This is a genomic window from Phaeodactylibacter sp. (assembly GCF_022763345.1).
GTDB lineage: Bacteria > Bacteroidota > Bacteroidia > Chitinophagales > Saprospiraceae > Phaeodactylibacter.
In genome coordinates this window covers 1-57671 of the sequence record NZ_JALEGS010000037.1, presented here as the reverse complement: position 1 = coordinate 57671, position 57671 = coordinate 1, and the positions used below count along the sequence as shown (strand labels likewise).

43 protein-coding genes (1 of these 43 running past the window's edge) are annotated in these 57671 nt (G+C 51.1%); 21 read left to right on the top strand and 22 right to left on the bottom strand.

What is annotated here, in order from left to right:
* From MRY86_RS10130 to MRY86_RS10105, 6 genes are all read right to left on the bottom strand, one after another.
* On the bottom strand, positions 1–60 hold the 5' end (the start) of the coding sequence (locus MRY86_RS10130; protein ID WP_293566519.1) for a type II toxin-antitoxin system prevent-host-death family antitoxin. It extends 198 nt beyond the left edge of the window; only the first 60 of its 258 coding nucleotides appear in the window; its start codon is at positions 58–60; its stop codon lies beyond the left edge, outside the window.
* A gap of 115 nt (positions 61–175) precedes the next feature.
* On the bottom strand, positions 176–655 hold the full coding sequence (locus tag MRY86_RS10125) for a DUF4112 domain-containing protein (RefSeq protein WP_293566520.1): 480 nt from the start codon (positions 653–655) through the stop codon (positions 176–178).
* Entirely contained in the window at positions 655–858 is a 204-nt protein-coding gene (locus MRY86_RS10120) for a DUF4177 domain-containing protein (protein ID WP_293566521.1), read from the bottom strand. The genes MRY86_RS10125 and MRY86_RS10120 overlap by 1 nt, the downstream gene beginning before the upstream one ends.
* A gap of 48 nt (positions 859–906) precedes the next feature.
* A complete protein-coding gene (locus MRY86_RS10115; RefSeq protein ID WP_293566522.1) occupies positions 907–1635 on the bottom strand; it encodes a metallophosphoesterase in 729 nt (242 codons plus the stop codon).
* A gap of 80 nt (positions 1636–1715) precedes the next feature.
* Positions 1716–2243: a GNAT family N-acetyltransferase gene (locus tag MRY86_RS10110; protein WP_293566523.1), complete on the bottom strand. Its 528-nt coding sequence runs from the start codon at positions 2241–2243 to the stop codon at positions 1716–1718.
* Positions 2243–3139, bottom strand: a complete 897-nt coding sequence (locus tag MRY86_RS10105; protein ID WP_293566524.1) for a hypothetical protein — start codon at positions 3137–3139, stop codon at positions 2243–2245. Before MRY86_RS10105 ends, MRY86_RS10110 begins: the two co-directional genes overlap by 1 nt.
* Positions 3140–3435: 296 nt before the next feature.
* Between MRY86_RS10105 and MRY86_RS10100 the strand changes: the two genes are divergently transcribed.
* Positions 3436–5565, top strand: coding sequence for an elongation factor G (locus MRY86_RS10100; protein ID WP_293566525.1), 2130 nt, complete (start codon positions 3436–3438; stop codon positions 5563–5565).
* Positions 5566–5655: 90 nt separating this feature from the next.
* On the opposite strand, the gene MRY86_RS10095 is transcribed toward MRY86_RS10100, so the two are convergent.
* A complete protein-coding gene (locus tag MRY86_RS10095; protein WP_293571407.1) occupies positions 5656–9108 on the bottom strand; it encodes a pyruvate carboxylase in 3453 nt (1150 codons plus the stop codon).
* Between the two features lie 171 nt (positions 9109–9279).
* Here MRY86_RS10095 and MRY86_RS10090 point away from each other — a divergent pair, with 171 nt between their 5' ends.
* From MRY86_RS10090 to rplI, 5 genes are all read left to right on the top strand, one after another.
* A complete protein-coding gene (locus MRY86_RS10090) occupies positions 9280–10860 on the top strand; it encodes an SUMF1/EgtB/PvdO family nonheme iron enzyme (RefSeq protein ID WP_293566527.1) in 1581 nt (526 codons plus the stop codon).
* Positions 10861–10870: 10 nt separating this feature from the next.
* The gene (locus MRY86_RS10085) at positions 10871–13471 is read left to right on the top strand and encodes a YCF48-related protein (protein WP_293566528.1); all 2601 of its coding nucleotides are present in this window, start codon (positions 10871–10873) and stop codon (positions 13469–13471) included.
* A gap of 167 nt (positions 13472–13638) precedes the next feature.
* On the top strand, positions 13639–14103 hold the full coding sequence (gene rpsF, locus MRY86_RS10080) for a 30S ribosomal protein S6 (protein ID WP_293566529.1): 465 nt from the start codon (positions 13639–13641) through the stop codon (positions 14101–14103).
* Positions 14104–14139: 36 nt separating this feature from the next.
* The gene (gene rpsR, locus MRY86_RS10075) at positions 14140–14409 is read left to right on the top strand and encodes a 30S ribosomal protein S18 (RefSeq protein WP_173426327.1); all 270 of its coding nucleotides are present in this window, start codon (positions 14140–14142) and stop codon (positions 14407–14409) included.
* 27 nt (positions 14410–14436) lie between these two features.
* A complete protein-coding gene (gene rplI, locus MRY86_RS10070; protein WP_293566530.1) occupies positions 14437–14886 on the top strand; it encodes a 50S ribosomal protein L9 in 450 nt (149 codons plus the stop codon).
* 121 nt (positions 14887–15007) lie between these two features.
* On the opposite strand, the gene MRY86_RS10065 is transcribed toward rplI, so the two are convergent.
* The gene (locus MRY86_RS10065; protein WP_293566531.1) at positions 15008–15769 is read right to left on the bottom strand and encodes a M48 family metallopeptidase; all 762 of its coding nucleotides are present in this window, start codon (positions 15767–15769) and stop codon (positions 15008–15010) included.
* Positions 15770–16702: 933 nt separating this feature from the next.
* Between MRY86_RS10065 and MRY86_RS10060 the strand changes: the two genes are divergently transcribed.
* A complete protein-coding gene (locus MRY86_RS10060) occupies positions 16703–17386 on the top strand; it encodes a hypothetical protein (protein WP_293566532.1) in 684 nt (227 codons plus the stop codon).
* A gap of 390 nt (positions 17387–17776) precedes the next feature.
* Here MRY86_RS10060 and MRY86_RS10055 read toward each other — a convergent pair whose 3' ends face one another.
* Complete coding sequence (locus tag MRY86_RS10055) at positions 17777–18577, bottom strand: TlpA disulfide reductase family protein (protein ID WP_293566533.1); 801 nt, start codon at positions 18575–18577, stop codon at positions 17777–17779.
* A 105-nt stretch (positions 18578–18682) separates the two neighbouring features.
* On the opposite strand from MRY86_RS10055, the gene MRY86_RS10050 reads away from it, so the two are divergent.
* A complete protein-coding gene (locus tag MRY86_RS10050) occupies positions 18683–19099 on the top strand; it encodes a hypothetical protein (protein ID WP_293566534.1) in 417 nt (138 codons plus the stop codon).
* Positions 19100–19163: 64 nt separating this feature from the next.
* Here the strand turns inward: MRY86_RS10050 and serC are convergent, their stop codons facing one another.
* On the bottom strand, positions 19164–20243 hold the full coding sequence (serC, locus tag MRY86_RS10045) for a 3-phosphoserine/phosphohydroxythreonine transaminase (protein ID WP_293566535.1): 1080 nt from the start codon (positions 20241–20243) through the stop codon (positions 19164–19166).
* Between the two features lie 265 nt (positions 20244–20508).
* On the opposite strand from serC, the gene MRY86_RS10040 reads away from it, so the two are divergent.
* From MRY86_RS10040 to MRY86_RS10030, 3 genes are all read left to right on the top strand, one after another.
* Positions 20509–21153, top strand: coding sequence for a head GIN domain-containing protein (locus MRY86_RS10040; RefSeq protein WP_293566536.1), 645 nt, complete (start codon positions 20509–20511; stop codon positions 21151–21153).
* A 174-nt stretch (positions 21154–21327) separates the two neighbouring features.
* Complete coding sequence (locus MRY86_RS10035; protein WP_293566537.1) at positions 21328–23529, top strand: peptidase domain-containing ABC transporter; 2202 nt, start codon at positions 21328–21330, stop codon at positions 23527–23529.
* Positions 23529–24821, top strand: coding sequence for an HlyD family efflux transporter periplasmic adaptor subunit (locus MRY86_RS10030; RefSeq protein ID WP_293566538.1), 1293 nt, complete (start codon positions 23529–23531; stop codon positions 24819–24821). Before MRY86_RS10035 ends, MRY86_RS10030 begins: the two co-directional genes overlap by 1 nt.
* Here the strand turns inward: MRY86_RS10030 and recG are convergent, their stop codons facing one another.
* The gene (gene recG / locus MRY86_RS10025; protein WP_293566539.1) at positions 24822–26936 is read right to left on the bottom strand and encodes an ATP-dependent DNA helicase RecG; all 2115 of its coding nucleotides are present in this window, start codon (positions 26934–26936) and stop codon (positions 24822–24824) included.
* Between the two features lie 133 nt (positions 26937–27069).
* Here recG and rbfA point away from each other — a divergent pair, with 133 nt between their 5' ends.
* Complete coding sequence (rbfA, locus tag MRY86_RS10020) at positions 27070–27537, top strand: 30S ribosome-binding factor RbfA (RefSeq protein ID WP_293571405.1); 468 nt, start codon at positions 27070–27072, stop codon at positions 27535–27537.
* Positions 27538–27548: 11 nt separating this feature from the next.
* Here the strand turns inward: rbfA and MRY86_RS10015 are convergent, their stop codons facing one another.
* From MRY86_RS10015 to MRY86_RS09990, 6 genes are all read right to left on the bottom strand, one after another.
* Positions 27549–28049 carry a transcriptional regulator gene (locus MRY86_RS10015; RefSeq protein ID WP_293566540.1) on the bottom strand — a complete coding sequence of 167 codons (501 nt, stop codon included), beginning with the start codon at positions 28047–28049 and terminating at the stop codon, positions 27549–27551.
* Positions 28050–28164: 115 nt separating this feature from the next.
* Positions 28165–29286, bottom strand: coding sequence for a glycine cleavage system aminomethyltransferase GcvT (gene gcvT, locus MRY86_RS10010; protein WP_293566541.1), 1122 nt, complete (start codon positions 29284–29286; stop codon positions 28165–28167).
* Positions 29287–29288: 2 nt separating this feature from the next.
* A complete protein-coding gene (locus tag MRY86_RS10005) occupies positions 29289–31298 on the bottom strand; it encodes a peptidylprolyl isomerase (protein WP_293571403.1) in 2010 nt (669 codons plus the stop codon).
* Positions 31299–31357: 59 nt separating this feature from the next.
* Positions 31358–33925 (bottom strand): transglycosylase domain-containing protein, encoded by a 2568-nt coding sequence (locus tag MRY86_RS10000; protein ID WP_293568645.1) that lies wholly within the window; start codon positions 33923–33925, stop codon positions 31358–31360.
* A 155-nt stretch (positions 33926–34080) separates the two neighbouring features.
* A complete protein-coding gene (gene aroB / locus MRY86_RS09995) occupies positions 34081–35139 on the bottom strand; it encodes a 3-dehydroquinate synthase (RefSeq protein ID WP_293568643.1) in 1059 nt (352 codons plus the stop codon).
* Between the two features lie 48 nt (positions 35140–35187).
* Positions 35188–36576 carry a hypothetical protein gene (locus MRY86_RS09990; RefSeq protein WP_293568641.1) on the bottom strand — a complete coding sequence of 463 codons (1389 nt, stop codon included), beginning with the start codon at positions 36574–36576 and terminating at the stop codon, positions 35188–35190.
* 378 nt (positions 36577–36954) lie between these two features.
* Here MRY86_RS09990 and MRY86_RS09985 point away from each other — a divergent pair, with 378 nt between their 5' ends.
* Positions 36955–39909, top strand: coding sequence for a T9SS type A sorting domain-containing protein (locus tag MRY86_RS09985; protein ID WP_293568639.1), 2955 nt, complete (start codon positions 36955–36957; stop codon positions 39907–39909).
* A 144-nt stretch (positions 39910–40053) separates the two neighbouring features.
* Here the strand turns inward: MRY86_RS09985 and MRY86_RS09980 are convergent, their stop codons facing one another.
* Both MRY86_RS09980 and MRY86_RS09975 read right to left on the bottom strand, forming a co-directional pair.
* On the bottom strand, positions 40054–40677 hold the full coding sequence (locus tag MRY86_RS09980; RefSeq protein ID WP_293568637.1) for a hypothetical protein: 624 nt from the start codon (positions 40675–40677) through the stop codon (positions 40054–40056).
* A gap of 1265 nt (positions 40678–41942) precedes the next feature.
* Entirely contained in the window at positions 41943–43343 is a 1401-nt protein-coding gene (locus tag MRY86_RS09975) for a hypothetical protein (protein ID WP_293568635.1), read from the bottom strand.
* Between the two features lie 164 nt (positions 43344–43507).
* Between MRY86_RS09975 and MRY86_RS09970 the strand changes: the two genes are divergently transcribed.
* The 6 genes from MRY86_RS09970 (at position 43508) to MRY86_RS09945 (ending at position 53360) form a co-directional block, all read left to right on the top strand.
* Positions 43508–46723, top strand: coding sequence for a T9SS type A sorting domain-containing protein (locus tag MRY86_RS09970; RefSeq protein WP_293568633.1), 3216 nt, complete (start codon positions 43508–43510; stop codon positions 46721–46723).
* 320 nt (positions 46724–47043) lie between these two features.
* On the top strand, positions 47044–48336 hold the full coding sequence (locus MRY86_RS09965) for a T9SS type A sorting domain-containing protein (protein ID WP_293568631.1): 1293 nt from the start codon (positions 47044–47046) through the stop codon (positions 48334–48336).
* A 514-nt stretch (positions 48337–48850) separates the two neighbouring features.
* Positions 48851–49675: a hypothetical protein gene (locus MRY86_RS09960; protein ID WP_293568629.1), complete on the top strand. Its 825-nt coding sequence runs from the start codon at positions 48851–48853 to the stop codon at positions 49673–49675.
* A 96-nt stretch (positions 49676–49771) separates the two neighbouring features.
* Entirely contained in the window at positions 49772–50659 is an 888-nt protein-coding gene (locus tag MRY86_RS09955) for a hypothetical protein (protein WP_293568627.1), read from the top strand.
* Positions 50656–51915 carry a hypothetical protein gene (locus MRY86_RS09950; RefSeq protein WP_293568625.1) on the top strand — a complete coding sequence of 420 codons (1260 nt, stop codon included), beginning with the start codon at positions 50656–50658 and terminating at the stop codon, positions 51913–51915. Before MRY86_RS09955 ends, MRY86_RS09950 begins: the two co-directional genes overlap by 4 nt.
* Before the next feature lie 104 nt (positions 51916–52019).
* The gene (locus MRY86_RS09945) at positions 52020–53360 is read left to right on the top strand and encodes a hypothetical protein (protein ID WP_293568623.1); all 1341 of its coding nucleotides are present in this window, start codon (positions 52020–52022) and stop codon (positions 53358–53360) included.
* 50 nt (positions 53361–53410) lie between these two features.
* Here MRY86_RS09945 and MRY86_RS09940 read toward each other — a convergent pair whose 3' ends face one another.
* Positions 53411–54091: a hypothetical protein gene (locus MRY86_RS09940; RefSeq protein WP_293568621.1), complete on the bottom strand. Its 681-nt coding sequence runs from the start codon at positions 54089–54091 to the stop codon at positions 53411–53413.
* 66 nt (positions 54092–54157) lie between these two features.
* Here MRY86_RS09940 and MRY86_RS09935 point away from each other — a divergent pair, with 66 nt between their 5' ends.
* Positions 54158–54928 carry an SGNH/GDSL hydrolase family protein gene (locus MRY86_RS09935; RefSeq protein ID WP_293571401.1) on the top strand — a complete coding sequence of 257 codons (771 nt, stop codon included), beginning with the start codon at positions 54158–54160 and terminating at the stop codon, positions 54926–54928.
* A gap of 33 nt (positions 54929–54961) precedes the next feature.
* Here MRY86_RS09935 and MRY86_RS09930 read toward each other — a convergent pair whose 3' ends face one another.
* Positions 54962–56035 (bottom strand): Rpn family recombination-promoting nuclease/putative transposase, encoded by a 1074-nt coding sequence (locus tag MRY86_RS09930; protein ID WP_293568617.1) that lies wholly within the window; start codon positions 56033–56035, stop codon positions 54962–54964.
* Between the two features lie 83 nt (positions 56036–56118).
* Positions 56119–57219 (bottom strand): Gfo/Idh/MocA family oxidoreductase, encoded by a 1101-nt coding sequence (locus tag MRY86_RS09925; RefSeq protein WP_293568615.1) that lies wholly within the window; start codon positions 57217–57219, stop codon positions 56119–56121.
* A gap of 108 nt (positions 57220–57327) precedes the next feature.
* Between MRY86_RS09925 and MRY86_RS09920 the strand changes: the two genes are divergently transcribed.
* Positions 57328–57537, top strand: a complete 210-nt coding sequence (locus tag MRY86_RS09920; RefSeq protein WP_293568613.1) for a hypothetical protein — start codon at positions 57328–57330, stop codon at positions 57535–57537.
* Positions 57538–57671 lie beyond the last annotated feature (134 nt).

The window sequence follows — 57671 nt, the reverse complement described above, 5'->3', positions numbered from 1 at the left end:
TACTGAATCAAAATAAGCTTTCATTTTAGCTCTTAATGACGAAATGGATACTGCTTTCATTGCTTCAATATTTGTACATTAATTTGTACAAAATTAAGTACAAATTTGTTGAAAGTCAATCGTTGTCAAATTTCATTGGTCTCCTCTCCTTATAAAATATACCGTGGCTATAGGTTTAAAAAAGGAGTTGGATCAGTTCGCTGAGGATACGCCAAATGACAAAAATGGTGAGTACGAACAGGCCAAGTAATACCAGGGCGACCAAAATCACCGGCCCCCAGGCGCTGCCCTGATGCCTGCCCTCTTTGTAGTGCTCTTCCATGAGGTGTAGGTTGCGGCGGTTGGCTTTGTACCCGAGGTCGAATAGGTCGCCGAGGATGGGGATGGCGCCGACGATCACGTCCAGCACAATATTGCCAATCATCTTAAAGAGGACCATACCGCTCGCGCCCTTGCGTGCCATCACCAGTACCAGCAACCCGGAAATACCAAAGGTGAGGGCATCCCCTGCACCGGGAATGAGGCCCAGCAGGAAGTCTGCTCCAAACCGGATATTCGTACCGGGGATACGGTAGCGGGTATCGAGCAGGTCCGAAACGGTATCCAGCCATTTCAGGTCTTCGTAGGGCGTGGGAGAAGGGGATTGGTGAGCCATTAGCGTTTGTCGCGTTCGAAGTAAAGGTAAAAATACATGCCGGAGCCGAAGTCTTCGATATCTGTGGAGATCAGCCGCCAGCCATCTGCCGCGTACTCGTCCAGCTTTTGTTGAATGTCTTTGGTGGAATCTTTGAGGATATGTGCCCGGTCCAGGGTGAGTTTGCTGTAGTAGATCAGGGATTCTACATGGTATTCTTTCATAGTGGTTATATGAATGGTTGGACCACAAATTAACGAATCCGCGCAGTTTTACAAATAGTGGACGGCATTCATCATCATTCCGTTGCTCCAGTCTATAGTCCGGAGGGCGACGCGGTAGTGGTCTACCTCAAAATCTTCGGATCGCTGTCCGATTTGAAAAAAGCAGGAAGGGGTAATGTGTACGGTGAGGTTGCGTTTGGCCACTATTTTTTCAACGTGATAGTGCCCGGTAAAGACTTGTACGGGATGAGGATGTTCGAAAAAAACGGCCTGTACGGCTTCCATATTGCGCAGGCTGTGCTTGCTGTCCATAAAGGGGACGCCGCCGGGCAGGGGCGGGTGGTGCATAAAGACGAGTGCCGGCCCTTCTATGGCTTTCAGGGCTTCGGAGAGCCATTCCAGTTGCTTTGCCGGCATTTCATAAGTGGTGGTATCCAGAAAAAGTACCGTGCGGTCAGCGTACTCCCGGCTGAAGTACAGTTCTTTGCCTTTGAGCAAGCCCTCCCGTCCGAATGCCCTGGCAAGCAGTACCGGGTCATCGTGGTTGCCTGACATGACTTCATAGGGCAGGCCGGACTGATCGAGATGGCCCTTAATCCATTCATAAATGCGCGCATCCCCGTCACGGTAGCAAAGGTCGCCGGAGATAACCAGGAGGTCTGGGCGTTGAGCTTTAGCTTTGTCGAGGATTTGGAGGAAATTATGCCGGACGTCCACGCCATAGGTATCTTCGTTTTCCAAGCCTATGTGCAGATCTGTCAGTTGTACAATTCTCATAGTAAGGGGCCGTCGTTGATTGCTTGTTGCTAACGTTGGGAGTTGTTCCTAAATTTTACGAAGCGGTAGTTATTTGGGGATTAAGGGTTGTTGGGCCTAAGTTTTAGGTAGAGCAGGGGCTCAGGGTCATCGGGCAGGTGGACGATACGCTCGAATTGGAATCCCAGCCGCTCCAGCAGTTTCCGGGAGGAGGTATTGGCTTCAACGGTGATGGCGGTGAGTTCTGGCAGGTCAATTTCGTTGAAGGCGGCCTCAATGAGCCGTTGGGCGGCTTCCCGGGCGTAGCCCTGACCTTCGTAAGCGGGGAGCAATCCAAATCCTAAGTCCACGCCCTCAAGCCCCACCCGGTCGTATAAGCCGCAGCAGCCCATTTTTGCGCCATCGCTTTTGCGGACGAGCGTGTAATTGGCATAACCCATCCGTTCATACTGCGGGCGGATACGTTCCAGGATGTAGTTTTCTGCATCCGCCATACTGTATACCTTTCGGTCACCGATGAACTCCAGCCACTTGGGCGTATTGAGGAGCTCAAGGATGAGACCGGCATCCGGGGTATCGGTCACCTTTAGCCAGAGGCGTTCCGTCTCAAATTCAGGAAAAAGGGGCATTATTCAGGTTTGTTTCCGGAGCTGCGAATATTGACCAGCTTGCGCAAAAGATCGAACCAGAAGGGCGCACCCAGGGACACCGCCAGGGCAGTAACTGTCCAGCCCAGGAGCTTCAGGACCACATCGTACCAGGTCACTTCCGACCAGTCTACGTTTTTCCATCCCAGGCCCAGTGGCGACTTGACAGACTCAATCTGATCGTTGATCATAAACTCCAGCTTACGGAGAGAAGCATCGAATTCGGGCGACATTTGAGGCGGGGCAATTTCCAGCCCGTCTTTTCCATTGACGTAGTCTTCAGCAAGGGTCAGCACCTGTTGCAGGGTTTCCGGGTCGGACTCCAGGCGCTCGTAAATGGCCAGGGTGTCGGCATTGAAAACCACTGCTATGAAGAACCCCATGCCCACCAGAATCTTTTGGGTATAGCGCTTATACCAGCCTGAGGCGCGGTCCATCACATCGTTATACCAGGTGCGGACTTTGCCTTTGAAGGCTTCCACATCGTGCTCGGATTCCCGAAGGAATTGCTTAAGGACGTTTTTCAGGTCGGCATCCGGTAAGGTATCCAGCCTTTCCTCTATGCGGTCAAAGCCCTCCCCGTTCAGGATGGTCTCCATGAGGATTGACTGAAAGGAGCGGTCGCTGAGGTAAGAAGGGGAGTAGCGCTTTTTGCCGTATTTGTAGGAGAGCTGTTTGTACAGGGCGTTGTCTTTGAAAGCCGCTACCAGTTGGTCGTCTACCTCAGTAGAAGCGAGCATATTGCGCAGGGCTTTTTCCAGGTTGCGCCCACGCAGGGAAAAGGCCGATGCGACGAGCTCCATCATCGTGGTGGCCAGCAGGCTGAGCAGGAGCAGTACGAAAATCAGGCCAATGACGACCTGTAGCATTCCAATCATAGTGTCGAGGTCTTAGTTTGGGGTTGAATTTAAGCATTCTCAGGCATATCAATGCTTCACGGAGCCTGCATTTCCGACTAATTTTAAAAGATGTGCTTTATGGTTGTGGATTTAGTTTTGAAAAACAATTTAAAATCGTAATTTAATTCCGGATTGAGTCGCAACAGCGGAATTATAAAACAAGCCATGTGCAGGTCCCCAATGTGTGGGGAAATGTCACTGCCGTAGTATGCGCCTCGTCATATTGTAAGCCCTTAAGACCATAGATCTTACAGCAAATATAAAACCAATTACATATGAGCTACGACACCAAAAATCTCCGCAATGTCGCCTTACTTGGCCACCCGGGGAGTGGCAAAACATCCTTCACAGAATGTATGCTCTTTGAAGCAGGCGATATCCAACGAATCGGCTCGGTAGAAGAAAAAAACACGCAATCCGATTACACCAACATCGAAAAAGAACGGGGCAACTCCATCTTCGCCTCACTGACGCACGCCGAGTGGAAAGATTCTAAAATTAATATTCTGGATACACCTGGTTTTGACGACTTCATTGGAGAGGTGGTTTCCGCCCTTAAGGTGGCCGATACCGGACTAATGGTACTCAACGCTCAGAACGGCGTGGAAGTAGGCACGGAACTGATTTGGGATTATGTGGAGCGCTTCGAAACGCCCTGCCTTTTTGTGATTAATCAGCTGGATACGGAAAAAGCAGATTACGATGCGACCCTGCAGCAGGCGCAGGACCGCTTTGGCGAAAAGGTGATCCCGGTACAATACCCGTTGGAGACTGGTGTAGGCTTTAATAAAATCATCGATGCCCTGCGCATGGTGATGTACGTCTTCCCCGATGGCGGGGGCAAGCCGGAGAAGCAGGATATCCCTGAATCTGAAATGCACCGCGCCCAGGAAATGCATAATGCACTGGTGGAAGCCGCAGCCGAGAATGACGAAGGGCTTATGGAGCGCTTCTTCGATGAAGGCACCCTTACCGAAGAAGAGTTGACGGAAGGTCTCCGGATTGCCATCGCGCATCAGGATATTTTCCCGGTTTTCATCAGCTCTGCGATCCGCAATATGGGCAGTGGCCGCATTATGGGCTTTATCAATGATGTCTGCCCTTCCCCGGCTGACCGCCCGGCAGCAAGGCTCGTTGGTACGGATGAGAAACTGGCTTGCGACAGCAATGCCGAAACTACCGTGTTTGTCTATAAAACCATGACGGAGCCTCAGGTAGGGCTGGTGTCTTACTTTAAGGTGTATGCCGGTACGCTGAAAACTGGTGATGAACTGGTGAATCAGAAAAACCAGACTACAGAGCGATTTGGGCAAATCTTCATCGCGGAGGGCAAAAACCGGGAACCGGTTACGGAGCTTAAAGCCGGTGATATTGGCGTCACGGTTAAGCTCAAAAATACGCACACCAATAATACACTCGACGAAAAGGGTACGGATATCCAAATTGATCCGATCCACTTCCCGGAGCCACGTATCCGCGAGGCCGTTCAGCCGATGAGCGCCAACGATATGGAGAAGCTCTACAAAGCCCTGCATCAGATCGAAGAGGAAGACCCTACACTTATTGTTGAGCAAAATGCTACGCTAAAGCAGACCATTCTGCACGGGCAGGGGCAGTTGCACCTTGATCTGATCAAGTACCGGATTGAGAAAGTGCATAATGTTACGATGGAGTTCACCAAGCCACGTATTTCTTACCGGGAAACGATTACCAGGAGTGCCGACAGCATGTACCGCCACAAAAAGCAAACGGGCGGTGCCGGTCAATTTGCTGAGGTACACCTCAGGGTAGAGCCTTATACAGATGGCATGCCTGACCCGGATGGGCTGAGTGTACGTAAAAAAGAAGTGGAAGAACTGCCCTGGGGCGGTAAGTTAGCCTTCTACTGGTGTATCGTCGGTGGTTCTATTGATGCCAAATACTCCAATGCAATTAAAAAAGGGTTGCTGCAGCGTATGGAAGAAGGGCCGCTGACCGGCTCTCACTGCCAGGATATCCGCGTAAGTATTTACGATGGTAAAATGCACAGTGTGGATTCGAACGATATGGCTTTCATGCTGGCCTCCAAACACGCCTTCCGCACAGCATTCAAAGAAGCGGCACCTCAACTGCTGGAACCTATTTACAAATTGGAAATCCTCTGTTCAGATGATTCCATGGGGGATATCATGGGCGATCTGCAGACCCGCCGTGCCATCATTATGGGCATGGACAGCGACGGGCATTATCAGAAAATTACTGCACACGTGCCACTTGCGGAGCTTTATGAATACTCCAACCGCTTGCGTTCCCTGTCTCAGGGGCGTGCCAAATTCCATCAGGAATTCCTGGAGTTCCAATCCGTACCTCATGACCTGCAGGCAGAACTCATGAAGGCGCATGAGGAAGAGCTTTCTGAAGCTTAGCCCTTCTCACTTTTAAACTAATGGTGTATGAAAAACCGGGAGCCGGCAAAATTGCTGCGCTCCCGGCTTTTTTATTATCTGACCTGAAAATCAGGAAAGCTCAATCACCAAGTCATCCTGTTCTACCAGCGTTTTCTCGGTCAGGTAAATCTTTTTGACTGTACCCGCTATTGGAGAAGTGACCGTAGATTCCATCTTCATGGCTTCAATGGTGAAGAGTGGGCTGTTGGCGTTCACTTCCTGTCCTTCCTCTACCAGTATTTTCGAAAGATTGCCCTGTAGCGGGGCGCCCACCTGCTTGTCGTTTTCCACTTTGCGGTGCACCACCACTTCTGACTTCACCTTTCGATCGCGTACCGGTACAGAGCGGGTCTGCCCATTCAGTTGGAAAAACACCAGGCGTACGCCTTGTGCGTCCGGTTCAGACATATTGATGTACTTGATCAGGAGGCTTTTGCCTGCATCAAGGGTGACAATGATTTCCTCATTGGGTTTAAGGCCGAAGAAGAAGGCCGGCGTGGGCAGGGCTCTGACCAGTGCGTAATTGTCGTAATGCGTGCGGTATTCCTCGTACACCTTGGGGTAAAGCTTATAGGATAAGAAGTTGCGCATATCCAGGTGCTCACCAAAGCGGGATTTAAATTCAGCATATTCGGTGTCAAAGTCAACCGGATCCAGGTGGGCGTTGGGGCGCTCAGTGTAGGGCTGCTCATCTTTGAGGACGATTTTTTGGATATTCTCCGGAAAACCACCCGGCGTTTGGCCCAGGTCGCCCCGCATGAGCGCTTTGACGCTGTCGGGGAAGGAAAGCGTATGCCCCTTTTGGAGAATGTCCTCACGGCTAAGGTTATTGGAGGTCATGAACATCGCCATGTCCCCTACGACTTTTGAGGAGGGCGTAACTTTAACGATATCACCGAAAAGCTCATTCGCTACGCGGTAGTTCTTTTTGATGGTCTCAAATTTTTCCTCCAGCCCCAGTGCCCGCGCCTGTGGCCGCAGGTTGGAATATTGCCCGCCGGGGATTTCATGCTCGTACACCTCGGCAGTACCGGAGCGCAGTTCGGTCTCAAACGGATAGTAGTAGCGGCGCACGGCTTCCCAGTAAGTGGAGAATTCGTTCAAAGAATGCAGGTTGATTGGGTGTTCCCGCTCATGCCCCTTCATAGCTGCAGCTACGGCATTGAAGTTGGGCTGTGAAGTCAGGCCGGACATTGAGCTGATGGCTACATCTATCACGTCTACGCCAGCCTCTACCGCAGTCATGTAGGTACTTGCCTGAATGGAGGCGGTGTCGTGCGTATGAAGGTGGATAGGGGTGTGGACGGTGTCCTTTAGCGCACCGATCAGTTCTTCAGCAGCCAGTGGCTTCAGCAAGCCTGCCATATCCTTAATGGCGATAATGTGAGCGCCCTGATCCTCTAGCTGTTTAGCCAGGTCGAGATAATACTGTAAGGTGTACTTGGTCCGGGTGGGGTCAGTGATATCGCCGGTGTAGCATAGGCAGGCCTCCGCGACGCTGTCGGTGCGCTCCCGTACGGTTTTGATACTGACCTTCATTGCTTCCACCCAGTTGAGGGAGTCGAAGATGCGGAAAATGTCGATGCCTGCCTCAGCGGCTTCCTCTATGAACTTGATGATGAGGTTGTCCGGGTAGGCGGTATAACCCACCGCGTTCGAGCCCCGGAGCAGCATTTGGAAGCAGATATTTGGAATCGCTTCCCGCAGGAATTGAAGGCGCTTCCAGGGACATTCCTTGAGAAATCGCATGGAAACATCGAAAGTAGCCCCGCCCCAGACTTCCATAGAAAAGACATCGTCGCTGTGGCGCAGGGCGAAGCTCCGGGCCACCTTTTCCATGTCGTAAGTACGCATGCGGGTAGCCAGCAGAGATTGGTGAGCATCCCGGAATGTAGTGTCCGTATACTGAACGGCTTTTTGTTCCTTAAGCCACTTTGCGAAGCCTTCCGCGCCCAGCTGTTGCAGTTTCTGCCGGGTGCCATCGGGTACCGGGGCTTTAGGGTCATAAGCAGGCACGACCGGGTCGATGAAAATTTTGCTTTCGTCTTTGTATTTCACATCCGGATTGTCATTGACGATGACTTCCGCCAGGTAGCGGAGGAGCTTGGTGCCGCGGTCCCGCCAGTTGGGCATCGCCATGAGCTCGGGGTGGTCTTGTATGAAGTTGACGGTGGCATGCCCCTGCTGAAAGGTTTGGTCCCGAAGGAGGTTGAGCAGGAAGCCGATATTCGTGCTCACGCCCCGTACCCGGAACTCCCGCAGCGCCCGGTGCAATCGCTGAGAAGCGCCCTTCATTGTCCGGCCCCATGCCGTAACCTTCACCAGCATAGAGTCAAAGTAAGGCGAAATTTTTGCGCCGGGGAAAGCAGAGCCGGCATCCAGGCGTATGCCCATGCCAGACGCGGAGCGGTAAGCAATCAGGGTACCGTAATCGGGCTTGAAGTTGTTGGCCGGGTCTTCGGTCGTCACCCGGCACTGAATAGCGTAACCACTACACTCCACATCCTCTTGATTACGAATGTAGATAGACCGGTGGCTCAACTCGTAGCCTGCTGCAATGAGGATTTGTGAACGCACAATATCCACGCCGGTCACCTCCTCTGTAATGGTATGCTCTACCTGAATACGGGGATTGACCTCGATAAAGTATACGTTTTCGTCCTTATCGACCAGGAATTCCACCGTGCCGGCGTTACTGTAGTTGACCGCTTTGCCCAGCCGGATGGCGTAGTCGTATAATTTTTGCTTAGTGACTTCATTGATGGAAGGGCAGGGCGCGACCTCCACGACCTTCTGGAAACGGCGCTGCACGGAGCAGTCTCTTTCAAATAAGTGGACCAGATTGCCGTGTTTGTCACCCAGCAGCTGTACTTCGATGTGCTTAGGCTGATCAATGAACTTTTCTATGAATACCGTATCATCGCCAAAGGCATTGCCTGCTTCGCGCCGGGCCTCCTGAAAGGCATTGGCGAGGTCTTCTTCCTTGCGTACCACGCGCATGCCCCGGCCACCGCCCCCGGATGCTGCTTTGAGCATCACCGGGAAGCCGATTCTTTTGGCTTCTTTTAATGCGATTTCGGCGCTGGTCAGCGGCTCCCGACTGTCTTCAATAAGGGGGACATCCTGCTGCCGGGCCAGCTTTTTGGCCGCGACTTTGTCGCCCAGCTGTTCCATGCTTTCCGGAGAGGGGCCTACAAATTCGATGCCCTCTTCGCGGCAGCGCCGGGCGAAGGTGACATTCTCAGAAAGAAAACCATAGCCTGGGTGGATGGCATCAACTTCGTTCAGCTTAGCTACCCGGATTATTTCTTCAATATTCAGATAAGGTTTGAGCGGATCATTATCTTCGCCCACCTGATAAGCCTCATCTGCCTTGTATCTGTGCAACGAATATCGGTCTTCGTACGTATAAATGGCAACGGTCCGTAAATTGAGCTCGGATGCGGCGCGCAAGACGCGGATAGCAATCTCTCCGCGGTTGGCTACCATGAGCTTTTTAAATCGCTTGCGTTCTGGAATCATCTTTTTTCTATTGAGTGATAGTGAGGGTAGGGCAGCCCGGAAGATAGTAATTGCCGGTAGGACGGCAAAATTTTGTTTTCAGATTACGGAGCGGAATTCCAATGTCTATCAGCGTTTAGGATAAAAAGCCAACTCGTATTTTTGTGGAATAATCCGTCAAACGAAACAAATATGAACTACAAACTCAGCTTCGTCCTGCTTCTATGCTTCTCCTTTACAGTAGCCTGGTCACAAAACCTTTCTGTTACACTCATCGACAGCGGCATTTACCAACGTGGTTGTACGAGCGGGCAGCAGCCCTGTACCTCAGCAGATCTACCTGCTCATTCGGTGACTTTAGGCGCATTCGCTATAGGTACGCATGAGGTGACGCAGGCAGAATACCTGGCGGTTATTGGCAATAATCCTTCTTTGAATATTAGCTGCAGCGATTGCCCGGTAGAGCGGGTGAGCTGGTATGCTGCCATCGTGTTTTGCAATACCCTAAGCCAACAGCAGGGGCTGCCACCGGTCTACTACAGCGATCCGGAGCTGTCAGAGCCTTTTTTCAGTACAGCAGGTACCGTATACTGGGATACAGAGTCAGATGGCTATCGCCTGCCTACCGAAGCCGAGTGGGAGTACGCCGCCCGGGGCGGGAGCATGGATAGTGATTTCCGTTATGCCGGAAGTGATACCTGGACGGAGGTTGCGGTGGCAGGGGCTGCCACACAGCCATCCGCTACCAAAGCACCAAATGGACTTGGTTTGTACGATATGAGTGGGAATGTGGCTGAATGGGTCTGGGACGTATATGGCGATTATCCCAACTTCCCGCTTTGCGACCCCCGCGGAGTAGCAGCCGGTACGGGCCGGATTGTCCGGGGAGGGCATTTTCAGCAATCTGCCGGTGTATCCCTGAGCAGCCGGGCATTGGCAGAACCCGGCGATCAAAGCAGCACCATTGGGTTTAGGGTGGCCCGCACGACTGGCCGGATGGTTACGGTGCCCGGTGGGACCTTTACCATGGGCTGTACTGACGAACAGGAACCGGACTGCCAAAACGATGAATATCCGCCCCACACGGTTAGCGTAGATGACTTCTTGCTCTCCCGCTATGAGGTCACGCAGTCTGAATGGGCTGCACTGATACCGGAGTACACGCCTTTGTACAACAGAGGGGCAGGCCCGGACTATCCTACCTATCGGGTAAGCTGGTATGATGCAGCCACTTTTTGCAACCGGTTGAGCCTTTCGGAAGGGCGGACACCGGCCTATTACTTTGATGCGGCATTCACAGAAGTGTTTGATTCTCTGGTAGGGGATCAGCTGGCCTATGTGGACATTTACTGGGATACGGAGGCTGATGGTTACCGCTTCCCCACCGAAGCAGAGTGGGAATATGCCGCCAGGGGGGGAGCAGCGGGGCAGATCACGGTTTATGCCGGCAGCAATGACCTTGATGCCGTGGCCTGGCACAGCGGCAATAGTAATGTTAACAGCCAACCCGTTGGCAACCTTGCACCTAATGAGCTGGGGTTGTATGATATGACAGGAAATATTTATGAATGGTGCTGGGACTGGTATGATTCTGATTACTATGAGGTAAGCCCGGTTGATAATCCGCTGGGGCCAGCCGATCTGACATTGCGTACCATACGGGGTGGGTCCTGGAATACGACTGCCGATGGCTCCCGTGTAGCCAACCGTTTGAATTTTCTCCCTGGTGCACGCCGGACGACTTTTGCGTTTCGTGTAGCGCGTTCAAAATAACCAACTTCCTATGAAAACGATCTATGCACTTCTTTTTAGTTTATTTTTTACAGCTACGATTCAGGCCCAATGCCTGGAGCAGCTCACCACACCGGTCACGGCAGATTGGGCAGCGGCTCATTTTCTGTCTGCTGATCAGGGTTGGCTGATTGGCGAGTCGGGGCAGGTACTCCAAACCACGAACGGCGGTCAATCTTGGGCCCTGGCTGATTCCCGTACGAATGCGAACCTCCGCGGGCTCACCTTTCTGGGACAAGCTATGGGCTGGATTGTAGGCGAAGGTGGTGTTATCCGAAGAACTACAGATGGCGGGCTGTCCTGGCAGCAGCAGTTCAGCCCTATTGGTGCAGACCTGAACAGCGTCGATTTTGCCTTCAGTAACTTAGGGCTTGTGGCAGGAGACTGCGGCACACTGCTTCGCACTATAAATGGCGGTACAGCCTGGACCTGGGTAGAGGCCGGCACGCCTAACAACCTGAACGTTGTTCAATGGGTAGATACGCAGACCGTTCTGGCTGCAGGTGAGGGAGGCGCGTTGCTTCGAAGCACTAATGGCGGGCAAACCTGGAACAGCTTAGGCGGCACAGGCACCGGAGACCACTACGCCCTGGAAGTTCAGGGCAATGAAGTGTGGCTCTCGGGAGAGGGCGGTACCTACCACTCAGATAATGCCGGCCTTAGCTGGGAATGGCTGGACGGTCGGCGCTTCCAGGCGTTGGCGACAGATGGCAGCGGTGCCGTTGTTGGAGCCGGGCAAGATGGGCTGGTGGCGGTTAGTACGGATGGTGGTCAATCCTGGGATGACCTTGAGCTGATCCCGGGCGTGGACTGGTCAGCAGTTGCGCTCACCGGCACCCGTTCGGGTTATCTTGCGGGTAGCGGAGGTACTGTAGTCGCGTTCCGGTGGATTAAGGCGGCTGTATCAGGTCCTGTCTCGGTTTGTGCCGGGGAGACTGTGCAGCTTAGTGCAGAAGCAATTCCTGGAAGCCCAACGTATCTATGGGAGGGCCCCAACGGGAATATTGGCACAGGCACGTCGGTCAACCTGCTGCCTGCAAGCGCCGGCGACAACTTGTATGTATTAAGCGTGGAAGAAGACGGGTGTGTCGCTCAGGACTCCCTTTTGGTACAGGTTTTCCCAGCGCCTGAAGTCAATTTGGGCAGTGATGTTGCCCTGTGCGAAGGTGAAACTTTACTGCTGGCCGGCCCGGATAACGTAGAGGGATATACCTGGAGCGATGGGAGCAGTAATCCTGAACTGGAGGTTGCCACAACAGGAGCCTATAGCCTCACGGTATTGAATGCATTCGGCTGCACTGACTCGGACACGGTAGCCGTAGAGGTACAGGAAAACGGCACCTTGCTGCTCGACACCCTGCTCTGCTCCGGTGAATTTCTGGAGGTCAACGGTAACTTTTACGATGAGTTCAACCCTATTGGGACGGAGGTGCTCCCCGGCGCTGCCGTCAACGGTTGTGATTCCCTGATTTTGGTACAGATTGAGTACTCTATCACGGAGCCCATTACAGCGGATACCATGGTATGTGCTTCAAGTTTCCCCTTTATGTACGAAAATATAGAAGTGGATGGCCCCGGGGATTATTTTACGCAGATCTTTAATGCTGATGGTTGCCCTCAGATGATTTTTTTGAGCGTACAAGCGCTTCAGAGCTATGAGGTGTCATTTGAGGCTTCCTTCTGTGAAGGCGGATTTTATGTGTGGAATGAACAAATACTGACCAATCCCGGCACCTACACACGTGACTTTACTGCCACCGATGGCTGCGACAGCACCGTCACGCTCCTCCTTACCGAAGAACCTGCTGTAGAAACCAACCTTGAGCTATCAGTATGCGAAGGAGAAACGGTCATGGTAGGCGGCATGGAGTTTGATGCTACAGGAACTTACGAAGTTTTACTGAATGGAGCTGCCGGGTGTGATTCGATTGTGAATCTTGCGCTAACGGTTTTACCGAATGATTTGATTACAGAAACAGCGGAAATCTGCGATGGCGAGACATACAGCTGGGAGGGTGGAATGCTAAGCGAGCCGGGACAGTATCAATTGGTCTACACCAATGCTCAGGGCTGTGACAGTATTCGGGTACTTGACTTGACGGTTTTTCCTAACCCTGAACTATTTATCGTGGATACCTTGCCGGACAACGGCAATGGCAATGGCGCGGCAGTACTGGACATCCTTCAGGGGCAGCCACCCTTTAGCATAAGCTGGAGTAATGGAGGTGTGGGGCTGGTGCAGACCGGGCTTGCGGCTGGCAATTACACGGTGACGGTGTCGGATGCTAATGACTGTTCGGATACCCTCCTAGTGACGGTCCCTATGACGACAAGCCTGCGTGAGTTGGATTTGCAAAAGGTCTCCATATGGCCTAACCCTACTACGGGTCAGCTTTGGGTTGAATTGCCCGGGACCTGGGATGTCGGGGCGGTGCAGCTTGTTCTGTACAATGCCCTGGGGGAGCAAATCAGGTCATGGGAAGGGCAGGAGGTTCAGCAGGCTTTGGATATGGCCTCGCCCAATGGTGCCTATTGGCTGATGATTCAGTACCGGGATTACCGGCAGATGCAAAAGGTTATTATTGCGGAATAGGAAAGACATTGCAAAATTCAAAACCTTTCTTATCTTTGCACCCGCTAAAAGACGCTGGTGTAAGCAGTTTTGGCTATCAACACAGCATTCATCAGTATTTTGGCTGTAAAGTAACCTTCGGCAGAAGCGCCGGAGTTTTTTGATTATTTATTAATATGTCTGATCCAATGAAAAATTACGAAGTAACTTTCATCGTAGACCCGGTGCTGTCGAGGGAGGAAATCGAAGCGACAGCTCAGACATATGTCGATCACCTCAAAAATGAGGGTTGCCAGATCGTACATGTGGACGAAATGGGGTTGCGCCAATTGGCTTATCCAATTAACCGCCGAACCTCCGGGATTTACTACTGCATTGAATTCGAAGCGCCTAACGGCGAACTGATTGACGTGATGGAACTGGCGCTGCGCCGCGACGAGCGCATCATGCGTTTCCTCACTGTAACACTCGATAAGTACGGTGTGAAGTACAATGCAGACAAGCGTGCCGGAAAGATCGGCAAAGTGAAGAAAAAAGCGAAGAAGAGCGACGACCGCAAGGACAACCGCCGCGACAATCGCAAGAAGGACGAGAAGCGCAAGCCAGCCCCTAAGAAGGAGGAAGCTACCGCTAAAAGCGAAGAAGAAGAATAGTCGTCCACCCCATTTGTTAAATCCTAAAGTTGAAAGATCATGGCATCCAGAGACGATATTAAGTTCCTCAGCAATCCTAAAATCGGTCAGAAGCGCGACAAGTACTGCCGCTTCCGTAAGTTTGGCATCAAGTACATCGACTACAAAGATGCAGACTTCCTGACTCAGTTCGTTAACGAGCAGGGCAAGATTTTGCCTCGCCGCATCACCGGCAACTCCCTGAAGTACCAGCGTAAAGTGGCTACTGCAGTGAAGCGTGCCCGCCACCTGGCACTGATGCCTTACGTGACTGACTTGCTGAAGTAATTTTTTGGCCCTCTAAATTTTTGAAAGATGGATATCATTCTGTTAAAAGATCTAGATAAGGTAGGCGATAAGCATGAGCTCGTTAGCGTTAAGCCGGGTTATGCGCGCAACTACCTCATCCCTCAGGGACTGGCCCTTGTTGCCAACGACGCCAACCGCGCAAAGCTCGATGAGATCAAGCGCAAAGAGGAAGAAGAACTGGCAGCCCGTAAGGCTGAGTTCGTCGAAATGGCAGATAACCTGAAGGGTAAAGTGCTGAAAATCGGCGCTAAAGCCGGTACAAGCGGCAAAATCTTTGGTAGCGTAACCAACGTACAGTTGGCTGCTGCGCTGAAGGACCAAATGGGTATCGAGGTGGACCGCCGCCGCGTTATCCTGCCGGAAGACGATATTAAGACACTCGGCGCTTACGTTGCTGAGCTGAAACTCCATCCGGAAGTGGATATCAAAGTAAACTTCGAGGTTGTAGAAGAATAAGCTACGCCTCAGGTGCTTGGTTCGGTGCGCCGGGGCTATCCCCAGTTCACCAGCCGAAACAATCTACATTTAGAGCCATTTGTCTTACCTGGTAGGGCAAATGGCTTTTTTATAGGCCAATTTAGAAGCCCAACTTCCCACCGTGCTCTTTCAGCCACTTTTCCTTCTCCTTGTAATTGGGCATGGCGTCGGAGACGAGCTTCCAAAAACGTTGTGAATGGTTCATCTCAATGCGGTGCGCCAACTCGTGGATGATTACATAATCGATTACATCATCAGGGGCAAACAACAGGCGCGTGGACAAGTTGATATTGCCCTTTGAGGAACAGCTGCCCCAGTTGCTGTGGTTGTACTTCAAGCGGACCTCCCCGATATCCTGCTGAAAGAACCGGTCGTTGAAATCGTCGACCCGGCGGGCGATTTCCGGCAAGAAGTCCTGCGCTACGATACGGCTCAATAGATGCTGCAGATTTTTGGCAAACGCTGGCCCTTGATCGTGGTGGCTGAGTTTTAGGGCAATGGTGCCGTCCGGGAGCAGTTGGCCCGAATGGGTTTTCCGGTCTTCAAAGGTGATGGCTAATTGATATTGTCTTTTCCCCACTGTCAAAGTATCTCCATCCTGGTACTCCCGGTGCCCGAAGTGGCGGTTGATTGTGTCACTTTCGGCCACTTGTTTGTGGAGCCAGTCTTTAAACCACTTCAAGTGTTTTTCTTCTTCGGGGGCGGGTAATCCGTGGGGCATGCGCAAAAAAGCCGCCGTTTTGCCGATGCTTGCCCGGACGTTGTGCCGGTACTCTTTGTAGATCCGTACGGGCACTGCTGTCCCCCCGATATTGAGCGTCAATTGCCGTATAGTGGGCTTGGCTTTGCGTTTCCTTCTCATAGGGGCTAAGTTACAGTTTTCTTTGGTTGCTGTTTATAGAGGTAGGGTCACAGATTGGACGGATTGCGCAGATTTGCACTGATTCCAGGCGGGCCATCCTGCGGGGCGGGTCTGGTACAGCAGATCAGTGAGATGAGTGTCATCAGTGTACTTGTGTCGTACGTAGCGGGTAGGGAACACAGATTGGACGGATTGCACAGATTTTCGTGGATTTCCTGGAGGTCCTCTAACTATGCGGTAAGAGCCTTAATGATCAATATCCTAATTTGGATTTGTGCTTATAATCTCTGGTGCCTGAAGAGATGTGTCTAAGGGTCAAAGTGTATCACCTCAAAAAACTAGTCCGATCGTGTTAAAGATACTGTTGGTTCATCTCTACTGTAAGTAGGATTTTAAGGGCTAGTCACATTTATTTTATGCATCATTGTATACGCTGTAAGTCTCTCGAAGAATATAGCGAGGGAGTTAAATATACATGGCGTAAAGGGTTTAGTTTAATTTCATTTTTGTGTGATTTTGTAAATTAAAAAGTGTAAACTACATCGATATGCAGTGTTTTTAATTGGTTATTTGGTTTTTTATGAGGTTTGTATTTGGCGAAGCATGTATTTTGGAGAGGTTAAATATATTCTCTGTACTAATATAAACTTTAAAGCTATGTTATCACGCATCACGCATTTTATGTATAATGCTATCTTTTTTCTATCTCAGTAATATTCACGGGCAATATCATCCGGTTGATACAACGGATGCATTTTTTGAAGACGCTCCTGTATTTGATGAAACCTGTTATCCTTCGGGGAGAATTGATGGTGTTCATACCCTGCACTTTGAATCTGCTGCACTTGTTTATCTGGATGTGCCCACAGAGCTATATTTTATTCAACTTATAGATTCAAACAACAACCTCTCTACCCACAAAATCTTTTTGCCATGAAATTGAAGCATTTGATTTTCACAGGCGCTTTGGTGGCCCTTACGCTCTTTGCCTGCAAAAAAGAGGACCCGGTTGCGGAGCCCACCTGCCCGGAATGCTGGGATCGCGAAATGGTCTGTGTTGATTTGCAGTGTGAATGTCCGGAAGGCTCGATTGAGAATTGGTTTGAGGCATGGGGCCCCTTAGAGGATAGTATTCCACCTCGTAAGTTTTGCATTGAGCCCAATCCAAAAACCTTTATCGCAGAGCTTGAACCCATTGGATGCCTGGATACCTTTGCTTTTACTTTTCCTCAGGAACCGTTGACCGAAATTGATTCGTTCAGTAATCAGAATGGTCCTGGTGCATCCACTTCCTTCAAAGTAGAACGTCCAGACAGAATCCGCCCTGAGGAAGTAAATTATACGCTTTTTTATAACGAAGTGGGAGCGCTGGAATTATATTTCTTCCAGTTTCCTCCCAACACAGGTGGAGAGCAGTTCCGATTTGAAAATTGCACCGATTTCGACGCAAATGGGGAGCGGATTGGTTTTGCCGTTCCTAGTTTTCAAGGTGTGTTTATTCATCCTGACACCATACGTGGCCAGTTAATTTTCAGTGGACATGGTACTTTTGAACACTTAGACAGTCTGCATCACCCATTGGATTTAGTTCGCACAGTACCCTACGAAGAAGACTAAAGGGACTAAATTAGCGAGTTTTAATTAGAGCAGCAGCTTCGGTTCAGGGGTTGCTGCTCTCCTATTTGCGCTCTGTTTTTCAGGTTTTCTCATTTTTGAGCTCCCTATGTTTGACTCCTCTGTTGATAGAGTACTTTGGGCTAAAAAAGAGTGCCCCAGGCTAGCATTTCCTTACTGTAAACGTAGGAGTTTCCTGTTCTCAGGCAGGGGGCGTGGGTAAGATATTGTTTCTTTTGTTAGTGTGATCGGCATCATCAGTATACCCTTGTCTTGTTGGAGAATGGGGTCACAGATTGGACGGATTACACAGATTTACACTGATTTCCGGGCGGGCCATCCTGCGGGGCGGCACCGAATTGCAAAAGATAAACCTAAATATAGGGGAACATCCTAAGGCTTCCCCAAAACACCTTCAATTACCAGTTTCAGGCTATCCACCCCAGGCTTAGGCGCAGCCATATCAATGACCTCACGAGACCGGCCCAACAAGGCATAAGATGGAATGCTGGAAATAGAAAACAAACTGCCATAATCCGAATCCATGCCACCCTCCACATAAACCGGGAAGATATTGGGGTAGGCTGCTTGTTTGGACAACGCGCGCTTCCAGGCCTCAAAGGAACGGTCAAAGGAAACGGTAAGGATAAGGAAGTCCGGCTGATCCGCGTAGTGCTCTGCCAGAGCATGCAAATAGGGCAGTTGCTGCATGCAGGGGCCACACCATGATGCCCAGGTATCGATGTAAACCACCTTGTCTTCAAAATCACTCAGTTGGATCACATTTCCATTGGTGTCTACGGCAGTGAAGTTAGCAGCGTAGCGCAATTGCCGGGTCGTGTAGTAATGCTGCAACGCATCCGCGTAAAGCGCCCGGTGCGGGTTGTGCTTTTCCAGCTTAAAATCCAGGAGCGCCACCGTGCTTACATCGACTACAGCGCTGTAGGCTTCCCACCCTTTTTCCTGATTCAGGACTTGTGCTAGATAAAGGGACTGCCAGTATTGCCGCTGCGCGCTGTCAGCCGATTGGGTGGCAATAAAGTCGAAAAAGGGCTGCAACCCGGTAGGCGCAGGCTGGGTTTTGGCCCATTCCAGGAGTTGTTGATCCGGGGCTGGCGTAACCTGACTGGCACCGGAAGGGGAGGAGCAGGACCAAAGGAAAACTACAGATAGCAGGATAATGATAGTACGCATGGGTAAAGATTCACAAATTTGCAGCATAGCGTTAGTGAGAAAAGTCACACAACCCCACCCAACGCTTGAGTAAAATTCACCTGTCTAACTTATAAACTATCAGAAATGACTCGATTTAACGCAATTATTCTAACCGTTTTTACCCTACTGGCCTGGTCTTGCAACGATAGCCAGCAGCAGGAAGTGGAGCTAAGTGCCCCTGCCCCCTGGGTTGGGTACTGGGATTTTCAAAACTACCCCGGCCCAAATGAACGGGCATACCTCCGTGTGCCTGACGACAGTGGGTTTGACGTAACGGGGAAAAACCAGATGCTGGAATTCCGGGAGGATGGTTTTGTGCGCGAGTTTTTCTGGAACCGCTGCGCCACAGAACCTGCAATACCGACAGGCTGGAAGGACGGCACCTGGACGCAGGCTGGAAGCGATCCGGTCGTGCTGCAACTGAACATTGAAGGGCAGCCCCGGACTTACGAGATTCTTTCTCTGGACGATACCAGTTTGGTCGTCCGTTCAATACAGTAATTTCATACGAAGCAATCATAGCGGGGCGGGGGAGTAGCACTTCCTGCGCCCCTTTTTTGATGGCTTACCCAAACTTCCGCTCAAAGGACTGCATCACCTGTACCAGCGCCTGCACACTCTCTATTTCCATTGCATTGTACATAGACGCCCGGAAGCCCCCCACAGAACGGTGCCCTTTCACACCAGAGCAATCTGCCGCTTTGCAAAGCTTTAAAAACTCTTCATTTAGGTGTGCTTTGCCCTCGGCAAGTACGAAGGTCGCATTCATAGTGGAGCGGTCGGCGGGGTCCGTAACGGTCCCTTTGAACATGGGGTTGCGGTCGATTTCCCGATAGATGAGCTCGGCTTTGGCGGCATTCTTTTGTTGCATGGCAGGGATACCACCATTGGCTTTGATCCACCGCAGAGTTAGCATACTTACGTAAATGGGGAAGACGGGTGGCGTGTTGAAAGCAGAGCCTTTTTTAATGTGCGTGCGGTAGTCCAGCATAGTGGGAATATGGCGCTTCACCCTGCCCAGCGCTTCTTCCCGGACAATAACAAGTGTGGCACCTGCTGGCCCAAGATTCTTCTGAGCGCCTGCATAGATCAGGTCAAAACGGCTGACATCCACTGGTTGGCTGAAGATATCAGAGGACATATCGCCGACCAAAGGGACGGAGGTCTCCGGCAGGGTTTTGAACTGCGTGCCGTAGATGGTATTGTTGGTGGTGATATGCACATAGGCGAGGTCCTCCGGAATCGCAAAACCCTTCGGAATGTAAGTGAAGTGATCCGCCTTAGAAGAGGCCAGGGTTTGGACTGTGCCAAAAGCCTGAGCTTCCTTAATCGCTTTGGTGGACCAGCTGCCGGTGTCGATGTAGCCCGCTTTCGCATCCTGATCCAGCAGGTTCATAGCGGTCATGAAAAACTGCGAACTTGCGCCGCCCTGCAAAAACAGGATCGCATAATCATCAGGAACGTTGAGCAAATCCCTGATCAGCAACTTCGCCTCTTCCATCACAGCCGTGAATTCGGGAGATCGATGAGAAATTTCCAGAATGGATAATCCCATGCCGTTAAAGTCACGGACCGCTTCTGCGGCTTGTTCGAAAACCGGAAGCGGGAGGATGGCAGGGCCGGAACTGAAGTTATGCTTTTTCATGATCTGGTTTTTCTTTCGGCAAATGTAGGTATTCAACGAAAACCTTGTACTTCATGTTGAGCGGATTTTTTCAGGGGTCGCCCACCTTTTCGTCCAGCCAAACCCCATTTTAGAAGAAAAAAGAAGCATAGATGCAGCTTTTGGCTGAATTTATGCGCTGTTGGTTATGAAGCAATAGGGGGCAGCAGCCTGTTATTGCATCATAAAGCAGCAATCCATTTTTTATAAACGGGGGTAATTTTTGCCCAATTGAAATCACAACGATATGAAAAACCTATTAGCACTTTGTTTTTTGATGGCATCCGGCTTTGCAATCACAGCCTGCGCACAGACCAATGCAGACATGAGTCGCTCCAGCGCTGATTTGCGCGATTTTGACGGCATTGCACTGGGCATTTCTGCCGATGTTTATGTTTCGCAAGGAGATTATAATGTTGAAATTACAGGTCCTGAAAAGAGTATTGATAAGGTCGAGCTCGAGGTAAATGGCGGCACGCTCGGCATAGGCACCAAACGCGGTACCCGCAACTGGAACAGCCGGGGCGTAAAGGTATACGTCACCATGCCTAACCTGTCTTCCATTGCCATCGGTGGGTCCGGTGATGTGAAAGTGGAAGATGCTTTTAACAATATGGGCAAGCTGTCCATCTCGGTTGGTGGGTCTGGTAATGTTGATATCGCCGGGAAAGCCAAAAGTATTGAAGTAAGTGTTGCAGGCAGTGGTGATGTTGACGCTTCAGGCGTTGACGCAGACCGGGCTGAAATTAGCATCGCCGGCAGCGGTAATGTCAAAGTGGGGACAGTTGATAAGCTGGAGGCTAGTATTGCCGGCAGTGGCGACGTTTATTACAAAGGAAATCCTTCTGTGAAGAAAAGCGTAGTAGGCAGCGGCGATATCCGCAAGCTGTAGCTTTAAAGGTACTGGAAAGAGCTTGAGGGGGTAGATCTGCAGCAACGGATTTGCCCCTGTTGCTTTTTGGAGGGCTTTCATTCGTACGGGCTCCATTTTTTTTGGAAGGAGACTTTAGCGCTTTTTTATTTACCCCAAATCCGTACCTTAGGCAGTCAGCAATGCTTCATCCTTATGCTCGACCGCTTTCCACATTATCCGCAGCACGACGCCATGGACTGTGGGCCTGCCTGCCTGCGTATGATCACCCGGCACTACGGGCAGCATTTTACCTTGTCAGAGCTGCGGGCAAGAGCATACGTCGACCGGGAGGGCGTCTCAATGGCGGGCCTGGTGGAAGCCGCCGAGTCCATCGGAATGCGGCCATTACCGGTAAAATTACCACTGGAAAGTACGGAGGAACGCCTGGGCATTGATCAGGCCCCTCTGCCCCTGATTGCGCATTGGGAGCAACGGCATTTCGTGGTGGTCTACAAAATATCCAAACAGCATGTTTGGGTTGCCGACCCGGCAGCCGGAAAACGGAAAATCACACGTGCTGCGTTTAACCGCCACTGGACCAGTGATGGTGATGAGGGGCTGGCTTTGCTCCTGGAGCCACAGCCTGCTTTTTACGAAGAGGAAGGCCTGCCCTCCGCACAATCCGCCCCCTTAAACTACCTCCTGCAGTACCTGCGCCCTTACCGGCCTTACTTTGTACAATTGGTTTTTGGGCTCATCCTGGGTAGTATATTCCAGCTGCTTTTCCCGTTTCTGACTCAGGCGATTGTTGATATCGGTATCCGCAATGCCGATCTCTCATTCATCAACCTGATTCTGATTGGTCAGCTGCTGCTTTTTGCCGGCCGTCTGACCGTGAACATCATCCAAAACCGGATATTGCTTCACTTGGGCACCCGCATTAATGTCTCCCTGATTGCTGATTTCCTACAGCAGCTCATGCGCTTGCCCATTACCTACTTTGATACCAAAATGACCGGCGATTTATTGCAGCGCATTGGCGACCACCGGCGTATTGAACAGTTCCTGACCACCTCCGCCCTGAGCTTTTTATTCTCTGCTTTCAGCCTGCTTATTTTTGGCGGGGTCCTGTTGGTTTATAATGTATCGATCTTCCTGATTTTTTTGATTGGCAGCCTGCTCTATCTGGGCTGGATCCTCATTTATTTGAATAAGCGGCAGGCTATTGACCACGCCCGCTTCCGGCAATTATCGGATAATCAGAGCGCGCTCATTGAGCTGATTCAGGGGATGCCTGAGATCAAATTACAGAATAGCGGCTCCAAGCGGCGCTGGCAGTGGATGAACATCCAAACCCGCCTGTTCCGGGCCAACCTGAGGTCGCTGGATGTGGAGCAAACACAGGATGCCGGTGCTTCAGCCATATCCCAGGTTAAAGATATTCTCATTACGATTCTGGCTGCAAAGCTGGTCATAGAGGGGCAAATGACCTTGGGTATGCTGCTCGCCATCCAATTTATTCTTGGACAAGTGAATTTACCCCTAAGCCGGCTAGCGGACTTCCTGAGGCGCTGGCAAGATGCCCGTTTGAGCCTGGACCGCCTGTTGGAAGTGCAATCGGAAACGCCCGAGGAAACCCCTGCAGATGGTGCGCCGGTTTGGGATGATCTACCGGAGCGCAGGGATATTCAGATTCGGGACCTGAGTTTTCGGTACAATCCCCTTGCCGAATGGGTGCTCGAAGACATCAACCTGGATATTCCGGAGGGCAAAGTCACCGCTATTGTTGGGGTGAGCGGAAGTGGGAAAACGACATTGGTCAAATTGTTGCTGGGCTTTTACGAGCCGGAGCAGGGGCAGATCCGCGTTGGAGGTCAGCCGCTGAGCGGGTTGCGCAAATCCCGTTGGCGGGCTGCCTGCGGAGCCGTGCTTCAGGATGGGTTTATCTTTTCGGATACCATCGCCAATAATATTGCGGAAAGCAGCCCCGCCGTAGACCCGGAACGCCTTCTGAAAGCGGTGGAGCTGGCCAATCTGAAGCCATTCATTGATGGCCTGCCGCTAAGGTACAATACCAAGATCGGCGCTATGGGCAATGGCATCAGTCAGGGGCAGCGGCAGCGGCTGCTTATCGCCCGCGCCATCTACAAAACCCCTGATTTTCTGTTTTTTGACGAGGCCACCAACGCCCTCGATGCCAATAATGAACGCGAAATAGTCCATAATCTGGACCGCTTTTTCGAAGGCCGGACCGTTGTAGTGGTAGCCCACCGCCTGAGTACGGTAAGCCAGGCCGACCAAATTGTGGTGCTGGACCAGGGAAAAATTGCAGAGCGGGGCACACATGAAGCATTAGTCGCCCGCAAAGGCGTTTATTACCAATTGGTTAAGAATCAACTAGAACTCGGACAATAATGCCAGGGAACGCAACTTCAAATCATGCACCATCGGATGCCAGCGGCGGACGGGCAGCCGTTCAGGAAATGCTGGGCGCGCCTCCGGGCTGGGCTTTGCGTTGGGGGATTTCGGCGGTGTTTGCAGCGGTAGTCCTGTTGTTGGCAGGGGCATGGCTGATTCGCTACCCCGATACTGTGACGGCTCAGGTCATGTTGACTACGCCGCAGCCTGCCATTCGCATCGTGGCGCCCCGTGGCGGGAAATTACAGCGGCTGCTGGTGAAAGACGGTGAAATGGTCCAGCCCGGTCAAATGCTAGCTGTACTGGAGAACACCGCAGTATGGGAGGAGGTCCAAGCCCTTCAGCATTGGCTGGAAAAGGATACCCTTGAAACCCCTGTCCCCGATCTTCGTCTTGGCACATTGCAGGCTCCGATGGCGCAGCTGCAGCGCAACCGGGAGGCCTATCAGTTTTTCCTTCGCCGGTCAGACTGGGCGAAACGGATTCGCTCTCTGCGGAATCAGCAGGAGCAGCTGGTGGCGCTTTCGGCAGCACAGGGCCAAAAACTGGAAGTTTTACAGGCAGAACGGGATCTGGCGCAGGCCAACTTCAAACGAAATGAAGCCCTCGCTGCCTCCGGGAATGTCAGTCAGCTCGATAAGGAACAAGCGCAGTTGGCGGTGCTCCGGCTGGAGCGGGAGATACGCGAAGTGGAAGCCGAGCGCCTGCGCAATGCCCTAGAGGCAGAACGGAACAACGCTCTGCTCATCACTTTACAACAGGAGCAGCAAAACAGCGCACAAGAACTGAAACTGGCCTACGAAGAAAGCAAAGCCAACCTGAACGCTGCGGTGAAATCCTGGCAGCAAAACAATTTACTTTGGGCCGAAATAGCAGGCCGGGTGGCTTTCCAACAACCGCTCACCGCAGGGCAGTATTTGGAAGAAGGGCAATTGGTTATGACGGTGCTTCCGGCCTCAGGAGCGCACAGTCCGACCCTGGCTCGTGGCTATCTGCCCGCTCAGAATGCCGGACGCGTGGATACAGGGATGCAAGCTCGTTTATTTCTGGATGCTTATCCGGAGCAGCAGTATGGTGCGCTCAAGGCTGAAGTCCGCCATATAGCGCCCATCCCGGAGCAGCAGGCTTACTATATTGAGCTCGCGCTTACAGCAGGTCTGCAGACGACCTACGGCCAGGAATTGCCCTTTTCACAGGAACTCTCGGCCCGTGCCAACATCATTACCGAAGACCGGCGGCTGCTGTTCCGCCTTTTTGATCAGTTGAGGAGTTTGTGGGAAAATTATTGATTAACTTATCCTGCTCCAGCCCCTTAGCTTCTTCCCATGCTTATCCAGGTACCAAACGATAGGGTGGTGCTCCTGGCGCTCAAACTTAGGGTCATCATCCAGGATGCGGGCGGCGACTTCCCGGGCCGTTTGCAGAATGCGCCCATCCTTAGCCAGGTCGGCAATGCGGAAGTTGAGAATGCCGCTCTGCTGTGTGCCCTCGATATTGCCCGGGCCCCGGAGGCGGAGGTCCGCTTCGGCGATATCAAAACCGTTATTGGTGCGGACCATGGTTTGAATGCGCTCTTTGCTCTCCTTGCTGAGCTTAAAACTCGACATCAGAATACAGAAAGACTGCTCGGCACCCCGCCCCACGCGCCCCCTCAGCTGATGGAGCTGTGACAGTCCGAAGCGCTCTGTATTTTCAATCACCATAACGGATGCATTTGGCACATTCACACCCACTTCAATCACGGTGGTCGCCACCATGATCTGCGTTTTGCCCTCCACAAAGCGCTGCATTTCAAAATCCTTGTCGGCAGGTTTCATACGGCCATGCACCACGCTGATTTGGTAGTTGGGCGGTGGGAATTCCCGCCTCAGGGCTTCGTACCCGTCCTGTAAGTTTTGCAGGTCCAGGGTTTCAGATTCTTCAATGAGGGGGTAGACCACATAGACCTGCCTGCCCTTCGCAATCTCCTCTTTCATAAAGCCCAGTACGCGCAGCCGGTTGTTTTCGGTTTTGTGCAGGGTTTGAATGGCTTTGCGCCCGGGCGGCAGCTCATCAATGACGGATACGTCGAGGTCGCCGTAGAGGGTCATTGCGAGGGTACGCGGGATGGGCGTCGCCGTCATCACAAGGACATGGGGAGGGTAGGGGCTGCTTTTTTTCCAGAGTTTCGCCCGCTGCGCCACGCCAAAGCGATGCTGTTCGTCGGTAATGGCCAGGCCCAGATTTTGGAAGACAACAGGAGGCTCGAGCAGGGCATGCGTGCCGATAAGGATGTGAACCTCTCCGTTTTTCAGAGCTTCGAGCAGGACTTTGCGCTTTTTCCCCTTTACGCTGCCAGAAAGAAAGCCGACCTGTAGGTCCATGCCTTCCAGGTATTCGCTGATGGAATTGTAGTGCTGCTGGGCGAGGATTTCGGTAGGGGCCATAAGGCAGGCCTGGAAGCCGTTGTCAATAGCCAGCAGCATGGTCATGAGGCCCACGATGGTTTTGCCACTGCCTACATCGCCCTGCAGCAGCCGGTTCATTTGGATGCCTTTGCCCAGGTCGCGGCGGATTTCCTTAAGGACCCGTTTTTGGGCACCGGTCAGCTCGAATGGCAATTTGTGATTGAAGAAGTGCATGAAATGCTCACCCACCTGTTCGAAATTGAACCCCTTGATCGCGTCCCGTCGACGTCGGATTTGGAGCAGGCGAAGTTGCAGGAAGAAGAGTTCTTCAAACTTCAGGCGGTTGCGGGCCTGCTGCAGTTGTTCTTCTGATTTTGGAAAGTGGATGGCACGCACAGTATCGTAACGGGAAGGGAAGCGGAACTTTTTGACGATGTAGGGCGGCAGGTTTTCCGGGAGGTCTTCGGGTTGAAGTTTATCCAGCAGAGCCGCCATCATCCGGCGTCGGTTGCGGGCATCTACCCCCTTGGTGTTTAGCTTTTCGGTACTGGGGTATACCGGAGCGAAGCTTGCCGCTTTTTTGATCTTTTCGGGATTGGCAATTTCCATTTCCGGATGAGGGATACTCAGTTGGTCCCGGAATGCATTGACCCGGCCATAGATGACATACTCTTTTCCAACCTCCAGCTGCTTTTGCAAATAGCTGACACCAGAGAACCATACCAGGTCGATAGCGCCCGTCTCATCCCGGAAGCGGCCGGTAAGGCGTTTTTTTCTGCCTTCCCCAACGGGCACAAGGCGGCGCAGTATACCGCGGAGCTGGACTTCCCCACTTTCCTGATGTAGGGTGTTGATTTTGTGGAATTGGGTTTTATCGATATAACGGTGGGGGTACTGTTGCAGCAGGTCCCCACAGGTGAATATGCCCAGCTCTTTGTTGAGAAGCTCTGCGCGTTTAGGGCCCACGCCCTTGAGGTAGGATATGTCAGAATCGAGGGTGTTCATATGTGGCGCCATCAAAAATAGCAACTTTTTAGTAGTTTTTGCAACCGGCAATGGAACTCTGGAGGGGCAGTTTTGTTGTAAAACTCGCACAACAGTGGTCACCCCAGGCTGATAGAGTTGACAAGGTGCTCCAATAATTCTATCTTTGCGGCCCGTTAAAAGCGGTGGAGAAGACCAGGCAGCGAATTTTCCTGCGATACAACAAGAGAAGATTAATCGATATATGGCGACGAAGCGCAATTTACAGGTAGCAGAATTAATCAAGCGGCACTTCAGCGAAGTATTACAGAATGAAGGCGGGTATGTTTATGGTACCGAACCGTTGGTGACGGTCACAAAAGTTATGGTGAGCCCGGATTTCAGCCAGGCAAAAATCTACCTGAGCGTTTACAATACCGAGGACAAACAATCGGTGATTCTTAAAATGGAGCACGAAATTACCCGCCTCAAGCAAGCACTGGCTTATCGCATCAGAAAGCACATGCGCCGCGTGCCTGATGTGGCCTTTTATCTGGATGATACCCTGGACGAGATGTACCGGCTCAATCAGCTTTTTAACCGGCTCCACCAGGAAGGCCACATGGGGGATGAAGAAGAGCAACAGGAAGGCTAAACAGCAGGGGGCTATTTGATCATTTTCATGAAAGTGCCGACAAACCAGTTGGAATCAGCTTTAACCAGGGAGTCTAATGTGGAATCAGCCTTGCTGGAGAAAAGCTTGATTTCCCGGATTACTTCCGCAAACTCTCTGGATTCCTCATCAATTTCATCAACGCTTGATATTTCATCGAGCACTCTGAGCATGGGCTCTAGTTCCCGCTTTTTGCGTTGGGTAATGATGCACTTGACCACCTCCCACATGTCTTTTTCCGCTACGAAGTACTCCCGGCGTTCACCCGTTTTCAGCTCTTTATAAGCCAGGCCCCAGTCGATCAGGGCCCGAATATTCATATTTGCGTTACCCCGGGAAATTTTCAACTCATCCATTATTTCCTCGGCGCTCATCGCTTCCGGAGAAATCAGCAGCAGAGCATGGATCTGTGCCATGGTGCGGTTGATTCCCCAGCTGGAGCCTAGCGCTCCCCAGGATTGGATGAATTTGTCTTTTCCTTCTTCCAGTGTCATGAAAACCTGATTTTCGTTGGGTGCAAATAAAATTTAAGGGTTCCAGCCAAAAGTCTGGGACCGCTCATTCGGGTAGATAAATGAAAATTGTGGCAATTTGTTGTCAAACCGGAGGTTATTTTCCCTCGGCACCCTTATAAAAAGGTGGGCGTACTACTGTGGCAGCCAGATTTTTCCGGCCAGCGTGTACATAAATAGTTGTGCCCGGGGCTTTGTAAGCCTCCTTGACATAGCCCATGCCGATGGGGTAGCCGAGTGACGGAGACAGTGTTCCTGAGGTGACCTGCCCGATGGTTGCTCCCCCTGCGTCTACAATAGGATAACCGTTGCGGGGCACCCGACGTTCATCCGGTAGCTCGAAGCCTACCAGGCGGCGGCTTACGCCTTCTTCCCGTTGCTTAATGAAGGTATCGCGACTGGTAAATTCGCCTTTTTTCGTTTTAGTAATCCAACCAAGCCCTGCTTCAATCGGGGAAGTGGTATCGTCAATATCATTACCGTATAAGCAATACCCCATTTCCAGCCGGAGGGTGTCCCGTGCGCCTAGTCCGATGGGTTTGATACCGAAGCTTTCGCCGGCCTTCATAACGGCGTTCCAAAGGTCGACTGCTTTATTTGCACTGACGTAAAGCTCCAACCCGCCGGCACCTGTATAGCCGGTTGCTGAGATGAGTACGTTGTCGATGCCGGCAAATGTCCCTTTGGTGAAGGTGTAGAATTTTAGGCCGCTCAAGTCCGTCCCGGTAAGGGGCTGCATGGCTTCAATGGCTTTGGGGCCCTGCACGGCAAGCAAAGCCGTTTGGTCGGAAATATTGATTAACTGGGTATCAAAGGTATTTGCCTGCGTAATCCACGCCCAGTCCTTTTCGATGTTGGAAGCATTGACGACCATCATGAACGCCTTTTCGCCATCAGAGCACATTTCTTCGGTCAGGCGGTAGACGATGCAGTCGTCCACGATCCCCCCGGTATCATTGGGCATACAGGTGTATTGTGCATCACCGATGGCGAGCTTGGAAGCATCGTTGGAAGTCACTTTTTGAATAAGGTCAAGGGCCTCTTTGCCCCGGATGATAAATTCTCCCATGTGCGAGACATCAAATACGCCAAGACTGTTTCGTACCTGATGGTGCTCCTCCTTGAGGCTGCTATAGGAAATGGGCATGTTGTAGCCGGCAAAGGGGACCATTTTGGCGCCAAGCCCTTCGTGTATTGCGGTAAGTGGTGTGGTCTTCATGGTTAGAGTTCGATGTTTTTGATACGGTCACCGACCTGCGTTTGGTGAACGACCTCCAGCCCGTCTGTGACGCGCGCAAATATAGTATATTCTCCGTCCAGGTGTGGTGTGGGGCTATGGGTAATGAAAAACTGTGTGCATTCTGTATGATTGCCTGCCGATGCCATGCCTACATAGCCGGCTTCATCGTAATAAAGCGGGGGCAGCTCAGAACGGATGGTATAATCCAGGCTGCCATAACCATCGCCCCGGGGGCAGCCTGCCTGTATGACGAAATTAGGGACCACCCGGTGAATGGTCTTATCCTGGTAAAAACCCTGCCGGACCAGTGCAATGAAGTTGGCGACGGTGCCGGGGGCAAACTCGGGCATCATTTCCAGCGTAATAGCGCCACGGTTGGTATTGATGGTGACCAGCCGGTCCTCTGACAAGTCATCCAGCATAGCCCAGTCGATCGGATGGTTGTAGGCCGGAGTTTTAGGTTCAGGGGCTTCTTCCCCTTTGACGTAGGCAATCGTTTGCTGCAACTGATTGTAAGTTTCGATTTCTTTCGGCAGCTCCAGTTTTTCGAGCGCTTCCTCCAAAATAATGGTATTGGACATGAGCGCATCAAACTTGAGGTTTTCATTGCGCAGTGCCTCAGCAGCTACGGCAATCATGCCAGGGTCACCGGTCTGCATGGCTTCCAGGTACATCCCGAGTAATTCACGGCGTACACTCCGGTAACCCGCCCCAAAGAAGGCTCTGAAGTCCGGCCGCCCGCTGATCATACTCAGCGCTTCCATTGTAGCTGTGCGGATAACCGGAGAGCTGGAAGGCGCACCTTCCCGATAGATATATTTGTAATTCCAGCCAAACTCAGCCAGGGCTTTTAGCAAAGCAGACTTTTCGTAAACGGAAGTACTGTTGCCCAGCCAGCGCCGAAGTTCAGCGTTAATGCCATCTCTGGAATTGACCGAATAGGCAGGTAAGTGCCGGTTAGCTGCTTGGTATAGCGGGATTTGCACCTGCCAGGGCAGAGAGTCCTTGGCCCACTGCCAGTATTGGGTGGCATCGTCCGAAATGCCATGCTCGATAAAGAATTGTGCAGCTCTACGGGCTTCACTGGCATTGGAGCTCTTGAGCGCTTCCCGAACTGTGGTTTTGACACTATCGTATGGGAAGTTCGCGAATGCCCTTAGCAGGTTGCTCCGCACCCGGTAGTCGTTTTCCTGCTTATATTGCTGAAGCAGGGCAGGCATCGCCTGATCGGCTTTGGTTTTGCCCAGCGCCACGACCAGCACCATGCGAATGCGGGGATCCGTAGCAGTTGCCAATGCATTTTTCAATAAGGGTACCGCAGAAGTGTCAAGCTTTAGCCCGGTTGCCCGGTAGAGGTAATTTGCTGCAATCAGGCGAACACTTGTCGGGTACTGTCCATCAGTTGCCAGGCTGATCATACGCTTGGTGCCTGCTTCGTTGGTAATATTCCGCAGGGCATAGCGATAGATGCCCAAGGCTTGTCCTTCCAGCAGTGCTGTATCTGTAGGCTCATAAGTAGAAACCGTCGCGAGGTCTGCCAGAGTCGGTTCGGTTCCGATTTTGCCTACAGCCTCAAGAATAGCCCGATTGGCTAACCGGTAATGGCCAGCGGTGTCATTGCGCTCAAACGCGCGCAGCAGGTAGCGTTCGCCCGCAGCGGCTCCACTTTGCCCTATGGCATAGGCGGCAATGGCCCGCACACGGTCCACAGGGTCTTGCAAAAGCCGGGCAAGGCTGTCTATGGCCTCCGGTGAACGCATGGAGGCAAAGGCACGGGCAGAAAGGTAACGCAGCGTCGGCTGCTCATCGTGAAAAAAGGTATAAAGGCTGTCGGCCAGTTGCTGGTCCTGGAAATCAGCAATACGCTGAAATTCCGGTGAGCTGGCATCAAGCGTGATGTTGCTGTCTACTTCATTGGAAGGAGGCATGCAGCCGCTGTAAAAAAGCGCCGTCAGGGCCAAAATCAGCAAAGTGGGGCGTTGGTGTTTCATGGCAGTCTTGCTCTAGTCGGTTTTCGTTTAAAAAACGCTGTTTGTCAGGTGGGAGAGGCTTAAAATTCCTCATCCCCAAACATGTCATCTGAGAACCCTTCATCCTCAAAATTCTCTTCTCCCTCTTGTTCCAGCGGGAATTGGTTGTTTTGGTATTCGTCACAGTTCATCTCAATGCCGATGTCGCCGGAAGGGCGGTTGAACCGGGCTTCGGTATCGAAGTCGATGTCCTCATTTTTTTCCAGTTCTTTGATGAAGCTAATGAAGAAGGGCTTGGCCATAGCTGAGCCCTGCCCATAGTGTATGGACCGGAAGCGAATCCAGCGGTATTCGCCCCCTACCCAGGTGCCCACTACGAGGTTGGGCGTGATACCCATAAACCAGCCATCCACATAGTCGTTGGTGGTGCCGGTTTTTCCGCCTGCTTCCACCTCAAGGGTTCTGCCAAGCCCGGCGGCATACTTTAGCATTTCCACCATGACGTAGTTGGCGTTGGGGTTGATGGCTACGTTTTCTTCGGGTACGCCTTCGTACAGCTTTTTGCCATCCTTATCCTCAATGCGAAGAATGCAGTAAGGCTTGGTGAATAGGCCGTTGTTGGCAAATGCCGTATAGGCTCCGGTGAGCTCTAAGTTGGTTAGGTCGGTAGCCCCCAGGCAAATGGAAGGCGCCTTGGGTACGCGGTACCGCCCGTTGGAATAGCGGGCTGAGCTGTCTATGCCCATTTGGTGTACAAGGCCGCGGACCGGATCCGTATCGCCCAGTTGTTTCATCAGGTGGGCGGAGATGGTGTTTTTGGATTGCTTTAGACCCTCCTTAAGTGTGAACAGCCTGCCGCTATAGGAATTAGAAGAGTTGCGGGGCGTCCAGGGCTCCAGCAGCCCGAAGTTGCCGTCCCCGGGCGCAATCGTTTGTGGCAAATCATAAACCTGATAACAGGGCGAGAACCCTTGCTGGGCAATGGCAGTGGCATAAACGAAAGGCTTGAAGGTGGAGCCGACCTGCCTGGAAGTCCGGTTGTGGTCTACCTTGAACCGCTTGTAGTTGATACCGCCTACCCATACCTTGATGTGGCCCGTTACGGGGTCTACTGCCAGGATGCCGGTCTGCAAGTGCATCAGGTGGTACTTAATGGAATCGATCGGTGTCATGACCGTATCCTTTTCCATTTCTTCATTTTCATAAGTGAAGACCCGCATTTCTGTTTCCGTGCTGAAGGCGCGGTCCACTTCCTCCTGCATAGCCAGCCATTGCTTACGAAGTGCGTTGAAGTGCTTGCTGCGCATGATCTGCCGGTACTGAGCAGCCAGCCCGGTGCTGATGTAGTTGCGCTCGACCAGCTCGTCGATCACACCGCCTTCTTCTGCTTCCAGGACTACGCGTTCTACCTCGCGGTCATCTGCATGGAACATGAGTTCTGTTTCCTGTTGCAGTTTAGCAACGATGTCTTTGATGTATTTAGACCTTATTTTCTGATAACGGTCCGAATCCCGGATTAGGTCTTCCAGCTTTTTTTGCCGGCGCTCCACCGGGACTTCATGTATCGAGCCGCTCGTGTATTCCCAGGGGTCCTTTCGGACCACGCTCCAGGTTTCCCAGAAGCGCTTCTGTTGTTCGGCCATGTGCTTTTTCATGATCCGCTCAGCAATGCGTTGCATATCGGGGTCAATGGTGGTGTAAATACGAAGCCCATCCCGGTAGATATTGTAATGGCTGCCATCGGCTTTTTTGATGTTCTCGCTGCGGAGTAGTTCTTTGATGTCTTTAGCCAGCTCCATGCGGAAATATGGCGCGATGCCGTCAATGTGGGTTTGGGCGGTGTATTTTAGGTTCAGTGGTTGGGTACGGAGGGTATCGTAGGCAGCCTCGTCGATCAGGTTGTTTTTTTGCATTTGCTTGAGCACTACCATACGCCGGTGCAATACCGTATCGGGGCGGTCGAGCGGGTCGAACAGGGAGGGGTTCTTCAGCATGCCCACCAACATGGCTGCTTCGTTGACGTTGAGCTCGTCCTGCTCTTTGTCGAAATAGATTTCCGAAGCCGCTTTGATGCCATAGGCGCCATTAATGAAATTGAACTTATTGAAGTACATCGCAATAATCTCCTCCTTAGTATACCGGCGTTCCAGGCGGGCGGCGATGATCCATTCCTTAAGTTTTTGGAGCCCGCGTTCCCAGATGTTTTTGGAGACCTGTTGCGTGAAGAGGAGCTTAGCCAGCTGCTGGGTGATGGTAGAGCCCCCGCCGGAACTGCGTTGGCCGAGCAGGACGGTTTTTACGGCAATCCGGCCCAATGCTGCAAAGTCGATGCCGCTGTGCTCATAGTAGCGCTCGTCTTCCGTGGAGATAAGGGCATTGACCAGGTTGGGCGACAGCTCATCGTAGGTGACGGGTACCCGGTTTTCGGTATAGTACCGCCCGATGACTTCCCCATTGGCGCCAAATACCTGAGAAGCCTCCTCGCTTTTGGGGTTTTCGAGCTGCTCAACGGAGGGCAGGTCGGTAAAAGAGAGGGCGATAAAGGTGAGCGCTACGCCCAAAAGGCCTGCACCAGCGAGGTACCACATCCACCGCATAATGTTGCGGTACTGCTGTTCTTTAGGCTTGGATCCGGTTTGTTGTTCCATGGTCTGCTTTGAGTTCCGGGTTCAAAAGTAGTGAATTCTTGTGGGTTGTTAGGCAGTAAAACGCTTGCTTTACGCTAAGCGCCCTGCCCTTTTTTCCTGCACTTGAACGTAGTAACCGGCTGCCTTCATATGTGGTGCGGACGGGAAATTCAGGATTACAGGCTGCGGTAGTAGTCCAGGGCGGCGATTATAGGAGCTTCCGTTGCTGTTTGGTTGACCACCACCTTTCCGGTTTCCGGCAGCAGGCTGAAGTTGATGGCCTGGCCCTCGTTTTTCTTGTCGTTGCCCATGAGCTGCAGGTAAGCCGGGTAGTCGTCTGGCCGAAGGGCAACCTTGCCATAACGTGCAGTCAGGTAATCGGTGATCTGCCGGAGCTGGGCTTCCGGTAGGCCCTGCTGTTGTGTGCTCAGGAATGCCTCGCAGATCATGCCTATGGCTATAGCCTCCCCGTGCAATAGTGGCGTGTCGGTTTCCAGCGCATGCCCTTCGATGGCATGGCCGATCGTGTGGCCGAAGTTGAGGGCTTTGCGCAGGCCCTTTTCGAAGGGGTCGGCTTCCACGATTTGCTTTTTGATATTCAAAGAGGCCGGGATAATGCTTGCCCAGTCCGTATTTCTTAGATCTGTTAATTGTTGCAGGCTTTCCCACTGTCCAGTATCAGCTATGAGGCTGTGCTTGATGACCTCGGCGAAGCCACTGCGTAATTCCCGGTCGGAGAGGGTGTCGAGAAAGGCGGGGTCAACCAGAACCGCCTGAGGGTTGCGGAACAGCCCGATACTGTTTTTGACTTGTCTGAAATCTATGCCCAGTTTGCCGCCGATGGAAGCGTCCACCTGAGAAAGCAGTGTCGTCGGGATTTGCAAAAAGCGCATGCCCCGCTTGAAGGTGCTTGCCGCAAAACCGCCCATGTCGCCAATAACGCCACCGCCCAGGTTGAGCAGGAGGGCATCCCGTGTGGCCTTGTGGGCCATGAGCTGCCCCCAGATGCGCTCACAGGTCTGTAGATTTTTATGGGCTTCTCCGCTTGGGATTTCAATCAGGATGGGCTGATATCGCTCAAGGGCAGGTGCAATGCGTGGCCAGCAGTGCTCCCTTGTATTTTCATCAGCCAGTACAAAGAGCTGGCTAAAGGGCTGCTGCTCGAGGGTGAGGGGCAGGGATTCGGCAACGGGGCCAATATGGATAGGGTAAGTATCAAGGGCAAGCGTCTGCATAACAATGGAAAATTTTAGACCGCAAAGCTAAGGTATGTGTACCTAAGTTTATAGTGCCGTGACCTGCTCCAGGAGCCAGTCTTTTTCGGTTAGGGGGCTTGCGGTAATGATTTCAGATTTCAGCGCACTTTTTTCCTGCTCATCGAAGGGGTTGATCCGCACAAGTTTGCGGGTGAAGCGTATGAAATTGTGGTAATTGGAACGATAGGCACCCATAAGCTGCTTCCTTTTGAGGTAGGCACGCATGCTTTCCAGTAAAGACTCAAGGGCATCGTACTCATCCAGCTCATAGTAGATTTTGAGCAGCATGCTCTTGGCATTGAGGTTGATGAGGGTGTCATCAAAGTCTGTTTGTGCCAGAAGCTGCATAGCCGACCCATAGTCGCCTTTCTCAAAATTGAGGCGGGCCAGGCTGTGGAGGAAAAAGCTTTCCCTGTAATCGGGGGGCAGGGCTTTTTTGTATTGGTGTATGAAGTGCTCGACCCAGTCGTATTCTTTCAGGCGAAGGGCGGCGCCCACGGCATTTCTGAAGGTAAACGGGGAAACTACGCCATTTTCCAGGAGGATTTCGTTTTCAAGCCCCTGCCGGTAAAGCCGGAAAGCTTCCCGGATGAGCTCGCTGTCATTGAACTTGTTTGCCTGCCGGATGCAGTAGTTGACCGCCATGAGGTAGATGTCGCGCAGCTCAGACTTAGGGAAGGAGGTGCGGTGCTTTTGGATTTCCTGGCGGAGGTTTTCGAAGTACTGCTTGCCGGACTCATCTGTGATGGCTTTGTAGCCATAGAAATATACTGCGATAGCGGGGTGGTGGAGCATCAGCTTTTGGCGGTCCACATATTCGATGATGTATTCCAGCAATCCGATGTTGTACTGTGCTTTATAAACCGATTGGTGGGCGATCATGAGGCAGCCCTGCCGGAGCTTATCCGCTACGAAGGTCAGGTCGAGCGCATCAGAGACTTCCTGCAGGTTCATCTCCGTGGTCCGCTTTTTGCCATCGTAAAAGGAGTATTTCTCCAGCTGAAGCAGGTATTCATTTCTGAGAAACTGCTCATTTCTGTAATTGGCTTTTTCCTGCTGTGCTTCCACGGCTTTGATGGCTTTTCTGAATGCCCGGTCCAGCTTCCGTTTGCGGAATACGCTGGCCAGTGCCATCCGTGCCCGTACTTCGTCGCTTTGTTGTTCCTGGTAGATGAGAAATTCCTCTACCGATTTCAGGAGAAAGTGCATGCTTTGCCTTAACTTAGCATCATCATAGGGCTCATTTGAGAAAATTCGCGAAAACACCCTTTCTTTCTCCAAGAACTTTTCCTCATACAGGTGCTGCCCGGCCATTAAGTATTCAAACAGCGCGACCACGTCCTCCCGGTGATTGTGGGCGGGGGAATTCAGCCATTTTCGGAGTTCCCGTTCCTCCTTTTTAGATAAGGTGCGCAAGATTAATACTAAGTGGCTGTTTGTCATACAATAGGCTAAATTAATAACGATCAACAAAAAGTTAGGAATTGCTGATGTGTATTAGTTTGTTTATTAGTTACTTGTGTGAAAAGTAGTGGTTTTTAAGATCTTAAAAGTACGCTTTTTTTTCAACAAATTCGCTTTTTTGTCTTTGATTCCTTTACAGAATGTGAGCACTTTTGTAACGGGTGAAAAAGACAAGCCGCGCTTCATAGCCGAATTTCCGGCACCAAAGTAACGTTCAAAGCGTTTGCAAAAAAAAGAAGCTTCCAGGTTTGTTACTACCCGAAGCAAAACGCTATAACAGCATTGAAGGAAATAGCTTTGTTTTCACCAAACGGCCTAAATAATTCATTAATGACGACTTCAAACTTCTTCTTTTCACTGAATCGTTACCGGACAGCCCTGTTGCTGTCTGTAATGTTCTTTTTTTGCATTGGTGCTCCCCCCGCCATTGCCCAGGGCTGGGAGCGGTATTACGGCGGAAATGCTGAAGATATAGGGGAAGCGCTGCTGTCGACCTCAGACTGGGGTTTCCTTGTAGTGGGTAATACCCAGTCTTTCGGGCAGCCCGGCGGTGATCAGGGTGTGAATGTCTATGCTCTGAAAGTCGATGTGGATGGCGATTTGGTGTGGCAACGCGCTTACAATACAGCCTTTTACGACAGAGCTAAGGCCGTCGTGGAGATTGAAGCGAACCGTTATGTCTTGGCCGCTGAAGCTTCTGACGCCTCTCAGCAGGGGCCGTTCGGCTTAATGTTGCTGGAAATTGATGAGCGCGGCGTTTTGCTGGATACGTTCTCCTTTTCACTAGATGAGGTGCCTAACCTGCGCATTAATGATATGATCCTGGCTCCCGATGGGGGCTTGCTGGTTGCAGGCTTTGCAGATTATTATGCAGAAAAGGATGACGATATGGTCATCATGAAGATCAGCGCTGATATGGAGCTGGAGTGGCACCGGATTCTGGACGTTGGGGTGAATGACCGGGCTAATGCGATTGCGGTAATCGACGGGGGCTATGTCGTGACCGGGCAGGTGGATAGCGAGGTGGAGCCGCCTGCTGCCTTTGGGGATGATATTGTTACCCTGCGCATGGATGAAGCCGGCGCAATCGTCTGGCAGCGCAAATTAGCCTCTGACCAAAATGATGAAGGAAATGACATTCTCGTTGATAATGACGGTAATATTGTAATCACCGGTTTTATAGATGCTGACCTGATTATCTGGAAATATGATCAGGGCGGGGAGAGTACAGATAGCCTTAGATTCTCCATGTTTGGCAATGGCAATGTGGGGGAGGCTATAGTTGCGCTGGATGAGGGGTATGTAGTAGCTGGTTTTACGGAGGTTGATGACTCCAACCTCGATCAGTTGCTCCTGGAAGTTGACCAAAGCCTTGATGTTGTATGGAATACAAGCAATGGTGATGTAGAGTCCTCTGATATTACATTTGATATTGTCAAATCTAAATCGGGAGGCTATGCAACAGCGGGTTACAGTGGTGTGGATATTTTATTTGACCCCCAGTTGAGCCTGATGAAAACCGATGAGCAGGGGCAGATCGTCTCCAATGTGATCCGGGGGCAGGTTTTCCACGATATAGATGTGGCCTGTGATTTGGACCCCGGCGAACCGAGACTTTCCGGCTGGCTGGTGCGGGCCACAGGTGATGAAAAAACGTACTTCGCGACTACAAATGAGGTTGGTGTTTTCGAAATGCGGGTTGGCCTGGGGTCATACGTAGTAGAAGCGCTGCCTCGAAACGACTATTGGGAAAGCTGTTTCCCCGGTGGTGTCAACGTAGGCTTCAACCAAATCTACGATACCGTAGGCGTAAACTTCCCGCTAAAAGCCAAATACATCGACTGCCCGTTGATGGAGGTTGATATTTCAACGCCATGGATATCCAACTGTACGGATATTGAGTACACTGTTAATTATTCCAATCAGGGTACCGGAGGAACCGATGGTGAAGCAAGTGTAGAAGTGGAACTGGACCCGGCCCTTTCTTTCCAAAGTGCCTCTTTGCCATTTTCTTTCGCGAATGACACCTATACCTTTGAGTTGGGTAATGTGCCTTATAATACAGAGGGCAGTTTCACCATTCAGACCTTTATGGATTGCGACTCCATCGTAGAGGATCAGTCCGGGCTGGTTACCGCACGTATCTTCCCGGACACGCTTTGTTCGCCTGCTGATCCGGGCTGGAATGGCGCGAGTGTTTCGGTGGATGGGCTTTGCGAAGGCGATGAGACAGTGACTTTCCGGTTGTCCAATACCGGAAATGCAGCAATGGTGTCTGCAAAAAGCTACTTCATCGTGGAGGAAGATTTGATGTTCCTGACCAATGGGTTTGATCTCGATGAGGAACAGGATACTACGATATTGCTCCCTGCCAACGGCTCCACCTACCGGATCATCGCGGAGCAGGTCGATGGCCATCCGGGCAACAGCTTCCCCACACGAGCAGTAGAGGGTTGTGGAACGGATGAAGAAGGGGGCTATAGCGTAGGCTACGTTACCCAATGGCCCGAAAATGATGGGGATCAGGCGGTTTCCATTCATGTGGATGAGGTCTTGGCTGATGTGCCGGAAGTGGCGATGGTCGCCCACCCCAAAGGTTGGCAGGATTCTTTGATTTCTGCTCAGATGGCACTCACTTACCGGGTTTTCTTCCGGAATATTACCCAGGATAGTGTCCTTAGAGTCGTCGTTCGCGATACGCTGCCTGAAGGTTTGGACATTTCCACTCTGGAGTTTGGAGCGAGCAGCCATCCTGCGACTTACGATATTTATGAGAATGGTGTCATTAAGGCCACTTTTGAGAACCTGGAGCTACCGGTTGACGGGACAAGCCCACAGGACTATGCATTCTTCGAATACCGCGTGGCACAAACCGATGGCAATGCCACAGGCACTGTAATTGAGAACAGCGCCCTTGTTATTTACGATTATAATACCCCGGTATTCACGGGGCGCACGAGGCATGTGGTTGGTGCGCCTACGACCACCGGTTTGCTGGATATTATCCCGGTTGATATAAATGAGCCGGAATGGGCTTCAGGGGTCACCGTAAGGGCTTTCCCCAATCCGGCAACGGAATACATTACCCTCGAAGTGGAGGGGCTGCAGGGTCAACATGAATTATCCTTTACTTTATTGAACTTATACGGGCAGCCTGTGCGTTCTATCAACAGGGAAGGGCATCAGTGCACCTTTGACCGAAATAATCTGCCTGCCGGAAGCTATATTTATCTGGTCCGGGCAGATGGGCAGAAAATCGCTGCCGGCACCCTGATTATTCGTTAACAAACGGTTAAAAAGACATTACCGCTGATACTTTGCTGAGCTTCAGCGCGTTTATAAAGATGTAAGACTTAGGTCGTCTTATTTATTTCATGAGATTATGATTTGTTATTAGTGAGAGGCTCTGCCGCAACGGCAGAGCTTTTTTTATTCCTCTTCCTCCAGCTTTACCGGAAAATAGCTTTCTCCCGTCAATGCCCAGCGCTCGTCGTATACACTTCGATAGATGAGCCGGTAGTCTATGTCAATGGCCATTAACAGCTGCAAAAACTGATTCGCGCTTTCCTGCGAATTATCCACCTTGAATATTTCGATTCTTTCATTGGGAGAGATGAGCTGTCCCGGAGCGATATTGGAATGATAGATATTGCTGATTTCGCTGAGTTCAGGGATTTCCTGATACAGGAATGTTGGCAAATCCATCTGATAGGCTGAATCTTTATAAATAACTATCGTGGAGTCGACAATTGCCGGGCCGATCCCTTTATTGCTGAGTACGATGGAGAAATCAGGCCCTCCGTAGTTGGCATTAGCGATCATAAGGTAAGGCATCGTAGACTTGAGCTGAGCATTGCGCTGCAGCTCTTGCTCCTCTCTCATAAGGTTGGTTTGGTAGAAGAGCGCAATTAAAGACATGAGGCTGATCATGATTGCGCTTGTGCTCATGATTTTCTCTGTATTCCAAAATCGTTTTTTCTTTTCGGCGCTTTGGGTTAGCATCGGAGGGCGTGCCGCTTTTCCGGAATTAGAGTACGTCTTTTTCAGGCTCATAAATCATAAGTAGTTTGGCGGGAATTGTACCATTTAGCTTCTCTTCGTCGCTAAAGCTTAAGATTCAGTGCTCAAAATAAGAGGAATATCTGATATGGAGGGGGACAGAAACCGACACTATTCAGGGTGAAAATCCACCTAAAAACCTTTTTTTAAAAAAAAATGAAAAAAATTAGCAAGAAAAAGAGCTGTAATTTTCAATAAAAATCAACAAGGATTATAAATCAGGTTTCGATCTATATAGTTGTTTTACAGCGGGTTAAGGTTATAATTAATGGTAAGATGAGGTTTTTATTTCGGTTTTTTTTCAACAAAACCCGTTTTTTGTCTTTGTCCTGGCGTAAGAAAGCCTGCATATTTGTAATGTAATCAAAAGGAAAGGGGCTAACGAAACAGCCTTGAAGAAAAACACCAGGAAAGCCTGGAGTTAAAATTGAAAGAACAGATCAATGGTAAAGTAACTAACATCAAACTGAGAGGCTATCCCAAAGGCTACGAACAACTATTTAAGCCAGTTTTTTTGTTAAAACCAACTTCATGATACTTTACCACCGGGCGGCAGTGTAGGGGAGATTGCCTACAGTTCCCAGAGACCGATTCATATCCCAAAAACGTTTAAGCTGTAGGGATAAATTTTCTGATACTGCTGCCCATTCTTTCTTTGACATTAAAACGGTTCGTTTGCTTGCGGCAGCACACAACCGTCTTATGATAAATGGTACAATCTCTAGCCTTAAAGCTCGGGATAAACAGCCGGATGTACTGCTCAGAAGGGGATGAATATCAAGTTGAGCGTACGCTATCATAATCCCAAACGCCGTGGGTTCCTTGCCGGATCAACACAAAAGACTGGCAAGGAGCTCCAAAAAAACTAGAGCAACATCAAAATATAGATTTGTTTGAAAAATTAGGTCGTCTTATTATTTCATGAGATTATGATTTGTTATTAGCAAGAGGCTCCGTCGCAGACGGAGCTTTTTTTTGTTGTAGGTCGTCGTAAAAAAGTAGGTCGTAAAAGGTCGTCTTACTATCTCATGTAAATAATAACTGCTTCAAAGTTAGAAAAAAAATATATCTCACCAAGCCTTTCTTCTGGCCTGCCCGCTGCTTTTGCTCCGCTTTCTCCCTTTATGCTTGTATTTTTTTAATTATAAATTGTTGACCTTTAGTTGGTTTCGTCTCGATTAGGCCGTTTGAAAAAATATTGCCTGTGGCGGCAATTTTTTTGAGCGCAGAGGGATGGAAGACCGTGTTTCTACCTGATTTTAGGTAGATAGTTGCCTGAGCAGCCAAGTCCTTTCTGCAACGTTGGGGCAGGCTTTTATTTCATCGGCAAGTGCCTCCCGCGCATTTTTTTCACCCGGTGGCAGTTCCTGAAGCTGCCTTAGAAAATGCAGCAGGTTCAGGTAGTTTTCCCGGTGATAGCTAAGGGCTTTCTTACGGCGGATGAATTTTTCGAGGGCATGCATTCGGGCTTCCAGGACATCAAAGGCGCCGGTTTCGTAGAAAAGCTTCAGCCTGACCGTACGAACAGAGAGCTGTAGCAGGGGTTCCCCAAAGTGCACCTCGTTCAGGCGTTGGAGTGCAGCACCATACCTGCCTTTTGCATATTCTAGCCTGGCTTTGCAAAAGTGGTACATCTGATCCGCCCTGTTTACGGGCATGGCAGCCCGGTAGTGCTCCAGAAAGTTATCCACCCATTCGTAGTCCTCCAGTATGAGCCCAAGGGTAGTGATGTTCCGGTAGGTAAATGGCGAGAGCTGCCCCTGCTGCAGCAGCAACCCTTTTTCCAGCCCCAGTTTGTAAAGCTGTAGTTGGGCCTGTAGGTAGGCACTGCTGCCGAGATTATACTGCCGGGTACAGAAATTGAGGGCCAACAGGAACATATCCTGTAGTTCCTCTGCCGGGAAAACCGCTAACTTTGGACCGGAAATAAGGTCAAGAAAAGCATCAAAATGCCGGGCAGCATCAGCCGATCCATGCAGGTAGTGGTAGCTGTGGTAATAGGCCGCAACCGCTGGTTCTTGCAGCAGAGGATTACCGCGCAGGTGCTGTAGTAACTCCTCCAGGAGTGCGATTTCATAATCAGTCGGGAAGACGAACTGATGGCTTTTGGCCAGACAGGCCTGCCTAAGTTTAGCGATGCAGTAGAATATATTGAGGTATTGGTCGGCTTCATGCAAATTAAGGGATGAGGTCCGTTTTTGTTGTGCCCGCTGTCGGTAGGCCTCATCTGCAAGCAGGTACTGATCCAGGAAATACCTGCTGCTGCGTTCAGGCGAGTTGCTGAGTTGCCGTTGGGACCGGCAGAGCGCTTGTTCGAAGTGCTTGGGCAGCTGTCGTTGCCGGTAGGTCTGCGGCACGGACCAGGGCATTTCGGTATCAGACTTTTCCACTTTCCAAAAGACTTCGAGGAGTTTAAACAGCTTGCTCATTAGCAATCTTATCCGATGGTCATCATAGGGCAGGGCAGGGTACAGTTGCTGATGCAAAGCCGCCTTATCCGGTGGCAGCCCTTTTTTCCAGCAATGCTTAACAAAGGCTTCAAAAAATGCTGTGACCATAGGCTGTGAATTGAAGTAGGGCGACTGCACAAACAAGCCAAACCGCTGCTGTTCCTCTGAAGAAAGCGTCTCGAGTGCCTGCCAGAGTTTACTGTTTTTCATGCGTTTGAAAATTAATTGCAGAGACAAATTATGATTTAAAAACTAATTATTGTGGTGATTTAAGTCTGAAATTAGTGTTTTTTAAAGAGACAAATTGGTGAAAATGTCATTGTGCGCTTACTAATAAGCCCTGATATTTGTAGCGTAAAGAAAAATCAAGGCTCATGAATACGCGACACCTCCTCCTTTCAGCACTTTTGTCCCTGTTTTCGATATCGGGAATAGCGAATACCGCACCTGTATCGGGTACGATCACCACGCACTGCGGTGACCCAATGCCAGGTGTGATCGTTCACTTTGGCAGCGAACTGACCGTCATCACTGATCAGGAAGGTTTTTACCAAATTGATTTGGAGATCGGGCAGGATTATACGGTTTTTGCAAGCCTGGATGATGAAATGATGAATGGAGTAGACGCTGAAGATCAGCAGATTATTGCCAATTCGATGTTCGATTCCACGGGGAGCTTCTCGCTTACGCCCTATCAGTTGCTGGCAGGGGATGTCAATAATTCAGGAAGTGTGAGCACATTCGATTTAATTGGGATCGCCCGGGGGCTGCAGGGAATAACGGGCGCCATCATGGAACCTTACTGGTTCATTCTGCCTGCTGATTTTGATCTTCAGGTCCCTTCTAACCCCGATTCGGTATGCCTGCCCCTGGTTATCAATGTCGATAGTACAGATGGTATTGAAGGGCTTGATTTCATTGGGGTGAAGCGGGGCGATCTGGACTGTAGTGCGGAGTTGCCCTTTGTCAGCCCGCCCGTTGTTGCCCTGTCCGGGCAGGTATACCTGGATGAGGAAGCCCTTTGTGTCCCCTCAGACACCCTGACGACCCTAAACGGTATCCATCTTCAATTTTGGGACGGGCAACAGCATTTCTATTCCACAACTGATGCGCAGGGCGCTTTTTCGGTCGAACTTCCTCCGGCAACCTACGAGGTGCAACCTTTGATTCCTAACTTACTGTGGGCGTCCTGCCCCAACACGGTTTTGGAACTGGAAGAAGGAACTGCCCAGGATTCGGTCAACCTGGGTTTGCAGGTAGCAGAAACCTGCCCGTATATATTTGCCTCGGTCGTTTCAGAATCTCTGGCACCGGGAACCACTTCCACCTACACGGTCTATTACCGGAACGAAGGGACTGCTTTGGCCATTGATGCTGAAGCCCAGCTACAATTTGACCCTGCACAAACGGTCGTAAGCAGCAGCATACCCTACGTGCAAAATTCAGATGATGTCTATGTGTTTTCGTTAGGGGATGTAGCAGTCATGGAGGCCGGAAGCTTTACCGTGGAGGTCGAAATGGCTTCAAATGTCTTACCCGGCAGTACCTATTGCCTGGATGCAAGTTTCACACCGGATGAGGTTTGTAATCCTACAGACTACAGCTGGGATGGATCGATATTGGAATTGAATGCGATTTGCGATGGCGATAGCGTGAAGTTTACGATTAAAAACACGGGACTGGGCATGGGGGAGCCCCGAAGTTATGTCGTCATAGAGGACGATCTGGTCATGCTACAGGAAAACATTCAGTTAGATGCCTTTGAAACGTATAAATTTAGCCGGGCAGCGAATGGTACGACACAGCGTCTGCAGATATCTCCAGCGCCCGGTTGGTATAGTCAGCCCTCTCCGGGACTGGCGGTTGAAGCTTGTGGGACGAATGCCCAAAACGGAAGTAGTACAGGCTATGTAGTCGATTATCCCAATCATAATGGTGCCCCTTTCACCATTCAGTATTGCAGGGAAGACTCCAGCCAGGATACTGTCAATGTCGGCATTGTTGCCTATCCAAACGGAGAAGGGGAGCAGAACCTGGTCTTGCCTGGCCTGCCCATTGTCTATGAGGTTCGGTTTCAGAATGAAAGTGACAGTTTATCGCAGGGCCTGGTCATTACAGCTCCGATACCTGAGGGGTTCTATTCATGGTCTTTCAAGGCCGGTGCCAGTAGCCATGCCTGCAATAGCTTGATTACGCCGGACGGGCAACTACGTTTTGAGTTGGAAGCGCCGTTGGAAGCCGGTGAGCAAGGGCATTTGAGTTTTCAGCTGAGGCAACGCCATGGCAATGCTAATGGGGAACAGCTGATCATGCAGGCGGCCCTGCATTGGGGAAATGGGCAAGTGGATACAACCAATGCCTCCCTGCTGACGGTCATGTCAGGCTTACTAGACCCGGACTTTGGTTTTATTGTACTGGGAGCTGATACAGAAGATAATGAACCGCTAACGATGCTGGGCGGCGCATTGCTGCTGGAAGGCGATACCCTTCAGGTTGACACTACATTTGACAATCAGCTGCGCTTTGAGTTTGTCGAAGTGGGCGTCCCCTATCAAGTCTCCCACTTTCAGGATGGTTCCTGGACCAACGGGGTGACGGTTTTTGACATGGTACTGATTTCCAAACATATTGCGGGAGTAGGGCCGCTTTCTACACCGTACCAACTTATTGCTGCAGATGTGAATCAGTCCGAAAACATCACCATCATGGATTTGATAGCCATAAGAAATGCTATTTTAGATCCGGAGGACAACGGGGTGGCTGGCGTCCCTGCCTGGGTTTTTGTGGATAAGGCCTATGTTTTCCCTGCTCCGGATAACCCCTGGTATGGGATTGAGATTGACAGTAGCATGTGGAAGAGTTGTTTAGAAGACGTATATGCCATACCATATGCATATGGAGGGCCTCCCGTGGCATTTAATGCTGACTGCATTGGCATAAAAATGGGAGACGTCAATGGGGACGCTACCGCTTTCCAACAGTTACCCGATGAGCGCTCAGCGGCAGACTGGCCCCTGGTTTGGAAGCCTGCAAGCAATGGCGGAGCTGCGCTGGTCCCCACCCGTGAAATCCAGGCCGCTTCCGGCTTTCAGCTGTCCTTCCGCGGGCCGGAGCACTTGGCTTGGGAAACCAGTCAGAGCTTTCAGTTAGAAGCCCAATATGCAAACGGTATCTGGCGCCTGCTTGCCTATCGTATCTCGGATACCCCTTTAATCAAGGGTCAGCCCATTTTGCAGGTCAATAGCACCCCGGAATCCTTTGAGCTGGTCGATTCGGGTTTCAACCGTGCCTATCTTTCTGATGGCACCCTGCTAAAACCGGTAATTGCAGCCTACGCAAAGGAGAATCGGCTGACCGTCGCCCCCAATCCGGCGCGTGACCGCCTCACCGTGCAGGGGCAACAGCAATCCGCTGGTGTGGTGGCCCTGACGCTCTTCAATCCGCAGGGGCAGCCCGTGCAGACGCGGCAATGGATGGCAGGGGAATACTGGTCCGGTGAGCTACAGGTAGGCAGCCTACCCGCCGGCTTGTACTGGCTGCAGGTGGAGACTGGTGATATGGTATTTGGGGAGCGGGTAGTGGTGCGGTGAAGCACGGCGCTCCCTTGCGATGCCAAGAGCTCTGCCCCAGCTTTTCAGGGAAAACCAGTTGGATTCCGGTAAAGACCAGGAAAAAGCTCCCCCGATAGGAGCAACGCCGGTACTGGTGTAGCGCTTATTCCATGGCCTTGCCAGGCGCACTGCCCCGGCTTTTCCCGGGATAGCGGTTTAATCAGATTGACAGGGATAATTGTAATACCGATGACAACTCATCCCAAACAACTGGATTTTTAGGTGAACAGGAATTAAATTACACCAAGCTTTTGGTTTCTCTTTCACCCCAGTCAAACTGTTGCCCCAAATCATAAAGTATGAAAAGCGCTTTTCTAACCATTCTGTCTGTTGCCCTCTTCTTCTCCCCCGCCCACAGCCAATGGGAAGTCAAATACGTGGATACTGATTTCCCGGGCAACCTCCACGTCATTAAAGCCATCAATGACTCCACGCTCTTTGCTATGGGGGACTCGTCGGCTTGCTTCCGGTCTTATGATGCCGGGGAGTCCTGGGAGGGATTTGACACCGGCCTGGATATGGATTTCCTGGATATTGAGCGGCTTGGGGATTCGGTGCTCCTTGCTGTGGGAAGGAAGCAGATGGTAAGGTCCACAGACCTTGGAGAGTCATGGTCTGTGGTGTACTCCGATGAAGCCGAAGCGTTTCATGCCATAGCCGCCGTTAGCGACGCTGCAGTCCTGGTCGCGGGCTATGCCGGGATTTACCAGTCCACAGATCAGGGGCAATCCTGGCAAACGGGATGGTCTTTGGAAGGGGCGGGCTACGAAACAGGAGAAATCAGCAGTTTACACTTTGCGGATCAGCAGGTGGGGCTGGCAGCAGGTTATGGATATGCGGAGGACATCCCCGGAGGTTTGGACCGCTTCATTTTGAGAACTACGGATCAGGGGACATCCTGGGTGGCAGGTACCGACCTGGGGGCTGATTTTCTGTTTGCACCCGGCTTGGATTTTACCGACACCCAAACGGGATACCTCCATCTGGACAACGGGCAGTTGTTCAAGACTACAGATCAGGGCGTAAGCTGGGACCTGCAGGGCGGAAATTATGGTGATGTTACGGATTTGAATTTTATTTCCCCGGACCGGGCTTTTTCAACCTGTGCGCACCTGGTATTTACAGGCAACTCCGGGCCTGAAGGCACTATTTTGAGTACTGCAGATCAGGGCGTGAGCTGGGAGGTCTTACCTACTCCGGGCATTCCCTTGTTTGATGTTGATTTTCAAAACGATTCGACCGGGTTTGTCGTGGGCAAATATGCCCTGATCATGAAGTATAATGCCGATATTGAAGGCATAGCTGGCGCGTACCCGGACTTTCCTTCCTCCAGTTTTCATCCGGAAGCCAGGGGCTTTAGTATTGAGGTCCTGCAAAACCCGTTTCAGGATTTCATTCAGTTGAGTACGGAGCAGGAAGGCACCCCTGATATCCAGATTACGCTATTTGATGCGACCGGGCGCAAAGTCATGGCGCAGCAGATTAGCGTGAGGGCCTTGCAAATCCCCGCTGCGCACTTGCCGAAAGGGCCGTATTTTCTGTATGCCCGGAGTGCCAATGGGGCTAAGGTGGTGCCGTTGATCAAAATGTGAGATTAAGGAGGGCGTTTAAGCGCCTTTTAATGGAGCTTTAGGTGGAGTAGGTTTTTTAAGGGTAAAAATATTTTTCTGGTCACACCGAATGATTTGATGTTTTTTACGCTTAGGGGTTCTTCCGTGTCTGGCCTTTAATAATCAGTCGTTTACAGACGTGATTCTTGTTCGATCCTTTTCCCTGTTAGAGCGGTGTAAAGGCCTTTTAGGGGCTGTACGTGGGTAATCTTCAATCTGCTAACGTCCCTCCCTGCGCCGTAGGTGCGGAATGTGTCTCCTTCCAAAAGCTTTAAGCCAAGCCCGATCCGCAAGTGGAAGTTACGAAGGCGTGTCGTCTTAACGAGGTCGGCAGCTTACATTTCGCACTTAACGGCACGGAATCTAGTCCATTGCTTTTGGGTTACCAATATTTTGCCTCTGACGGGGCAACGGCTCTGCATCGTTCAGTTATAGAAAAGCGCCATTTACCAGTTGCCAATTTTTCCTGTACTTTTGCGCCATATTCAATCGAGTTATGGCAGTACCTGAGATCGTTTTCCACGTTGGCCTGGGCAAGGTCGCCTCCACTTATTTGCAGCACCGCTTTTTCCCGAAGCTGCAAAAAATCCACTATATCCCCACCAACCGTTACCGGCAGGTGCCGGACATCATCAAAAAGGGGAAGTACGGGCGGTACTTCGTCTCCCGGGAGTTTGATCAGCAACTGGAGCGGGAGGTCAGCTGGTTTGCATCCTACTATCCGGAGGTGAAGCCCATCATTATTTTCCGGCGGCACGATGGCTGGGCGGCTTCTCAGTACCGGCGTTATGTGAAGAATGGCGGGCATCTGCCCTTTACCGGTTTTCTGGATGTGGAAGGGGACACGGGCTTGTGGAAGGTCAGTGATTTTATTTTTTACAACCACATTGAGCAGCTCGAAAAGCACTTTACCCATAAGCCACTGGTGCTGTTTTACGAAGAGCTGCGGTCCGATCCCTGGGCGTTTTTTGATAAAATTGCCGCATACGCAGACGCCGCCTACGACCCCAAAGACGTTTCGCTCGCCAAGGTGCATACTTCCTACAAGGAGAAGGAACTGAAAGTCATGCGGAAAATGGGCAAGTACATCTTCGGAGAAGAGCGGTCGACCACGAAGGGGCGCTCTTTAGGGGGATGGCTGCGCCGGCGCGGGCAGATGCTGGCCAGCTACGCGGTGCTTTACCCCTCCAAGCTCTTGCCCAAGCGTTTTGTAGACCCTGCCCCGCTTATCCCACCGGAGGAACTGGAAAACGTGCGCGACTTCTTTGCGGAGGATTGGGCTAAGGTCAAAGCCTATGCAGCGACCTCCGCTACGGTGTAGCACGTTACAGGTGTCGCAGCCCGGACGTCCGGCCCATTTTGTAAAAGCTAAAAAAGCAAGTCCTGCGTTAAAGGCACAGATCAAAACGATAGAGCCATGAAGTATTTCCTTAGTCCGGTACTGTTGTTGTTTGTGGTGCATGTGGCCTTGGCCCAACCTGAGCAGGGGCAGTCCATCATACAAACCTACACCCCTTCCCGCCTTTTGCCGAAAGGGAGCTGGGAAGTCAAGCTTTTTAATAATCTATACACGGAAACCCGTGGAGCCAATGAAAGTGGAGAGGTGAGCGACCGCCCCCGTTCCACCTTCCTGACCAATATCTTGGAAGGCTTCGTTGGGGTGTCGCCCAATGCGCGGGTCAATGCTGGTGTGATTGTCAATTTCCGGTCCTCCCTCATCTCTTCCGCAGAAATGGAGCACCCAGCCCTTGATGCCCTTCGCTACGCCAATAATGAGGAATTTGCGAGAAGTGGGGTTTCTTATATTGCCCCCTCTGTGCGGTTTACGCCCTTCAGGAGCCTGCCGCGCCTGTCCTTTCAGTCCTCTGTGATGCTGCCAGTGTTTGAGGAGGAGTCCATCAATGGGGTGTTTTTTGCAGAGCGCAGCACTATTTGGGCTAATAAAGTCTACTACGACCACTCCTTTGCGAACGGGGACTGGCAGTTGTTTACGGAGCTGAGTTTTGATTATTTGTTTGGGCCGAATGAAGAGAGCTATGCCAACGACAGCGGCTTTATGCCTGTATCTGTATTTTTAAGCTACTTTCCCAGTTCCAACCTTACCTTTTATGTCAATGCGCAGCATGCCCGGCGGATTGACCTGGGCAACAACTTCAGTCAGCACTTTACGCTGGCCGGGGTGGGCGCGAAGTATCAGCTCACGGATGCCTTGAACCTGGAGATTTCTCACTCGCAGTTCTTGTTTGGCAACAGCTCGGGCCTGGGCGCAACCTACAATATCGGCTTCCGTTATGTAAACCTATGATGCGGCTTGTTTTTTCTTTTTTATTGCTCTTGCTTAGCCTGCCTGCCCTTCGTGCACAAGGCATGGTTTTGCAATCCCTGGAAACAGAAGGGCTAAAGCGTACTCATCCCGGGTTTTTCTACGGTATTGCCGGGGCATCGCCCGGAGATACGGTCACTTACGAAGCGCTGGAGGAAATGCGGCGATGGCTGGTATTGCAACCGGCTTTTAACGCCGTAGCCTATCATTTGGATACGACGGATAGCGGACTCCACCTGCGCTGGGAGACGGAGGAAGCGAAAACAGTATTGCCTTACGCCGGGCTGTGGTCTTCCAATGACATCACCACGGTCATTGGCGGGCTTTCTGAGTTCAATTTCCTGGGGCGGGGCATTAGTGTGGGGGCTTACTATCAGTACAACCTGCGGCATAGCCTTGGGCTGTTTTACCGGCACCCGTTTTTGGTGGGGAAGTTCGGGGCGGAAATTTCCTACACGCTTTGGAATTCCTATGAGCCACTCTACAAAGGCCCTGCTACGGCCTGGTATGATTATTCCAACTCCAGCCTGAATGCGACTGTCTTTTTTACGCCTACCCGGCGGCAGGAGTATCAGGTGGGCCTCAGCCTTTTTCAGGAAGCCTTCCAATTGGGTACCGTAGCGGAGGAAGACCGCCCGCTCTTCCCACGCGAACTGGATATCGGGAAACTCGGCATCCGGGCCAACCACTTCTACCGTGGAGCGGTGCCTCACTATTTCTACTGGTCGGGGCTATCGGTGGATACCTACGCGCAAGTGGTGCTTGATGAGTTGGGCTCCGAGCCGTTTTACATCATCCGGCAGGCCTGGAAGTACTACCGGCGCACTGGAATGCGTGGGAATTGGGCGCTGCGCTTCATCTGGGGGCTGAGTACGAATGTCGATACGCCTTTTGCGCCCTTCGCACTGGACAACCACATCTCTATACGTGGCGTTGGCGACCGCATTGACCGGGGCACCGGCATGTTGACCCTTAATACAGAATACCGGTACACCCTTCTGGAAAACAGCCAAATCGCCCTGCAGGCTGTGGGCTTTGTAGATGCCGGGAGCTGGCGCCTGCCCGGCGGCACTTTTAGCGATTTTACCGACCCGGAAGTCATACGGTTGCACAGTGGGGTAGGAGGGCGGTTCATCCTAAAGCAGTTTTACAACACCGTCTTTTCGGTCGACTACGGGCACTCCCTTCGGGATGCCGGGGAGGGAGGATTTGTCCTGGGGCTGGGGCAGTATTTTTGAATTAGCCCATAACATTTACGGGCAGGGTGAGCGCAATTAGCATCAGGTTTTTCAAATCGCAGATTTTTCGTAAAATTAAAGCCTGAAATCTAAAAGCTTAACCTTTGGCGCATCAAAAAGAGCCTTCCAATAAAAGTCCGGAACAGGAAACGCCTGCCTGGCTCCTCCGTGTACAGGAGCAAAGCTGGGAGCCGGAAATCCTGGTCTCCGGTATTGTGCTGTATGGGCTTTTTCAGGCGCCGGCATTGCTGGAACGGCTACAACACTTCCTGAGCCATTTTTCTTTTGAAGTTTTTTCCGCTGGTACGGCCGATGAGAGCATGGTTGCCGTACTTAAGGTCGCTAACGTATGGCTTATCGGCGGTTTTATGGTACACCTTCTGCTGCGAAGCATCTGGGTAGCTCTGGTAGGGTTGAGCTATGTGTACAAAAATGGCGTGGATATTTCCAGGCTGAAGATGGGCGAATCTTACAATCGGTTGATTTTCAAAGATGCGCAGTATACCCGAAATATAGTTCGTCTGGAAGAGATTTGCAGTACCACTTTTGCAGTCAGTTTTTTGCTGTTTATGCTGCTCCTTGGAGGATGTTTTTTTCTCGGTGTAGTAGTGGCTCTACTCGCAGCTTGGTTGTACTTTTTTCCAAATCGTGCAGAGCAGCTAACTACGATAGATCCTATACTCAGCATCATTGGAGGAATTTACGTACTTGATTTTTTAACCTTGGGGCTGTTAAAGCGTATTCCCTATTTCTCAAAGTTTTATCTGCCCATTTACCGGGTCATGAGCTGGCTGACCCTCTCTCCTCTTTACCGGAAAATTTATTACGGGCTTGTCAGTAACCACGCAAAATGGAAATCCGTGCTGGCCATTCTTATTTTTCTGAGCGTTACGGCATTGCTTTACAGTGGGTTCAGATTGAAAAACAACCCGGCTGATGCGCTTGCCTTGCGCCTTTTGGATACGGCAGAACAGCTGATGTATCCCGGCCACTATGCGAATTGGGCGGGCAACAAGCCCTCAGGGCTGCTACAGATTCCTTCTGATGTGATTGAAGCTAACGTGCTGAGTGTGTTTGTGGTCCATCGGTCGGCGTACGAAGAACGCTACATAAAACCATTATGCAACTACAGTTCCCGGCAGGATTCCGTTGATCAGGATATCCTGGTGATGGATTGCCTTTCTAGGTTTTATACCCTGCAATTGGATGGTATGCCGGTAGAAACCGACTATCTGTTTACACGAAAGCAGGAGCCACTTCAGGTAGGCCTGCAGGCTTATCTTGATATCACCCATCTGGAGAAAGGACTGCATAATCTTGAGCTTTACTTCCAATTCCAGCAAGAGGATGGCTCGGTTCGGCCGCAACAGGTGGCCAAAGTGGAGTTTTATAAAACACAGCATGCAGAGCGGATTCCTATATTCACTCCGGAAATAGAGGAATAGCCATCAACGACGGAACCAAAAATACACCATGCCTTATAGGGATACTTAGGTTACGGCCCCACACCAATTCCCAGCCGGAGCCCCAGGGTTAGAGAAGGGCGTAAGGTCCAGCCTTCCCGCTTTGGCTCAATGGTGAACAGCGGCTGCTCAGCTGGGTTGTCGAACCGAAGTATCTGTCCGGAAATATCCTGATACTCAAGGTGCCGTAACCTCAGGCCCACCCCAACGAACAGGTCAATATATACTTTATTATAGACGCGTTGTGTACCATATTTGATATGCACAGCCAGTTGCCTTCGGAGGCGGGTGGCCTCATCAAAGCTGTACTGCTCACCATCGGTATCTTCGTAGGCATCTTCTCTGATAAACAAGGGAAAGTGGCTTAGGTCCAGTTCAAGCCCCCAGTAATCTGAGGTATAAAACCCACCGCTGTTTATTTCCGGGCGGGAGGTGAGAAAGCGGCGTATTTCCGGACGAATAGCAATGTAGGAAAACCCTTTACGGTAATTGGAACCACCCCAAAAAGAAGGAAAGTTAGCATAGGAAGCATCGAGTAGGTAGCCATATTGTCCGCTCACATATTGGGTGCCGATTCTAAAACGCGGATAAAAATTGACAAGGCCTGCCGGAGTTATATGGATCCCCCACTTTTTAGGGTCAGGCTGTTCCTGGGCACCTAGAACCTGAGCGAGGGTGCAAAAGATCAAAAGGAGCGTTAATCGGGGGTTCATATTGTAAGAGATTTGCGTAGAGGCATAACGTACGAAGTAGCCAATATGCTGTATCTTCCGCGAAAAATGGAGGATATTAAGTACATTTTATCTGGTTTGCTGGTTGCTCCATTGTTACCTTTGATGGCCGTACAGGGCAAACGCATCCGGGCATCGGTGCCAAAGTTGCCTTCTGCAAAAGGCTCTTCAGGTTACATCGGCGACGGTAAAGGGCAGGCATTGCGGCTCATCACCCTCGGCGAAAGCACGATTGCCGGTATTGGAGTGGAAACCCATGCGGAAGGCTTCAGTGGCACATTAGCCCGTGCTTTGGCTGATCAGTTGGGGAAGCCGGTTGCGTGGAAGGTTTATGCTGAAAGCGGGTACACTGCTGAGCGGGTGACGGAAAAACTAGTTCCGCAAATAGCAGAAAACGATATTGACCTCATCGTCATTGGGCTTGGGGGCAATGATGCTTTTCATCTCAACTCGCCCTGGCGCTGGCGCCGCAGCATCCGGGAGCTGATTGCTGCCTTACGCCAACGCTTCTCTGAAACGCCTGTCGTGTTTACCAATATGCCTCCAATTAAGCGTTTCCCGGCTTTTACCCCGCTGATCAAACGCGTCGTGGGCAGTCATGTCGAACTACTGGGGCGGTCTTTGCATCATGTTACGGAACCGATGCCCAATGTGTTTTACTATGCGCGGGTCATCACCCTGGAGGACTGGCGGGACAGACTGGGTGTCAGTGCGCCTCCTGCCGACTATTTCAGCGATGGGGTGCATCCTTCGGCACTGACTTATCAGGTTTGGGCGCGGGATGTAGCGGGGTATATTAGGCGGTTGGGTATTCTGTAGTTCTGCCCCGGAGTTCAGCATTAAGGTAACTTCTCATGACAATTGTTCAATGAGGTTCGTCAGTTTCCCTTTTTCCGCATTGCTCACAGGAATATCAGCGAGTAAGTCCTCCAGGATATGCTTTTTCAGGGCAGCGGCATCTTTCTGCGATTTTACAGACAGGAAAGTGGTGACGACTGGCAAGTCCAGCTCTGTGAAATCGGATAGCTCTTCCCCGGTCAGTTTCGGAAAACGGATGGTAGTCTTGAGCAAGTTGAAAATACGATTTTTGTATATGCCTTTGTCAAGGCCTTTTTCCAGGCCTTTCTCCAAGCCTTTCTCCAAGCCTTCTTTTCGGCCCCGTTCCAGAATTTGCTCCAATGTACTCATCACTTCCGGTTTTATACTGAATGCTGTATTGTTAAGTTCTTGCAAAAAAGATTCTTCCGAACGCTCACCCACACCCAGGATGTAGGTGGTGATTGCTGTGATTTTTTCTTTGCCCAGTGCTCCTTCAAAAATAGGTTCTATATACCGAAATATCAAGTGCTGCCGATATCTGAAGGCCATCGCCATAATCACACTCCGAAAGTAGCTCAGGTCAAGGTGCACCAGTTCTTCCGGGGCTAGGCGCGAAGCGTCCTGATACAGAAACCTGAAATCGGGTATATAGGGTTTCACAATATTAAAATACGGGTGCTCTATAAAGAGCTCTGGTAATCTCTTTGGGACCCACTCCTTTTTACCGTTGTAGAAGATTAATGGTAGTACAGGCTCCAGGTTTTGCCCTCGCTCCTTGACCATCCTAAACATCAGTTCCATTATGTAAAACCCGATTTGCACAGCAATATATTTGTCAGGTTCCGACTTATGCTCAAAGACCAAACAGAAATAGAAATACTCATTAGCTTCTCCCTTAAACCGGCACCGGTAAACCACATCAGTTTCAAATTGCTTGAGGCTGGGACGGACACTGAGACTACTCTCTAAGCTCAAGCTTTCAAAATCAGCAATCTCTGAGATTTCGGGGTAAAAGTGCAGCAGGTAAGCTTTAGCAACCTCAGGGTCGCTCATAGCCGATTTGAAAAAGCGGTCGTCCGGTTGATATATTTGAAAATCTTGGGGCATGATACAGAGATAAATGCCCTGCTAAAATAAACATAAAAGTTTAAAACAACTAAAAACAACACAATTTTTTTAAGTCGTTTCTGTCAATCCAGCGGTAGGTACACCCGTTCGCCCGTTTCAGCGGATTGAATAGCTGCCTGTAGAATTTCCACGACGATCATATTATTTTCCAGCGAAGACAGGCTCATTTTCTCGTAAGGTATGGTTTTCCGGACCAGGGCTGCTAAAAGTGCAAAAGGGTCATCATAGGGCGCCGTCCGGGCAGTTGCCGTTTGGGGATCAAAGGAGGTACTTTCCGGTAGCCGGACCTGTAAACGGGTAGCGTCAAGCGCGAAGGCGGCACCGGATTTCCCGTAGACTTCCATATCCTTGCGGCTGTAGGGCCAGTTCCAGGAAGCTTGGATGATGGCCTGGGCTTCGGGGTAGGTGAGCACGATGGTCGCTTCGTCGTCTACTTTGGGGTAAAGTTGGGGCTTGATTTGCTGGGTGACCGCAAAAACTGAAGTTGGGCGTTCTCCTTTCATTAGCCAGGTCGATAAATTCGCGCCATAGCAGCCAAAGTCGATAAGGGCACCGCCCCCGTTCCACTTTGGGTCACAGAGCCAGTCGGTGAACTCCGGGTTGCAGCCAATTTCAATCGGCCCTTCATGTCCATCGTGAATCACCATTTTACGGATGGGGCCAAGGGCACCGCCATCTACCAGCGCTTTAACCCGGTGATTAGAGCCATACCAGGTGGTTTCGTAATTTGTCAGCAGCATGATCTTATGCTTTCGGGCGAGGGCTTCCATTTTTCTCGCATGCTCCAGATTCACGGCCAGCGGCTTCTCCACCATAACATGGATACCCCTGGGTGCGCAGGTTTCCACCACCTCCAAATGCCCGTAGATGGTATTGAAAGCGGTAACGGCTTCAGGCTGCGTCGCTTCCAGCATACTTTCCAGATCCGGATAGACCAGGTCCATAGAGAAGCCATGTTGTTTAGCATAGCGCTCCGCCAGCGCCCGGTTGGGCTCGGCGATACCGACGATTTCAATATCACCTCGTTCTGCTCGTCCAAGTATCCAGTGTACATGGGTATGGACCAGGCCTGCAATGCCTATGCGTACCGGTGGTTTTGGAGAGGGCTGTTGTGCCAGCATGTAAATTGGAAGGAGCATTAGAGCATAGGGTAGGGACTTCATGACAAAATCAATATTGGTTTGAGAAACCAAAGTACAAAGAAGGGCGCAGTCAAGGTAACCCAAAATAGAATCAGGGCAGGCTCGTATCTCCTTCGACCAGGTTGCTTTTTGCGCCGACTGCCTGGAGTCCGCCTGAATGCTGGCGGGGCACGCCGGGGCTTGATCATTTTTTATGCCCTGGAGCAAGATGTAGCTGTACAAAAAATTGGTTTTCCGGCATTAGAGAAAGAGCTGATCGCTAAAGGCATGGTCATCGATTATGGCTGGATGAAGTGCCCCATCTATACGCAATACGAAGTGGTCACCTACTGGCGCTAACGGCCAGCACGGGGAACGATGAATGTCGGGCTTACAGTCCAGACATTCATCGTCTGGGATCTTGGATTTGCGACATCGGCCACTGACGAAGCATAGCTTGTCAGGGCAGGCGCAAGCCACTTCCCAGCGTAAAT

Coding starts and splice junctions, on each gene's coding strand:
- MRY86_RS10125 (WP_293566520.1), bottom strand. CDS start 655: ATGGCTCACCAATCCCCTTCTCCCACGCCCTACGAAGACCTGAAATGG.
- MRY86_RS10120 (WP_293566521.1), bottom strand. CDS start 858: ATGAAAGAATACCATGTAGAATCCCTGATCTACTACAGCAAACTCACC.
- MRY86_RS10115 (WP_293566522.1), bottom strand. CDS start 1,635: ATGAGAATTGTACAACTGACAGATCTGCACATAGGCTTGGAAAACGAA.
- MRY86_RS10110 (WP_293566523.1), bottom strand. CDS start 2,243: ATGCCCCTTTTTCCTGAATTTGAGACGGAACGCCTCTGGCTAAAGGTG.
- MRY86_RS10105 (WP_293566524.1), bottom strand. CDS start 3,139: ATGATTGGAATGCTACAGGTCGTCATTGGCCTGATTTTCGTACTGCTC.
- MRY86_RS10100 (WP_293566525.1), top strand. CDS start 3,436: ATGAGCTACGACACCAAAAATCTCCGCAATGTCGCCTTACTTGGCCAC.
- MRY86_RS10095 (WP_293571407.1), bottom strand. CDS start 9,108: ATGATTCCAGAACGCAAGCGATTTAAAAAGCTCATGGTAGCCAACCGC.
- MRY86_RS10090 (WP_293566527.1), top strand. CDS start 9,280: ATGAACTACAAACTCAGCTTCGTCCTGCTTCTATGCTTCTCCTTTACA.
- MRY86_RS10085 (WP_293566528.1), top strand. CDS start 10,871: ATGAAAACGATCTATGCACTTCTTTTTAGTTTATTTTTTACAGCTACG.
- rpsF (WP_293566529.1), top strand. CDS start 13,639: ATGAAAAATTACGAAGTAACTTTCATCGTAGACCCGGTGCTGTCGAGG.
- rplI (WP_293566530.1), top strand. CDS start 14,437: ATGGATATCATTCTGTTAAAAGATCTAGATAAGGTAGGCGATAAGCAT.
- MRY86_RS10065 (WP_293566531.1), bottom strand. CDS start 15,769: ATGAGAAGGAAACGCAAAGCCAAGCCCACTATACGGCAATTGACGCTC.
- MRY86_RS10060 (WP_293566532.1), top strand. CDS start 16,703: ATGAAATTGAAGCATTTGATTTTCACAGGCGCTTTGGTGGCCCTTACG.
- MRY86_RS10055 (WP_293566533.1), bottom strand. CDS start 18,577: ATGCGTACTATCATTATCCTGCTATCTGTAGTTTTCCTTTGGTCCTGC.
- MRY86_RS10050 (WP_293566534.1), top strand. CDS start 18,683: ATGACTCGATTTAACGCAATTATTCTAACCGTTTTTACCCTACTGGCC.
- serC (WP_293566535.1), bottom strand. CDS start 20,243: ATGAAAAAGCATAACTTCAGTTCCGGCCCTGCCATCCTCCCGCTTCCG.
- MRY86_RS10040 (WP_293566536.1), top strand. CDS start 20,509: ATGAAAAACCTATTAGCACTTTGTTTTTTGATGGCATCCGGCTTTGCA.
- MRY86_RS10035 (WP_293566537.1), top strand. CDS start 21,328: ATGCTCGACCGCTTTCCACATTATCCGCAGCACGACGCCATGGACTGT.
- MRY86_RS10030 (WP_293566538.1), top strand. CDS start 23,529: ATGCCAGGGAACGCAACTTCAAATCATGCACCATCGGATGCCAGCGGC.
- recG (WP_293566539.1), bottom strand. CDS start 26,936: ATGGCGCCACATATGAACACCCTCGATTCTGACATATCCTACCTCAAG.
- MRY86_RS10015 (WP_293566540.1), bottom strand. CDS start 28,049: ATGACACTGGAAGAAGGAAAAGACAAATTCATCCAATCCTGGGGAGCG.
- gcvT (WP_293566541.1), bottom strand. CDS start 29,286: ATGAAGACCACACCACTTACCGCAATACACGAAGGGCTTGGCGCCAAA.
- MRY86_RS10005 (WP_293571403.1), bottom strand. CDS start 31,298: ATGAAACACCAACGCCCCACTTTGCTGATTTTGGCCCTGACGGCGCTT.
- MRY86_RS10000 (WP_293568645.1), bottom strand. CDS start 33,925: ATGGAACAACAAACCGGATCCAAGCCTAAAGAACAGCAGTACCGCAAC.
- aroB (WP_293568643.1), bottom strand. CDS start 35,139: ATGCAGACGCTTGCCCTTGATACTTACCCTATCCATATTGGCCCCGTT.
- MRY86_RS09985 (WP_293568639.1), top strand. CDS start 36,955: ATGACGACTTCAAACTTCTTCTTTTCACTGAATCGTTACCGGACAGCC.
- MRY86_RS09980 (WP_293568637.1), bottom strand. CDS start 40,677: ATGAGCCTGAAAAAGACGTACTCTAATTCCGGAAAAGCGGCACGCCCT.
- MRY86_RS09975 (WP_293568635.1), bottom strand. CDS start 43,343: ATGAAAAACAGTAAACTCTGGCAGGCACTCGAGACGCTTTCTTCAGAG.
- MRY86_RS09970 (WP_293568633.1), top strand. CDS start 43,508: ATGAATACGCGACACCTCCTCCTTTCAGCACTTTTGTCCCTGTTTTCG.
- MRY86_RS09965 (WP_293568631.1), top strand. CDS start 47,044: ATGAAAAGCGCTTTTCTAACCATTCTGTCTGTTGCCCTCTTCTTCTCC.
- MRY86_RS09960 (WP_293568629.1), top strand. CDS start 48,851: ATGGCAGTACCTGAGATCGTTTTCCACGTTGGCCTGGGCAAGGTCGCC.
- MRY86_RS09955 (WP_293568627.1), top strand. CDS start 49,772: ATGAAGTATTTCCTTAGTCCGGTACTGTTGTTGTTTGTGGTGCATGTG.
- MRY86_RS09950 (WP_293568625.1), top strand. CDS start 50,656: ATGATGCGGCTTGTTTTTTCTTTTTTATTGCTCTTGCTTAGCCTGCCT.
- MRY86_RS09940 (WP_293568621.1), bottom strand. CDS start 54,091: ATGAACCCCCGATTAACGCTCCTTTTGATCTTTTGCACCCTCGCTCAG.
- MRY86_RS09935 (WP_293571401.1), top strand. CDS start 54,158: ATGGAGGATATTAAGTACATTTTATCTGGTTTGCTGGTTGCTCCATTG.
- MRY86_RS09930 (WP_293568617.1), bottom strand. CDS start 56,035: ATGCCCCAAGATTTTCAAATATATCAACCGGACGACCGCTTTTTCAAA.
- MRY86_RS09925 (WP_293568615.1), bottom strand. CDS start 57,219: ATGAAGTCCCTACCCTATGCTCTAATGCTCCTTCCAATTTACATGCTG.